Raw genomic sequence first — 56,533 nt, forward strand, 5'->3', positions numbered from 1 at the left:
GCGGTGTTCGCCTACGCGCCGAGCACGCTCCGCACCCGGCTCCGCGGCGCCGACGTCACCATCGAGGAGAGCACCGACTACCCCTTCGAGGACACCGTCCGCTTCGCGCTCACGCTCTCCGCACCGACCCGGTTCGACCTGCGGCTGCGGATCCCCGCATGGTGCGAGGAACCGACGCTCCGACTCAACGGGTGGGACGTCGCGCTGGAACCGGGCGAGGACGGCTACGCGGTCGTCGACCGGACCTGGCAGACCGGCGACGCGCTCGAACTCCGCCTGCCCATGGCGATTCGTCGGATCCGGCGCGAGCGCAACGCCGTCGGCGTCCGCCTCGGCCCGCTCGTCATGGTCGTCCCGGTGAAGGAGTCCTGGCGACCCCTGCCGGAGCAGCGCGGCCTCGGCGAATGGGAGGTGCTGCCGCTGTCCTCCTGGAACTGGGGCCTGCACGCGCGCGGCCTCGGCGGCCTGGAGCACTGGCCCGTGGAGCGCACTCCGGTTCCGGAGGCGCCGTTCGGCGCCAGCGCCGCCCCGGTCACCATCCGCGGCCAGGCGGCCCGGGTCTATGCCTGGCACATCGCGGCCAATTCGGCGGCCCCGCCCCCGGACAGCCCGGTCGCGGTCAACGCACCCCTCATGGACGTCTCCCTCGTCCCCTACGGCTGCGCCCGCCTCCGCCTCGCCGAACTGCCGACGGTCATCCCGCTCGGGCACGACCACGACTGAGCGCTCGCCGGCTCAGTCACGCAGCCACGGGAAGCCCAGCGGCTCGGCCGCCGCCAGCGACAGCAACCGCTCGTCGTCGTGCGGCCGCACCTGCTCCAGGTACGGGAAGTCGGCCGGCTCCACCCGCAGTCGCGCCAGCGGCCGGACCGGCCCCGGGCTGATCGCCTGGGCCGGCCGGACCCGCACACCGCGGGCCACCACCGGGGCCTGGAGCTCGAAGCCGTGGGCCGGGAGCAGATAGACGCTGCCGGCGCGCCAGGGCCGGCGGGCCAGCACCTCGGCGGTGAGCGAGAAGAAGTAGTAGGAGCGGGCCGGCGGCCCGAGGGTTCCCGGCCGCACGCTCATGCTGCTCATCAGGAAGCGGTACCTGGCCCGGTCGACCGTGGCGAAGAACATCGGCCACACGCCGTCCGCCGCCGCGTAGACGCCGGGACGACTGCCCATCTCGGAGTCGTCCTCGGGCTGCCGCGGCTCCAGCAGCCGGATCTCCGGATCGCCGCTGCCGTGCAGCAGCAGGCCGCCGTGGTCGACGGCATGACACAGGAACTGCCATTTCGGCGCCGACAGCCGGTAGTCGATGGTCGGCACCGGGCCGTCCTCGGCACCCGGCGCGAGCCCGGCCAAGAGCCGGTCGAACTCGGCGAGCACGCCGGGGTCGGGCTCCGGCACGGCCGGCCGCGGCAGCCACGGATGCGGCAGTTCCAGCGTCTCCACCAGGTCACTCTAGACCGGACGCTCGCCCGGTGCGGCGGTCGCGGACCAGGGCCAGCCCGCCGAGGGCCATGCCGAGCAGCCCGACCACCAGGGCCACGACGCCCCCGCCCAGCCCGTTGCCGGTGCCGAGGCCGCCGTCAGCGGTGGCCACGACCAGGCCGCCGAGGGCTACGCCGAACAGGCCCGCGGCCAGGGCCACCACGGCCCGGCTGCGCGAGGAGCCGGTACCCGAGCCGGTGCCGCCTCGGCGGTTGGCGCGGACCAGGGCCAACCCACCGGCCACCACGCCGAACAACGCCACCAGCCCGGCCACGACGGCCGCGAGCCGCCCGGAGCTCATGGTGGAGACGCTGGCGGCGGTCGGTGCGGCAAGCACGGTTCCGACCGGCATGACTGGCATGGCTGGGATGGCGGACATGGCGGTGCTCCTTCTCCTGCGACGACGGGACGCAGCCCGATCCTGTCCGCCGGACCCGCCGCCGGTCGTCCCGCCGCCGCGGACAGTTCGCGCTGCCGCGGGCGCCGCACGAGCCGCGGAACTACCGCGTCCGCGGTAGCCGACCGGTCGTCCGCGCGCAGGACTCGCCCGCCGGGGGCGGCGGGCTAGGGTGCGCGACATGAGGTGGGGACGAGCCGATGTCCGAGACGGGGCGATCGCCGCGGGCGTGGCGGCGACGCTGCTGGTCACCGGGCTGTCCGCGCAACGGTCCGCCGCGCTCCCCGACCTGCTCGGCCACGCGCTGCTGGCGGCCGGCGGCCTGGCACTCGTCGCGCGCCGCCGCGCGCCGGTTCCCGTCCTGGCCGTCACCGGACTGTGTGCGGTCGGCTACCAGACGGCCGGTTTCGACGTGCCCGCCGTCGCGTACCTGTTCGCGGTCTACGCGGCCGTGCGGGCGGGGCACCGCACCGTCACGGTGGCGGCGAGCGTGGCCATGCTGGCGGCACTGCCCCTCGCGGCCTGGGCCTCGGGCCCGCACGACACCGGCGAGGCGTTCGCCCAGGCCCGAGGCGCCCTGGAGATCGCCTGGTTGGTCGCCGCCGGAGCCGCGGGCGAGGCCCTGCGGCAGGCCGAGCGGCGGGCGGACGAGGCGGAGCGCACCCGGGAGGAGACCGCGCGGCACCGCGCCGACGAGGAACGGCTGCACATCGCCCGGGAACTGCACGACTCGCTCACCCACCAGATCTCGATCATCAAGGTGCAGGCCGAGGTCGCCGTCCACGTGGCCCGCCGGCGGGGCGAACCGGTGCCCGAGGCGCTGCTGGCGATCCAGGAGGCCGGACGCGAGGCGAACCGGGAGCTGCGGGCGACCCTGGAGGCGCTGCGCGACGACGACACGACCCCGCCACGGGGCCTCGACCACGTACCGGAACTCGTGGAACGGGCCCGCGGCGTCGGCCTGGACGCGACGCTGACCATCGAGGGACAACGCCACGACGTGCCGGCCGCGGTGGGCCGGACCGTCTACCGCATCGTCCAGGAGTCGCTCACCAACATCGCCCGGCACGCGGACGCCGCCACGGCGTCGGTCCGGATCGACTGCCGTCCCGACTCCCTCGCGATACGCGTCGACGACGACGGCAGGGCCACGCCCACCACCTCCCCGACGCCCGGCGTCGGCCTGCTCGGCATGCGTGAGCGGGTCACCGCCCTCGGCGGCCGGCTGAGCGCCGCCCCGCGTGGCGAGGGCGGCTTCACCGTCCGGGCCGAACTCCCCGTGGACCGGTCGTCGTGATCCGCGTCCTGCTGGTCGACGACCAGCCGCTGCTGCGCAGCGGGTTCCGCGCGCTCCTCGACCTGGAGGACGACATCGAGGTCGTGGCCGAGGCAGGCGACGGGCGGGAGGGCCTGGCCCTGGCCAGGGAGCATCTGCCGGACATCGCCCTGCTCGACATCCGGATGCCGGTCCTCGACGGCATCGAGGCGACCCGGCGCATCGCCGCGGATCCGGCCCTGGCCCGGGTGCACGTCGTCATCCTGACCAACTACGGCCTGGACGAGTACGTCTTCGACGCACTGCGCGCCGGCGCCGCCGGCTTCCTGGTCAAGGACATCGTGCCGGAGGACTTCCTGCACGCCGTACGGGTCGCCGCGCGCGGCGACGCCCTGCTCGCCCCCTCCATCACCCGCAAGCTCATCAACCGGTACGTCACCCAGCCGCTCCACCCCGGCGCCCTCGGCGCGGGCCTGGCGGAGCTGACCAACCGCGAACGCGAGGCCGTCGCCCTGGTCGCGCAGGGCCTGTCCAACGACCAGATCGCCGACCGCATGGTGATCACCCCGATGACCGCGAAGACCCACATCAACCGGGCCATGACCAAGCTCCACGCCCGCGACCGTGCCCAACTCGTGGTCCTGGCCTACGAGTCCGGCCTGGTGACCCCGCGCCCCCGTGATTCCGGCTGATGGGCTCCGCGCCGCATTCCAGACGAGAAGTTCAACGAGGTGTTCGCCCGGCTCGGCTCGGCTCGGCTTGAACTGGGACCGGGCCCTGGTGGCCTTTTGGACGATTTAGCAGCCGCCGGCCTCGCCGGGCATCTTCGTCTGGCTCCGCCTTCTGATCAATCAGGGAGAAGCGCCGTGCATTTGATCTCGGCGAACAGTCCCGGCATGGCCAGGGCGGCCACGCCGATCGCGGTCCAGGCCGGCAGCCGCTCCAGATTCGTGAAGAACCGGTCCTTCACTGTGATGAAGAGCTGCAGGTCTCGCATGTCCGTGTGGTATGTCACCATGTCCACGACATCATCGAGCGTGGCTCCAGCCGCACTCAGCACCTTCTCGACGTTCTCGAACGCCTGAGTGAACTGCTCCTCCTTGTCTTCGACCGCGTTCAGATGTTCGTCGCGCCCCAGTTGACCAGCCATGAACAGGAGAGGCCCAGCCTTCACACCAGGCGAATAACGAAACCGCTCATGAACGTCCTTCATGTCCTCGGGAACAACGGTCTCTCGTCTGGGCATGTCTCTGGTCTCCCTCTCGGTTGTGCGGCTGACGTCCTACAGCGCGCCAGTCCAGGACGCCCAAGTCCAGAAAGGGCGTTGCGGCGTGAGGCCTCCTCCAAACGAGTCGGCTTCGTCGCCAGGCTAGGCCCGTCGTGATCGATGCGACCAGCGATGATCTCGCAGGGATAACATGCATATCTCGCATGGCAGGGGGCGTGATGGACATCGGCTGGCTGGAGGTCTTCCGCGAGGTTGTCCGGCGCGGATCGTTCACCGCCGCGGCTCAGGCGATGGGCTACACCCAGTCGGCGATCTCGCGACAGGTCTCGGCGCTGGAAGGCGCGACCGGTGCCACGTTGTTCGACCGGCTGCCCCGTGGCGTGCGTCTCACGGCCGAAGGGCGGTGCCTCCTCACCCATGCCGAGGCGATACTCGACCGGCTCGGTGCCGCCCGAGACGACCTGGCCGCGCTCCGCGACCTCGCCGGTGGGCATCTGCGAGTGGGCGCGTTCGGCACCGCGGACGCCATGCTCGTTCCCCACGCGATGGCCGCTTTCCACGCGGCCTACCCCAAGGTCACCCTCGCGCTCTCGGAGGGCTTCACACCTGACCACGTGGCCGGCCTCCACGCGGGTGCGGTAGACGTCGCGGTCCTGAGCACGGCACCGAGCCGGCCGTTCGATACCGATCGGCTGGATCTCAGGCACCTGATCGACGATCACATGTTCGTCGCGCTGCCGACCATCCATCCACTCGCCCACCGGCGCGTACTCCGGCTCGCCGAGCTGGCCGAGGAACGCTGGGTCGCGGGCAGCGGCCGCATCGAGGACACCTTGATCAGCGCGAGCCTACGCGTCGGGTTCCGGCCTCGCGTCGAGCTGGTGGCCGGCGAGTGGATCGCCAGGCAGGGACTGGTCGCGGCGGGCCTGGGCATCACGCTCATCCCGTCGCTCGCCGTCGCCGCCACCCGCCCCGACGTCGTGCTCGCCGCGCTGCATCCCGACGACGCACCGGTCCGCGCTGTTTACGCCGCCACCCCGCGTGGGCTGTCCAAACCACCCGCTGTCGTCGCCTTCCTCGACCTGCTGGACAACGCCGTGGCCGAGTTGCGCGTCCAGATCGACGAACGGGTCGGCCAGTGAGATGCGCACCGAGCGCGACCGGCACTCGTAGCATGGTCGGCCCGCCACGGTCTCATTCGGCTACTTGTCACCTGGTGCGCCGCTCGTTAACGGCACCTCTCACTACGCGTCTTCGTCCTCGAAGCGCAGGCGCCATTCGGTGGGGGACAGCCCTCGGCGTTCCCGATGGGCCTCAGCATGCCCGCGTATCGGCTCGCCCCATTCCCGGAAACGCTCGGTCAACCAGCCGGCGGAGACGCCGTAGCGGCGCGCGAGAGAAGCCATCGGCTGCTTGTCGCGATAGCGCGCCACGGCGTCCTCCCTCGGAATCTCGGGCATCGGCTTGCGCGGCATCTCCCGGTCACCTCCCGCTGTGGAACCGCAGGTTCGTCGTGCTCTGCTGGTTGATCTTCCGGAGCCTTTTCCTTAGCTTCTGGCGGCTTAACTCCTCGCGGCGCTGCTCCGGGCTCCCGCTCGCCTGTTGTCCCGGCTGCTGAGCGGGAGGCGTGGCGGGAACGGACGCGCTCACCGCTTTCCCACCGGCGCGCTGTTCAGCACGCGAACGAGTGCATTCACCGTCACGTTGTTGACGCGCCCCAGCTCGATGAGCGGACGCCCCGCGAAGTGCGCGTACGAGACGAGATCCACGTCCAGCGACGGCAGTACGATCTCGTGCCGCGCAAGGGCCGCCCGCAATGCGCGAGCCGTTTCCACGGCGTCCTGACGGGCGGTCAGCATGTCCACGGGTCGAAGTCGGCGTGTCATTCCGTGCCACCAATTTCCCTCTTGTGCTGCGTGCGTTGTCTGACCCAAGCTTGCGGCGCGGCGGATAACCGCTGATAGAGGCTCGCGTTGCTGACCGCGATTGGCATCGAGCGCCTATTCGAATTCGGGGAGAGGGAGTGGGGCGTATGCCGCCGAGTGAGGAGAAGACGAACCGGTTGCCGCACGCGCGGCGCCTCTACGCCGAGGAACTCAGGAGGCTGCGCGAAGAGGCCGGCTGGTCGCTGGCCGAACTCGGTGAGAAGTCCGCGCTGGACCGGACCCACCTGAACCGCCTGGAACGCGGCGAACGCCTCGGCGAACGCCGCAACGCCGAGGTCCTGGACGCGGTGTACGGCACCGGCCGGCACCTCCAGAACCTCTGGACGCTCGCGAAGGAGGACGCGTTCGCCGACAAGTACAAGCGGTACATGGAGTTGGCGAGCAGCGCGACGTCCACACAGCAGTACACCCCGAGTGTGGTTCCCGGGCTGCTCCAGACCGAGGCATATGCCCGGGAACTGCTCCAGGAAGCTCGTTCCGGGGACGACCTCGAAGATCAGATCACCGTCCGGATGGATCGACAGAGGAGACTGGTGGGTGCCAACCCGATCGACTTCCGTGCCGTCATCGACGAGGCGGTGCTACGCAGGCCCCTCAAGGATCCGAAGGCCTGGCATGCTCAACTGGCGCACCTGGTCGAACTGCAGTCGCTCCCCAACGTCGCTATCCAGTTGCTCCCTCTGGCCGTCGGCTTGCACGGCCTGACCAATACACACACGATCACGATGTGGCAGCCGGACGGGACCTCGGCCGCCTACATCGAGACCGGATATTCGGGCGAACTCCTGGAGGACCCGGAGGACGTCGAGCACCTTCGATTGGCATACGATCGCCTGCGAGACTTGGCCTTGTCGCCACGGAAATCCGTGGAGTTCGTCGAGAAGCTGATGGAGGACCGCGACACATGCGAGCCACCCGACCCGACCTGACCGCCGCTCCATGGCGCAAGTCCAGCTACTCCAACCAGGACGGGGGCGACTGCGTCGAGATAGCCGACGGCTTCCCCGGCGTCGTTCCCGTCCGGGACAGCAAGCGTCCCGAGGGCGCCGCTCTCGTCGTGCCCGCCAGCGCCTGGCGGGCGTTCGTCGCGCACGTCGCGTGATTCGGGCATGAAACCGGGGCTGTGGCATTGGCCTCCACAGCCCCGGATCCCTACCTGGTCCTACTGAGCGGTGGGCGCGGTCGTCAGCTCATGGTGATCTCGGAGCTGCCGCTGCTCTGGTAGCCCTCGGTCGCCATGATCATGTAGTAGTTGAAGTTGCCGAGCTGCATGCCGGCGCGGGCCCACGCGTCGAAGTGCGTGGCGGTGTTGAGGCTTCCGCTGCTGCGGAGGTTCTGCCGGACGCTCCAGAACTGCGGGAAGGTCTTGGTGCCCTCGACGGACGGGGCGTTGTACCGCATGGAGTGGACGATGGTGTAGTTGCTGCCGTCGGCGTAGACCGTGCCGCGGTTCGTACCACCGCTGCTGGGGTTCCACGGTCCGTGGGACTCGACGATGTAGTACTCCACCAGCGGGTTGGACGTCCAGCCGTAGAGCGCCAGGTAGCCGTTGCTGCCGTGGTTCACCCAGCCGCTGTAGTTCACGGTCCGGCGGCTGCCGTTGCTCCAGCCCTTGCCGCCGACCCAGTTGTTGGCACCGTTCCAGGAACTGCTGTAGCGGCCGCCCGACTTCAGGGTCATCGTGGCCCGGCCGGGGCTGTCGGTCCAGAACGAGTAGTAGTAGCCCTCGTGGGTGCCGGTCGAGTTCTGCGTGAGGGTCACGTCGGCGCGGGCGGTGCCGGGCAGCGCCAGAGCGGCCGCGCCACCGAGGGCCACCGCGCCGGCACCGCCGAGCAGACGTCTGCGGCCGAACATCGGCGCGGGGTTGTTCTCCATGGTCATGCTTCCTCCTTGTTAGGACTGGCGGAGGCCAGACACGTGGTGCGACCCGACAGATCCGTCGATGACCAGGGCGAGGCCGCCGACCGAACGTCGGCGTTGTCGCAGCACAGCGGGAGCTGGCCGGTCAGCGTGCGGCTCACGACCGGAGGGCCAGATCGCGTGGGTGACCCGGATCGACAGGTGTGACGTGTGACGTGGGAGTGCGGTGAGGGGGATCTGTCGATGTCATGACCATGCTGGGAGGGACCTGTTAAGTTGTCAACAGTTTCCGCAAGGTTCTCGGGAAACTCGTCCTCGTCATACGCCCTTTGAATCCTCATAACCACTGGTCAACGCCCGGACCTCCGTGTCGGGCTCGCGCGGTCTCTCAAGATCGACAGCTCCCCTCCCTGAAAATTTTCGGAACTCTTCCGGATCACTCGCGGCGGCGACCCCGGACCGAACCGCCCTCTCGGCGATATGAGGGATTTCTACCGCTATGCCATGATGAGACTGCCCGGCCGCCACGGACGTGCCGGGCGGGAAGGGGCAGCGATGGAGTTCTTCCCGCCGATGCCGCTGGTGGAGTGGCGGGACACCAAGGAGACGCTGCACCGCTTCACGCAGATCGTCGGCAAGATCCGCCTGGCCGCGAGCACCCGGCGCAACCACTGGTGGAACGTCCCGTTCCACGTCACCGGGCGCGGAATCACCACCCGTCCGATGGGTCAGGTCGACGGCAATCCGATCTTCACGATCGACTTCGACTTCGTCGACCACCGGCTCGTCGTCATGACGCTGGAGGGCGCGACGCGATCCTTTCCGCTTCCCGGCCAGTCCGTCGCGTCGTTCCACGACCAGACCCTGGCCGCTCTGGCCGCGCTGGGCGTCCGGGCGGACATCGCCATTCCCAGGCCCTTCGGTCTGCCCGACAGCGACCGGCCGTTCGCCGAGGACACCGAGCACGCGACCTACGACCCGGTGGCCGGAAACCGCTACTGGCGGGTGCTGAGCCAGGTGGCGTCCGTGCTGGAGGAGTTCGCGGCGGGCTTCTCGGGAAAGGCCAGCCCGGTGCACCACTTCTGGCACACCTTCGACATCGCCCACAGCCGCTTCTCCGGGCGGCGGGTCGACCAGCCCGGACGGGTCGACCCCGTCACCCGGGAGGCGTACTCCGCGGAAGTGATCAGCTTCGGGTTCTGGTTCGGCGACGACACCTTCGGCGAGCCCGCGTTCTACTCGTACACCGCCCCCGAGCCCGCCGGTCTGGCCGAAGCGCCGCTCAGCCCGGCGTCCGCGCGGTGGGTCGTGGCCGGCGACAGCCACCTGGCCGTGCTGCCCTACGACGCGGCCCGCGACGAGGCCGATCCACGTGCCGCCGCGCTCGCCTTCTACGAGAGCGCCTACCAGGCCGGGGCCGGACGCGCCGAATGGGACATCGCGGCGAGCGCGTGCCCCGGTGGAATCACCGACCCGGTCCGTCGCGTCTGACCAGTCCGGTCACCAGCGGGGCGCGGTGCGGTGGTCAGGCTTCGGCGTCGGTGCGCGCCAGGATGCCCTTGAGCAGGCCCGTGGACTGGCCGACCTCGATGAGGTAGCCATCCGGGTCGCGCATGTAGCAGCGCAACTCGGCACGCCGGTCGATGGGCGGGGTGAGGAACTCGGCTCCCTTGTCGCGGGCTGCCGCGTGGAAAACGTGGATATCCGCCACCCGTACGTTCAGGAAACTGGAGACGGTGTGGCGGTCCTCCGGCGGGCGCAGGACGACGTCGGGTTTGTCATCGGTGGGCCCGCCGCCGGGGTTCATGATGATCCAGCTGTTGGCGACCTTGATGATGCACGGGTTCTCCTCCAGCACCACCTTTCCGCCCAGCACGTCGACATAGAACGCCCGCGAGCGAGGAACGTCGCCGACCGTGAGGAAGTGCGTGACCAGCAGGCCCTCGGCCGGTGCGGGAAGGTCGTCGGCTGAGGCACCGGCGGCGAGGAAATCGGACATACGGGGAGCGTAGGACGGGAGTTCCTGGTCCGCATTCCCAACCGGCATTCCCAACCGGCAGGCGTTCTCCCACACGGCGTCGGCACCGTGGCGGGCTGATGTCACTGCGGTCGCCTGTGCGGTGTCTGTGTGCATGATGGGTTCTGAGTGGGTTTCCTACGTCCGGAGGAACGGATGGACATCGGAATCGGCCTGCCCAACACGGTTCCCGGCACCGAACCACCGAGGCTGCTGGACTGGGCCCGGCAGGCGGAGGAGGCGGGGTTCAGCACCCTGGGGACGATCGGCCGGCTGGTGTACCCGGGCTACGAGGAGCTGATCGCGCTCACCGCGGCCGCCGCGGTCACCAGCAGGATCCGGCTGACGACGAGTGTGCTCCTCGCGCCGCTGCACGCCAACGCCGCCCTGCTGGCCAAGCAGGCGGCGTCCCTCGACCGGGTCTCCGCCGGACGGTTCGTGCTCGGGGTGGGGCTCGGCGGACGCGATGACGACTTCACCGCGAGCGGGCTGTCCACCAGGGGCAGAGGGCGCCGGTTCGAGGAGCAGCTCCGGGAGATGAAGCGCGTCTGGTCGGGGGAGGAACGCGGATTCGCCGGGGCGATCGGGCCGAGGACCGTGCGCGACGGTGGGCCCGAGCTGATCCTGGGCGGCGGCTCCGAGGCCAGTTTCCGGCGGGTGGCCGAACTGGGCGACGGCTGGATCATGGGTGGCGGCACGCCGGAGATGTTCGCCCAGGCCGCGGCCGCGGTCGACGCCGCCTGGCGGGACGCCGGGCGCCCGGGCACGCCACGCAAGCTGTCACTGGCCTATTTCGCGCTCGGCCCCGACGCCCGCGCGCAGGCCGACGCCTACCTCCTGGACTACTACGGTTTCCTCGGCGACGTCGCCAGCCAGGTCGCCGCGAGCGCCGCGGTGAGCCCGGACATGGTCACGTCCTATGCCGCCGCCTTCGAGGCCAGCGGCTGCGACGAGCTCATCTTCGTCCCCACCGGCTCCGGACTCGACCAGATCGAACTGCTCGCCGGGGCCGTCGCCTGACGGAAGCCGCCGGCGTCCGGTGGACGACACGCAGCTCCGAGCGGCCCGGAAGGCTTCCGGTAATTTTCAGTGAAGTGGATCGGACAATGATCTTCACAGCGGCGCTATTTTCAACACGACCTCTTGGCAAGCGTCGCTGACCAGGAATGATGTGGACCTGAGGAGCCGCTGGCGGGCTCGAACGTTCCGGAATCGTTGCGAGAACCGTTGACATCGCGTGGTGCCGGTTCAACACTGTCGAACCATCGACAGACCCGCACCACTGTCGATCGGGTCGCCGTGTGTGACCTGCGTTCCGGTCGTCGCCCCACACAGCGACCGGTCGACCGCCGAGGCGTTGGACGACGCCGACGTTCGGTCGACATCTCACCCCCACACGCCCTCCGGCGTCGAATCAGGCTGTCTGGCCTCCCGCCAGCCCGCTCGAGGAGGATGCATGCACAAAGATGACAACCCCCCACCCTTCCGTCCGTTCAGCCGCAGGAGTCTGCTCGGCGGCGCCGGCGCCCTGGCCGTGGGCGGTGCGTCCGCTCTGGCGCTGCCCGGTATCGCCCGCGCCGACGTGACCCTCACGCAGAACGCGACCGGCACCCACGAGGGCTACTACTACTCGTTCTGGACCGACAGCCCCGGCACGTGCTCGATGACCCTGAAGTCGGGCGGGAGCTACAGCAGCTCCTGGAACGGCACCAACAACTGGGTCGGCGGCAAGGGCTGGAGCAACGGCAGCCGTCGGACCGTGAACTTCAGCGGTAGCGTCAACCACGGCAGCAACGGCTACCTGGCGCTCTACGGCTGGACGTCCAACCCGCTGGTGGAGTACTACATCGTGGAGTCCCACGGCCCGTACAACCCCAGCAGCGGCGGCGAGACCCGCGGCACGTTCACCGCCGACGGTGGCACGTACACCATCGTCCACTCCATGCGGTACAACGCCCCGTCGGTGGAGGGCACCCAGACCTTCCCGCAGTTCTGGAGCGTCCGGCAGAGCCACCGGAGCAGCGGCAGCCTCAACACCGGCACGCACTTCGACGCGTGGGCCCAGGCCGGCATGCAGCTCGGCAGCTTCAACTACTACATGATCATGGCGACCGAGGGCTACCAGAGCAGCGGCAGCTCCGAGATCACCATGAGCTGACCCGCACGCACCTTCCCCCACCTCACGCACGCGTGGCGCGGCGGCCCCCCCCCCCCCCCCCGCCACGCTGTTCTCTTCCGGGATCTCCGCTAGCTCACACGTCTAGCTCACACGTCGTACGTGCGGACCCAGTCCACCTGGAAGATGGCGGGACGTAGCCCGCTGGAGCCGGTGAAGTTGTCGAGCTGGATGTTGAGATGGCCCGAGGGCATGTCCTGGACGTCGCCGCGCTCGTCGTTCGCGCCGTCCGACATCCGGAACCACTCCTCGCCGTCGACGTAGCCGACCAGCGCGTCGGGCGTCCACTCGAACGCGAAGTTGTGCCACTCGGTCATGTCCACGCCGCAGAGCTCGTGGTGTTCCTTCTCGTCCGTCGGGCTCTGTGGGTAGTGGATCCACGCGCCGACGCACTGGGCGTCGGGGTTGGTGTACTCGATCCAGTCGTACTCGCCGTTCTCCAGGCGGTTGTCCTCGGTCGGCCAGATCAGGTGCAGCGGGTGGTAGAGGCCGCCGCTGTCCCCGGTGTTCTCCGAGCGGGACCGGATCTCCCACCGGCCGTACTGGGTCTCGTAGTCCTGCCTGAGCCACCCGGTGTCGCCGTTGGCCTGGCCGGTCATCGTCATGATGCCGTCCTCGACCGTGCTGTTCTTCGCGCACCGGCGGCCGTTCTCGTCGTGCCCCTCCCAGCAGCCCTCGGTGCCGCCGACCTCACCGCTCGGCACCCCCCACTTGGTGGGGTCGACCGGTCCGGTGTAGTCGAACTCGTCGGAGATCGGCAGCGGTTCGCCCCAGTCGTACAGCACGGCGGCCTCGGTCCCGTCGGAACCGCCGTCACCGCCGTCGCCGCCGTCGCCGTGCGTGACCTCCACGGCGTAGATGTTGGTCTCGCCGTAGTTGTCGTCGCTGCACGGCGAGGAGTTCTCGCAGTTGGCCTGGGTGTAGGCGCCGGCCTTGAAGTAGTTGGTCGAGTCGGAGTGGTCCAGCGTGGTCTGCAACTCGCCGTTGTAGTAGATCTCGATCTCGCCACCGCTGACCACGTACCGCAGCTCGAAGACCGTTCCGAGCTCGTACTCGTCGGTGATCAGGTGGTGGTTGGTCTCGTCGCCCTCGGTGATCCAGAGCTCCGAGCCCTCCAGGCGCAGCGCGGTGACGTCGTCGTCGCCGCCGTGGATCTGCGCGCCGACCACCTCCGGCTTGTCCTCGGGCAGGTGGGTGAACGCCTCCTCCACCGTCATCGTGTGGGTGCCGGACGTCGAGGACCACTCGGTCTCGTCGCCGCCGCCGGGCTCCATCTCCCGCAGCTCCGAGCGCGGATAGCTGGAGCCGCCGGTGGTCACGCCGTTGACCGGCGAGCGGAACTGCACCGCGTCCCCGGCCTCGGTGACCGTGAAGAACGGGTCGTGGGAGTAGTCGGCCAGGTCCGGCTGGAAGATCTCGGTCGGCTCCTCGTCGTCCCCGATCGGCAGTGTCACCTTCCAGTCGCTCAGGTCCAGCACCTCGGAGGGCAGTTCGGCGCCGCCCGGCGGGTCGTCGGGGTCGTCGTCGGTGTGCCAGATCTCGACCTCGGTGAGGCTGTTCCAGTCGCCCTCGCCGTCGCCGGTGTAGCCGTGGCCGAGGTAGCGGATCCGGGAGGTCTCGACGGGGTCGAAGGTGAAGGACTCCAGGGCGGTGCTGGTGCCGCTGGTCTCGCCGTCGTGGACGGTCTGCCAGGTCGTTCCGGTCCAGGCCTGGAGTTCGAAGACGTTCTGCCGGGTGGTGCCCTGGTGCACGGCGAGTCGGACCTCGTTGACGGTCCGGGTGGCGCCGAGGTCCAGTTGCAGCCAGGCGCCGTCGCCCTCGCCGGACCAGCGGGTGCTCAGGTCGCCGTCCACGACGTTCGCCGGCTCGTTCTCGTCACTGGTACTGGCGGTGACGTCGCCGGCGGCCACCGTGATCTGCTCGTCGGCCGCCTGCGCGGCCCCCGGCACGACCAACGCCGCCGTGCCGGCGACCACGAGGGCGGCCGCCAACGGCAGCCGCCCTCGCCCTCGCGGCGTGAGACGGGACAAGCGGGTAGGTGTCACAGGGCTGTCCTCCCTCTTCGGACCTCTGCGAATTCGTCGCCTCACCGGGCCCGGCCACACGGCACCACCGACCCCACGAGACATCCGGCGCGACCGTAGCCCCCGGCGCCCGAGAGGGGTCACGAGCGCCGTCGGATCGACCCCGGCTCCAACTTCGACGCCAACTTCTACCCCGGCTCCAGTTCCAGGCGGGGCCAGTCGGCGAGGTCGTGGAGCAGCTGCCGGTCGTGTGTCGCGACGACGACCGCGGCGCCGGTGTCGCGGATCGCGTCCGTCAGCTCGTCGACCAGCGCCGACGACAGGTGGTTGGTCGGCTCGTCGAGCAGGATCAGCCCGGGCCGCCCGGCCAGCGCCAGCGCCAGGTCGAGACGCCGCTGCTGCCCCTGCGACATCCGCCCGACCGGGGTGCGCAGCGCGTCGGAGCCCAGCAGGCCGAGCGAGCCGAGCGGCACGGCGTCGGCGTCGCGCAGCACCCGGCCGGCCACCAGCCGTCCCACGTGGCGGGTGTACACCTCGCGGGCGGTGAGCCCGGGGTCCTGCTCGGCGGTCTCCTGCGTCACCCGGACGATCCGTGCCCCCCGCGCCGGGCGGACCTGCCCCTCGGTGGGTTCGAGCGCGCCGGCCAGCACCGCGAGCAGCGTGGACTTGCCGGCCCCGTTCGGCCCCGTGACCAGCAGCCGGTCGCCGCCATCGAGGGTGAGGTCGACCGGGCGGGCCAGCCGTCCGCCGACCGCGACGCCGTGCGCCCGCAGCTGCGGCGCGCCGGCCCGGACGCCCAGGTCCGGCCACCGCAGCCGCGGCGGCGGCTCCGGCACGTCGATCCGGTGCGCCTCCAGCACCTCCCGCTGCCGCTTCAGCGCCTGCACCACGCCGGGCGCGCGGGACTGCCGCTGGTGCTTTCCGGTCCCCTTGTCCGGGCGCCAGCCGGTGGAGAGCCGGTCGCGGGCCTTCGACACCGCGTCCTGCAGCCGCCGGTGCTCGGCCTGCTGCTCCTCGTGGTCCTGCTCCCAGCGCTCGCGCTCGCGCCGCCGGGCGTCCTGCCAGGCGTCGTAGCCGCCGGCGTGCACGCGCGGCCGCCCGTCGCGGGTCGGGTCGAGGTCGAGGAACCGGTCCGCGACGTCGCGCAGCAGCGCCCGGTCGTGGCTGACGACGGCCAGACCGCCGTCGTGCTCGCGCAGCCTGCGGGTCAGGAAGTCCAGGCCGCCGGCGTCGAGATGGTTGGTCGGCTCGTCGAGCAGCAGCACGTCGTGCCGCGCGCCGAGCAGGCAGGCCAGCCGGACCCGGTAGCGCTGCCCGACCGACAGCGCCGCCAGCGGGCGATCGCGGTCGGTGCAGGCGCCGAGGGCCTCCAGGGCGACCTCGACGCGCCGTTCGGCGTCCCACGCGTCGAGCCGGGTGGCGGCCTCCAGGGCGACGGCGTAACGGTCGTCGGCGGCGGGGTCGCCGCCCGCGGCCATGGCGCGGGTCGCCTCGTCCAGCGCGGCGAGCGCCGCGAGCGACGCGGCCAGCGCCTCGGAGGTCAGGGTGCCGACGGTCGCACCGTCCCGCGCGGACAGCTCCTGGCGGGCCAGGCCGATCGTGCCGGCCCGGTGCACGGTGCCCGCGTCGGGCGCGATCAGCCCGGCGAGTACGTGCAGCAGCGTCGTCTTGCCGCGGCCGTTCTCGCCGACGACGGCGATCCGGGACCGGGCGGAGACGGTGACCGAGACGTCCCGCAGGACGCGCCGGGACCCGCGGGTGACGGTGACGCCCTCGGCGCGCAGATGTGCGCTACCGCCCGCCTCGACGGGCAGGGAGACGGGTTCGGGGGTGGGCGTGAGGTTCAACGGATGCTCCGCAGCTCGCAGTGGAGCCGGGCAGCAGGCAGCGGCCGCCCGGCGGGAACCGGAACGGCGAGCGCGAACTCAGCGGAAACTCAACGGAAGAGACTCGACGGAGAGAAGAGACTCGACGGAGAGAAGGGGAAGGGGGAGAAGGCGCCGCCGTCAGCGGGCGGCTCGCACCTTCTGCGACCAGATACCTCGTGCCATGACGCCCATCCTAGCAACCGCGCCGGCGACCCGGCCGGGGCGTGAGGGGGGTGCGGTACGCGCCGTAGGCTGGTGGGGGAGGTGCGGCTGGTGTCGGTGGAGGGGTCGGCGTTGCGGGCGGACTGCGCGCGGTGCGCGGGGCTGTGCTGCGTCGTGTTGCCGTTCGCCGCCTCGGCGGACTTCGCCGTGGACAAGGCGGCGGGGGAGCCGTGCGGCCACCTCGGCACGGACTTCCGCTGCGGCATCCACGCGCGGCTGCGCGACGCGGGCTTCCGCGGCTGCACCGTCTTCGACTGCTTCGGTGCCGGGCAGCGGGTGACGCAGGACACGTTCGGCGGGCGGGACTGGCGGGCGGATCCGGACGCCGCCCGGCGGATGGTCGACGTCTTCCCCGTCATGCGGCAGCTGCACGAGCTGCTGTGGTACCTGGCCGAGGCGCTGGAGCTGCCGCGGATCGGGACGGCGCTCCGCGACGAGCTGCGGCGCGCGTACGACGAGACCGAGCGCCTCACACATGCCGACGCGGACGCCCTCGCCGCGCTCGACGTCGCGGCCGTCCGGGCTCGGGTCAACGCGCTGCTGGTGCGGGCCGGGGAGCTGGTGCGGTCCGTGACGCCCGAGGGTCGGCGCCAGCACCGTGGCCCGAAGATGGCGGGGGCCGAGCTGCGCGACGCCGATCTCAGCCGGCGCCGGCTCCGGGGCGCCGACCTCCGGCGGGCCAACCTGCGGGGCGCGATGCTGATCGGGGTCGAGCTGCGCGACGCGGACCTGCGGGCGGCCAGCCTGCGCGGCGCGTGCCTGATCGCGGCGGATCTGCGGCGCGTGGACCTGCGCTCGGCCGAGCTGATCGGGGCCGACCTCAGGGACGCCCGGCTGGGCGGCGCCGACCTGCGCGGCAGCGTCTTCCTCACCCAGCCCCAGCTCGACGCGGCCAGGGGCGACGCGGCCACCCGGCTGCCCGGCACCCTGCGCCGGCCCGCGCACTGGGCGGCGTAGCGGGGATCCGCGGGGATCCGCGGGGAGCCGGCGTAGACGCGCGCGTATGACCATGAGCCGCCGGCTCATGGGCGTGCGGCCCGCGAAGCATTTGACTGAGCGCATGACGAACCTCACCGCGCTCACCGCGACTCTCACCCTGCTCCTCACCGGCCTGATGGCCGGCGTGTTCTTCGCCTTCTCGGTGTCCGTGATGCTGGGACTGGACGCCGTCGACCCCGGACGGGCGGTCGCGGCCATGCAGAGCATCAACGACCGGATCCAGAACCCCGTGTTCCTCGTCGCCTTCGTCGGCGTGCCGGTCGCCGCGGGCGCCACCGGCGGGCTGCTGCTGGCACTCGGTCACCGGGGCGCGGGCGTGGCGTTCCTGCTGGCCGCCGGCGTGTACGTGTTCGGCGCCTTCCTGCCCACCATGGTCGTCAACGTCCCGATGAACGACACGCTGAACGCCGCCGGCACCCCCGACAGCCCCGAGCACGCGGCCCGGCTGTGGGCGGACTTCTCGCCGCGCTGGACGGCGTGGAACACGGCGCGCGCCGGCTTCAGTTCGCTCTCCCTGCTGCTGGTCGGCCTCGGCCTGTACCTGTGGGGCCGCGACCGCTGAAGCGAACCGGGCGATCGGAGCGCGATCCGGAACCACGCACTCTCGTTTGACAACGGATTCGAAGCTAACCTCTCCTGAACGGGCGTGGGAGACCAACATCTGTTGGCGCGCGGGGCGCCTTGGGCTGACCCGTTGCCGAGCCGTGCAGAAGGTGGTGTCTTGCCATGACCCGAGCAGGAGTTGAGGAGAAGCGAAGAGCCGCGAGACAGCGGCGCTTCGACTGGGGCGGCCTCCGCGCCGACCTGCGGGGTGCGATACCCGACGCGAGCATGGCGTTGGTCGCCACGCTGCTGATCTTCTGGTGGCTCTACGCCCGTGTGGAGAACGGCAGTTCCGCGACCACGCAGGTCATGCCGATGCTCACCGACGCGCCCCGGTACTGGATGTACTGGATGTGCCAGGCGTTCGGCTGGTCGGGACTGCTCTGGGCCTACGTCACGATCGTCTTCGGCCTGCTGCGGTCGGGCCCGCGGCCCGGCTGGGGCTGGCTGTCCGGCGCGCGGGTGGAGAAGTGGCACCGCACCACGAGCCTGACCACGCTCGGGCTGATGTTCATGCACGCGTTCATGCTGTTCGCCGAGTTCGTCCGGACGAACCACTCCGACTCGTCGTCGTGGGGCGGCCGGGTGGGCGGCGCGTTCGCCGACTCCTTCGTGCCCGGCTGGTACGACTCGGGCACCGGCCGGATCGCCATCCTCATCGGGCTGCTGGCGTTCTACCTGGCCATCCCGCTGGGCCTGGCGTTCTACCTGCGGCAGACCACCGGATCCCGGATGTGGCTGGCCCTGCACCGCTTCATCATCGTGGTCTACGTGTTGAGCGTCTGGCACACCCTGCTCTACGGCACCAACGTCTGGTACGACGGTTCGTTCCGCACGCTGGTGTGGGCGCTGCAGATGCCGCTCGCTGGCCTGTTGCTCACGCGCCTGCTCGCACCCGCGCGCCCCAGCGAACGGCTGCGCCTGCGCGGTGCCGGCCGCGAGTCCCGGCCGCTGCCGCTGACCACGCGGCTGGCCGGGCGGCTCGCCGTCGTGGCCACGATCCTGGGCCTGCTGGCCGTGATCGTCTCCGGCACGGACGGCGGCCGCGACCCCGATCCGAACGCGGCGCCGTCGCCGGAGCCGTGGCCGGAGCAGTGGGTCATCTGGGCCGGGCTGCTGGTGCTGACGCTGGTCCTGGTCGCGGTCGTGCACCGGACGCGGCCCGCCCCGCCCGCGCCCCCGCGCGGACCGGTGGCCGGGCACGTGCCGGCGCGGGACGCCGGTGACCGCGGCACCGGCGCGCAGCGGTCACGCGGCCAGGAGGAGCAGGAGGAGGGCGTGGCGAGCTGACCGAGGCGCCGGCGCGCGCCGCGCCCGCTTAGGTCCTGTCCGGTGGATCGATGGGGCACCTCCCAGCTTTCCAAGCTGGGGGAGGATCAGCCCGCGGCTCCCAGGCCCTTGAGGCCTGGGAGGTGCCCCCATGACGCCGTGCGTCGCAAGGCACCGGATCGCCACTCGTACGAATGGGGGCACCTCCCGGACGGAGTCTGGGGGAGTCGCGGGCCCGGCAAGATCGACCGGACAGGGCCTAGGCGCGGCAGCGCGCCTCGCCGTGCAGCACGCAGAACCAGCCGTCCGGGTCGGCGCCCCAGGCGCGCCACGCGTCGGCGATCGCCGCCAACTCCGCCTCGGTGGCGTGTCCGCCGGCCACCGCGGTCTCCGCGTAGGAGGAGGCGACCGTGCGGTCCGCCCACAGCTCGCTCCACCAGCCCCGCTCCTCCGGGGTGGCGAAGCACCACACCGAGGCGGAGGGGGCGACCTCGGCGAAGCCGGCCTGCCGGGCCCAGGCATGCAGCTGCCGGCCGGCGGTCGGCTCGCCGCCGTTGGCCCTGGCCACCCGCTCGTAGAGCCGGAGCCAGGCGTCCATCCCGGGCGAGCGCGGATGGAAGGTCATGGCCGTCATGTCCGCGTCCCGCACCGCCACCACGCCGCCCGGCCGGCACACCCGCCGCATCTCGCGCAGCGCGCCGACCGGGTCGCCGAGGTGCTGCAGCAGCTGGTGGGCGTGCACCACGTCGAAGGAGTCGTCGGGGAAGTCCAGGGCGAGCGCGTCCGCCCGGGCGAAGCGCACCCCGGTCAGGCCGCGCGCGGCGGCCTCGCGCCGGGCCTCGGCCAGGATGTCCTCGACCTGGTCCACGGCCGTGACGGGACCCGGCGCCACCCGCTCCGCCAGGTCGGCGGTGAGGGTGCCGGGCCCGCACCCGACGTCGAGCAGCGAGAGCCCGGGCCGCAGCTCGGGCAGCAGGTACGCGGCGGAGTTCTCCGCGGTACGCCAGCGGTGGGAACGCAGCACGGACTCGTGATGCCCGTGCGTGTATACGGCATCCGACATTCCGCCACCCTCCCTCCGTCTCGCCATCCGGGCAATTCCGTGCCACTATTCGGACTCCTGGGACTCCGAGGGCTCTCTCGTTCAGGCGCTCGCGCCGCCCGGCGCGTGCCTGAGGACCTCGATCACGCTCGCGTAGCTGTCGGAGCCGTGGCCCGCGGCGCTGGTCCGTTCCATGGCGGACTTCAGCAGTTCGGGCAGGGCGTTGTCGATGCCGCGGGCCGCCGCCGCGTGGAGGAGATGGTCGATGGCCGCGATCTGCACGTCGACGGTGGCGTCGTCGCCCGGATAGCGGCCGGCGTCCACCTGCGGGGCGTACGTGGTCAGGAAGCCGGCCACGGCGGTCAGCCAGCGGATCGCGACCGGCGTGAAGTCCGTGGCGGGTGTCTTCTCCGCGCCGACCAGCGCGGTGCCGTGCAGCCAGCCGGTCATGGTGGACCACATCAGGCCGAGCAGGGCCGCGTCGTAGAGGGACGCCAGGCCCGGATCGGAGCCCAGGAACAGGGGATCGCCCAGGGACGCCAGGGTCGGACGGTGGGCCTCGAAGGCGGCCTGGGAGCCGCTGTAGAGGAACATCATCTCGGGGCTGCCGACCCCGGGCGGCGTGGTCATGATCGCGCCGTCGAGGTAGTCGGCGGCGTGCGACCGGGCCCACGCGGCGGCCTCGTGGGCCTGTTCGGGAGAACCGGAGGTGAGGTTGACCAGCACCCGGTCCGCCAGGGCGCCGACGACGGGGTCGAGAACGGCGTGCAGCGCCGCGTAGTCCAGCACGCAGGCGATGACCAGCGGGCTCGCCGCGACCGCCTCCTCCGGCGTGGCGGCCAGGCGGGCACCCCGCTCGACCAGCGGCCGGGCCCGCTGCGCCGAGCGGTTCCACACGGTGGTCTCGTGGCCCCGTTCCATCAGGACGGCGGCCAGCGCCGAGCCCATCGAGCCCGTTCCCAGGACGGTCACGGCCGGGCGATCTGAACCCATGTCACTACTCCCTGTACCTCCGCCTGCGGCGGTTGGTCGTCGGTTGGTCACGTGACGACCAAGATCGCAGCGGGCGGCGGCCCGGACCAGTGACACTGGTGCCGGCGATCACCAAATTCCTGCCATACCCTTCGGGGCATGAATCCTGGTTCCGTCGCCGTCGTGGTGACCGAGGACATCGGGGTCCCCTCCTGGGATCTGTACGAGTTGAGCATCCCGTGCACCGTCTTCGGCAAGCCGCAGCCCGACCTGGCCGACCCCTGGTACGACCTGCGGCTCTGCGGCACGGGGGAGGGGCGGCGGGACGACTCCCCGGCCGGAGCCGGGCTGTCGCTGCGCACCCGGCACGGCCTCGACGACCTCGTCGACGCCGACACGGTCATCGTGCCCTCGGTGCCCGACCCCTGCGTCGACGAGGGCAGGCCGCTGCCGCGGGCGCTGATCACGGCCCTGCGCCGGGCCCACGACGCGGGCGCCCGCATGGTCTCGCTGTGCACCGGCGCCTTCGCGCTCGCCGAGGCGGGGCTGCTCGACGGACGGCGCGCCACCGCCCACTGGATGCACACGGCCCAACTGGCCGAGCGCTACCCGAAGGTGCGGGTCGACGCGTCGGTGCTGTACGTGGACGACGGCGACGTGCTCACCAGCGCCGGGCTGACCGCCGGGCTCGACCTCTGCCTCCATCTGGTGCGCCGCGACCTGGGCGCCCACGTCGCCAACCAGCTGGCCCGCCGGATGGTGGTGCCCGCCCACCGCCCCGGCGGCCAGGCGCAGTTCATCGACCTGTCCGTGCCCACCACCGACGACGCGGGCCTGGGACCCGTGCTGGACTGGGCCCGGGCGCGTCTGGACCAGCCGCTGACGGTCGAGGACCTGGCCCGGCGCGCGGCGATGAGCCCACGGACCCTGCACCGGCGGCTCCAGGCCGCCACCGGGACGACGCCGCTGCGGTGGCTCCTCAACCAGCGCCTGATCCGGGCCCAGAGCCTGCTGGAATCGACCGACCTGCCCGTCGAGAAGGTGGGGGAGCTGAGCGGCCTCGGCACGGCGAACAACCTCCGCCACCACTTCCTCAGGCAGATCGGCGTGACACCGAGCCACTACCGCCGCGCCTTCCCCCGGACCACGCCCGAGCCGTCCCAGCCCGGGGGCGACGGCACGAGACCGCTGGCGGGGGTCCCCACGACCCGCTGACGAGGAGCGTTCGTCAGCGTCGCGGAGCCCGGGCCGCGCGCACGCCGCTCCGCACGCACGCCGTCCGCACGCACGCCGTCCGCGCACACGGCGGCGACCACGGCATCGGCGGCGCCGGCCCGGCCACGAGCACCCGGGTGCGCGAGAGGCCGTGGAAGGCACCACGAGCAGCGGTCCGGCCGGGCCACCCGCACGCGGGTCCGCGGCGAGCGGCGAGCGGTTAGTGGGAGGCGGCGACGCGGCGCCAGACCGCCGGGGCCGCGGCGATGAGGAGGGTGAGGGCCGCCGCCGCGGCCGCGCCCTGCCAGGGGTGTGGGAACAGCGCGCCGCCCACCAGGCCGATCACCTGGTAGGTGGCGGTCCAGGCCAGCACCGCCGGCAGGTTGCCGCGCAGGTAGGCGACGAACGGCAGCTCGGCCAGCAGACAGGCGAGCATCGCCGGGATCCGGCCCGCCGGCAGCAGCCGGGAGACCACCAGCACCGCGACGCCGTGCCGCTCCAGCCGGTCCGTGGCGCGCTCCAACCGCTCGGGCGCCACCTGCCGGTGCATCCAGGCCAGCCACCTGGAGCCGCTCCGCGACCGCACCCCGCGCCGCCCCAGCCAGTACAGCAGCGCGTCCCCGGCGAACGCCGCCGTGGTGGCCAGCGCGAACACCAGCGACGAGGCCAGCGCCGGATCGCTGTGGTGGAACGCCACCGCCGCCGCCGAGCTGACCACCGCGCCGGTCGGCACCACCGGCACCAGCGCCCCGACGAGCACCAGCAGGAAGAGCGAGGGATAGCCGATCGCCTGCTGCGCCGACTCTCCCGACTCCGTGGTGGCCGCGGTGGCGGCGGTCACCGCGCCGGAGGCGGCCAGCGCGCAGCCCGCGCCCGCCGCCACGGCTCCGGTCATCCGCGCACCGCCAGCAGCACGCTCTCCCCGTGCCGCAGCCGGTGCACCCGCACCGAGGGGGCCAGCCGGGCGGCGTGCCGGACGAACTCGTCCCCGGGGGCGTGGAACTCGTGCGGCCTGACCCCGGTCATGCCGACCGGCCAGTACGTCCCGTAGTGCACCGGCACGGCGCTCCGCGGCCGCAGCCGGACCAGGGCCTCGGCCGCCCGCTCCGCGTTCAGATGGCCGTGCCCGAGCCGCGGGCCCCAGCCGCCGACCGGCAGCAGCGCGACGTCCACCGGACCCGTCTCCCGCTCCATCGACTCGAACAGGTCCGTGTCGCCCGCGTAGTACGTCCGGCCCTCGCCCTCCACCACGTACCCCAGCGCCGGCACCCGGTGCGCGCCGAACGGCAGCCGCCGCCCGTCGTGCAGCGCCGGCACCGCGCGCACGGTCACGCCGCCCACCGGAAGCTTCTCGCCGGCGGCCAGCTCGCACAGCTCCAGCCGGCCCGCCAGCCGGCGCAACGGGCGCACCGCGCGGAGCGCGCCGCGCGGCACGACCAGCACCGTGCCGCGTGGGAGCCGGGCCAGGGAGCGCGGGTGCAGATGATCGGCGTGCAGGTGCGAAACCAGCGCGGCGTCGGGCGAACGCGCCCAGACTGGCGGTACCGGACCGCGTCGCCGGCGCAGGTGCGCGCAGCGCCGGGTGAACAGTGGATCGGTCAGCACGGTGGTCCCCGAATCGCGCACCGTCGCGGTGGCATGGCCCCACCAGGTGATCTCCACCGGCACCGGCACTCCTCTCGTGGCGTCTCGTGACGTCTCGTGGCGTCTCGTCGCGGTCCAGGGTGGCCTGGGAGCAGCGTACGCGCGCCGGGCCGCCCGCCGGCCGCGAGCGGAGCGTTCGGTGACGGAAGGGGAGAATCGGAGCGACGAGGCGATCAGGGACGATCAGTGGACGATCGGTGCGATGAACGACGAAGGGCGGTTCGGTGCGGGTGACGGCGTGGCGCAGCGGCGGGGCGGCACTGCTGCGGGTGCTGGCGGTGTGGGCGGCGAGCACCGTGACCATGCTGCTGCTGGCCCTGCTGCTGCCGGACTTCCGGCTCCAGTCGGCGGACGGTGAGAGCCTCTCCCGTATCGGGCTCACCGCGGCGCTCGGCGCCGGCGCGTTCGGCCTGCTGCACGCCCTGGTGTGGCCGTGGCTGGTGCGCGCGCTGCTGCTGGTGCCGGCGCTCGCGCTGGCGTCGCTGGTGTTCCTGCTCGACGGCTCGCTGCTGTGGCTCGCGCTCAGCGCGGTACCGGACGGGCAGGGCGAGGCCACCCCGGAGACCGCGGTGGTGGTGGCCGCCGTCATGTCGCTGGCCTCCTCGTCCACCTCGACGCTGCTGGCCGTCAGGGATCCGGGGGCCGAGGCGCGTCGGCTGCGCCGGATGGCGGGCATGGGCGCGCCCCCGAGGCCGTCGAACTGGCGCCGGACCCTGCCGGGTGGACGGCCCGGCGGCGCGCTGTCCGGCCGTCCGCCCGGCATCGTCTTCCTCCAGCTCGACGGCATCGGGTACGAGCGGCTGGTCCAGGCCATCGCCGGGGACCGTCCGGTGATGCCCACCGTGGCCGCGATGTGCGGCACCAGCCACCGGCTGGTGCCCTGGCGCACCGACTGGTCGAGCCAGACCGGCGCCTCCCAGCTGGCCATCCTGCACGGCACCAACGAGGACGTGCCCGCGTTCCGCTGGTTCGAGAAGGACACCGGCGAGGTCATGGTCAGCAACCGGCCGGCGCACGCGGCCGAGCTCCAGCGTCGGGCCGCCGCCCGCAGCGGCGGCCCGGGGCTGCTGTCCGGGGACGGCGCCTCCCGCGGCAACCTCTTCACCGGCGGCGCCGGGGAGAACGCGCTGGTCCTCTCGGTCGCGGCTCGCCGCGGCCGCGGCCAGCGCTCGCGCGCCGGATACTTCGCCTACTTCTCGGACCCGGCGCACGCCGTGCGCACCGCCCTGTCGTTCGTCGCCGAGCTGGTCAGGGAGCTGGTCCAGGCCGGCCGCGCCCGGCTGCGCGGCGAGCGCCCCCGGGTGAGCCGCGGCGGGCTGTACCCGCTGATCCGGGCCTTCGCCACGGTGGTGCAGCGCGACGTGGTCACCGCCGCCGTCGTCGGCGACGTGCTGACCGGGCGCGGAGCGGTGTACGCCGACCTGGTCGCCTACGACGAGGTGGCGCACCACTCGGGCCCGGCCGGCCGGGACACCGACCAGGTGCTGGCGCGGCTCGACCGGTGCGTGCGGGTGGTCGCCCGGGCCATCGCCTACGCCCCCCGCCCATACCATCTGGTGCTGCTCTCCGACCACGGGCAGAGCCACGGCGAGACGTTCCGGGCCGCCTACGGCCACTCGCTGGAGGAGCTGGTGCGGATCGGCTCGGGCCGGCCCGTGACCCGGGCGCGGAAGCGGCAGGAGATCGGCGCCGAGGCCCGCGGCGCCGCCCGGGTCGCCCTGCACCGCAGGGAACGGCCGTCCATGGCCGCGCCGCCCGACGCCGCCGCCGCGCCGGTCGTGCTCGGCTCGGGCAACCTGGGCCTGATCTCCTTCCCCGACCTGCTGGGCCGGGCCGGGCGCCGGGCCATCGAGTTCCGCTACCCGCGGCTGCTCGACACCCTCGCCGAACACCCGGGCATCGGCTTCCTGCTGGTCCACGACGAGCGCCACGGGCCCGTGGCGCTGGGCGCCGGCGGCGCCGAACACCACCTCGCGACCGGCCGGGTCACCGGCGCCGACCCGCTCGCGCCGTACGGTCCCGGCGCCGCCGCGGCGGTCCGCCGCGTCGCCGGCTTCCGGCACGCCGCCGACATCATGGTGAACTCGGCGGTGGACCCGCGGACCGGCGCGGTGCACGCGTTCGAGGACCAGATCGGCTCGCACGGCGGCCTCGGCGGCGAACAGAACCGCGCGTTCCTGATGTCGCCGGTCGCGCTGTCCGCGCCGGTGCCGGACGGCGGGGAGCTGGCCGGCGCGGAGGCGGTGCACCACGTGTTGCGCCGCTGGCTCGCCGAGGCCGCGGCCCAGCCGGCACGCCGCGCGGACGCGCTTGCCGCGCGTGACTAGGTCCCCGTGGGCGGGGATGCTCGTTCGGGGTTGTCGCGTGGGGAGCGCCGTCCGCCCGAAGGGTGGGGCAGGCGGGACCGTGAAACACGTCCTAGGCTGGGTGGGACCCGGGGGACCCGCGAGAGGAGCCCGACACCATGGCACCGCAGCCGCTGACCGAGTTGGAGATCGCCGAGGCCCTGAGCGGCCTGCCGGGCTGGTCGCTCCAGGAGGACCGCCTGGTGCGCGAGTACACGCTCCCGGGGCACCTGCCGGCGGTCGCCATGCTGGTGCACATCGCCTCGGTCCAGGAGGAGCTGAACCACCACGCGGACCTCAGCGTCACCTACAACCGCCTCGGCGTCTCGGTGAACACCCACAGCGTCGGCGGCAAGGTGACCGAGCTGGACACCCAACTCGCCATCCGCGTCGAGGAGCTGGCCCTCTCCCACGGCGCGTCCTGACCTTCCGCGGCGGCGGCCCCTGAGCGCTGTGCCGCGTTGCAGGACATCGACTTCCGCAGGCCCTCGGCCTGGTTGAACCGGGATTCCCGCGTCTCGGCTCCGCCCGTCGCACCCGGCGCGGCTGGGCCCCGGTCGACGCGATCCGCGCCGGGTCGCGTCAGGAGTCGGTGGCCCGCCGGGCGCGGAGCGCGCGGAGCTTGTGGCGGTTGCCGCAGCGTTCCATCGCGCACCAGCGCCGGGCGCCGGGGCGGGACGAGTCCACGAACACCAGCGGGCAGTTGTCGCTCGCGCACTCGCGGATGCGCCCGGCGAGCGGCCCGGACAGCAGCTCGATCATCTCCCGCGCCATCGTGGACAGCGCCTGCGCGGCCCGCACCGGTGGCGCCCAGGCCGTGGCCGTGCCGTCGGCGGCGAGCTCGGGGACCAACGGTGCCGCGGCCCCCGCCTCGTTGAGGGCCGCGACCGCCTCGGCCGGCAGCGGGCGGCCCGCCGCGCGGGCGTGCGCCGCGTCCCAGATCGCCTGACGCAGGGCCTTGGCCGCGGCCAGGCCGCGGGCCGTCACCGGCTCCGTCAGGACCGCGGTCAGCGGCGGCTGGGCCAGCCACGCGCCCAGGTCGGCGGGCTCGTGGAGACTCTCGAACACCGCGTACCGGCCCTCGCCGCCGGTATGGGCGAAGTCCAGGCAGAGGGCGCCGGCGTCGAACCGGAACGACCCTCCCTTCGGATCGTGCAACACCCGTCCGGTTGCGTTCGTTCGCATGAAACCACTATAACTAGTGCCGTACGGAACCGCTATAACCGGTTTCGCTCTCGGAGGAGGCAACCCATGGGCATACGGCACATCAACCCCGAGGGGCTGCATCGCAGCCCCGCCTTCAGCCAGGCCGTCGTGGTCGAACAGCCGGCGAAGACGATCTACATCGGCGGACAGAACGGCGTCGACGCCGACGGTCGGGTGGTCGGTCCCACCGTCGGGGAGCAGACCAGGCAGGCGTTCCGGAACCTCGCGACCGTCCTGGAGAGCGAGGGGGCCAGCCTGGCGAACATCGTCCACTGGACCATCGCCGTGGTGCGGGACCACTCGTTCGACGAGGGCGTGGCCGCCTTCCAGGAGGTGTGGAACCCGGCGGACCCGCCGCCGGCCATCACGGTCCACGTCGTGGCCGGCCTGGGCCCCGGGTTCCTCGTCGAGATCGACGCCGTCGCCGTCGTCTGAGAAGCCGGCGCCCGGAGTGTTCCGGGGCGCCGGCAGGGCGAGGCGCGGGCTACTCGACCTCGACGCGGATCTCGTGGTGGCCGGTGGCGCCGTCCGGGGCCGGCGGGGCCGACCGCGCGGTCTGGGTGGCGCCCGAGCGGTCGGTGGCCCGCACCCGGAGCACGTGCGAGCCCGAGGTGGCCGGCCACTCCCACACCCACTGCCGCCAGGTGTCCACGGAGTGCTCGTCGGCCAGCCGGGCCTCGTGCCAGGGGCCGTCGTCGACGCGGACCTCGACCCGTTCGATGCCGGTGTTCTGGGCCCAGGCCACGCCGGCGACGGGCACCGGGCCCGGCCGCAGGGGCGCGGAGCCGTCCGGCGTGTCGATGCGCGACTGGGTCTTGATCGGCCCGCGCTCGGCCCAGCCGCCGCCGACCCAGTAGGCGTCGTAGTCGGCGAAGGTGGTCAGCTCCAGCTCCGTCAGCCACTTGCAGGCGGAGACGTAGCCGTAGAGGCCCGGCACCACCATGCGCACCGGGAAGCCATGCTCGAACGGCAGTGGCTCGCCGTCCATGCCGACCGCCAGCAGCGCGTCCCGGCCGTCCATCACCGTCTCCACCGGGCTGCCCAGCGTCATGCCGTCCACCGAGCGCGCCACCAGCTGGTCGGCCGGGCCGCCCTCGGACGGCGGTCGCACCCCCGCCTCGCGCAGCAGGTCGGCCAGCCGCACCCCGATCCACCGGGCGTTCCCGACGAGGTCGCCGCCGACCAGGTTGGAGACGCAGGTCAGGGTGATGTCCCGTTCGACCAGCTCGCGGCGGAGCAGCTGCCGGAACCCGAGGGTCAACGGGCGGCTCACCCCGGCGCCGCGGATCGTCAGCCGCCACGTCTCGGCGTCCACCCGCGGCACCCGCAGCGCGGTGTCGATGCGGTAGAAGTCGTCGGTCGGGGTGCGGAACGGGCTCAGGCCGGCCACCCGCAGCCGCGCGCCGGCGGGGACCGGGCCGGCGGGGGAGTCGGCGGCGGGCAGCCGCACCGCGGACCTGGACGCCTCCGCGGCGGCGTCGTCCGCCGAGCGCAGCGCGCGGCCCAGCAGCCCGACGCCGGCCGAGGCGGCGGCCGTCGAGGTGGCCGCGACCAGGAAGGCGCGCCGGTCGAAGCCGGCGTCGCCGGGCCCGGCGTCCTCGTGCGGGACGAGCCGGCGGGTCAGCCAGACCAGCACGCCGGCGGCGACCGCGCCGCCCAGCAGCGACGGCACGGCGTCCTCGGCGCCGGCGCCCGACCGGCTGGCGGCGGCGACCGCGCCGACCACGCCGAACAGCAGCGCGCCGACCACCGCCGCGGTCCGGCGGGCCCGCGGCCCGGCCGCGGCGAGCAGGCCCAGGCCGGCGGCGTAGAGGGCGAGCAGGATCACGATGCCGATCCTGAGCACCAGCTTGTCCGCGGTGCCGAAGGTCTCGATGGCCCAGTCCTTCACCGCCGCCGGGGTGTGGTCGATGACCACGCCGCCGACGGCGGTGACCGGGCTGGCCTCCGGGCGTGCGGCGGCCGTCGCGAACTCGGCGGCGGCCAGCCCGGCGCCGGCCGCGAGCAGCCCGCAGAGCGCGGCGAGCCCGACCCGGGCGACCAGGGCCGACCGCGGGCGGGAGGGTTCGGGGTTCGCGTCCACCCCACCATTCGACTGCATCGGGGCACCGGCGCGGTACCGCGAAAGAAGAACGAAACGCTGACGGTTCGGCCGCCGGCCCGGCGCGGTTCTCGCCGAGGGCGGGTCCGCCCCGGGCGAACCGGCGCCGGGCCGGCGGCCGGGCTGACGCGACTCAGCCCCAGTCGAAGGTGTCCGGGTTGGCGCCGAAGCGGGTGCCGGAGTCGAGGTTGGTGATCGCCGTCAGGTCCTCGTCGTCCAGGTCGAAGTCGAAGACGTCGATGTTCTCCTTGATCCGGGACGGCGTCACGGACTTCGGGATGGCGACGTTGCCGACCTGGAGGTGCCAGCGGAGCACCACCTGGGCCGGGGACCTGTCGTGCTTCCTGGCGAGCTCGCCGAGCACCGGGTCGTCGAGCAGGCCCTTGCCCTGGCCGAGCGGCGACCAGGCCTCGGTGACGATGTCGTGCTCGGCGTGCAGCGCGCGGAGCTCGGACTGCTGCAGGTAGGGGTGCAGCTCGATCTGGTTGACGGCCGGCACCACGCCGGTCTCGTCGATCACCCGGCGCAGGTGGTCCGGGTGGAAGTTGGACGTGCCGACCGCCCGGGCCCGGCCGCTCTCCGCGAGCTCGCCGAAGGCGCTCAGGATGGTGAGGTAGTCGTCGCGCATCGGGCGGGGCCAGTGGACCAGGTAGAGGTCGACGTAGTCGAGGCCGAGGCGTGCCAGGGAGGCGTCGTACTCCCGCAGCACCGCGTCCCGCGTCCACGTCTCCGAGGAGCCGTTCCACAGCTTGGTGGTGACGAACAGCTCCTCCCTGGGCAGGCCCGAGTCGGCCACCGCCTGCCCGACACCCTCCTCGTTGCGGTATATCGTCGCCGTGTCGATGCTGCGGTACCCGGCGGCGAGGGCGTGGCCGACGGCCTCGGCAGCCTCCTCCTGGGGCACCTGCCAGACGCCGAAGCCCAGCTGGGGCATCTCCGCGCCGTTGGTGAGGGTCACGTTCGGGACGCTGTTCACGTTCGAACACCGGTCCTTTTCTCGTCGGTTCTTGCGCGGTTCTGATCCGATTCTGAGACGGATCTGCTTCGATCTGATCGATTCGAGGTCGATGCGAGGCCATTTTCCATCGTCCATGATCTGGGCCCGACACGCACTCCCGCGGGCCCGGAGGCACAATGGCGCACGTGCGCAGACTGGCCCGGCTGATCGACCCCTACATCGTGCTGCTGCTCGGCACGGTCGGCCTGGCCGCACTGCTGCCGGCGGAGGGCGCCGCGGCCGACGGCGTGGACGCCGCCGCGACCGGCGTCATCGGGCTGCTGTTCTTCCTCTACGGCGCCCGGCTCTCCACCCACGAGGCCGTGGCAGGACTGCGCCACTGGCGGCTGCACCTGACCATCCTCACCGCCACCTTCGTGGTCTTCCCGCTGCTCGGCCTCGCCGCCCGCGGCCTGGTGCCCTGGCTGGTCACGCCCGACCTCTACGACGGGCTGCTGTTCCTGTGCCTCGTGCCCTCCACGGTGCAGTCGTCCATCGCCCTGACCTCCATCGCCCGCGGCAACGTGCCCGCCGCCATCGCCGCCGGCTCGTTCTCCAGCCTCGTCGGCGTGCTGGCCACCCCGCTGCTGGCCGCCGCGTTCATCGGGGCCAGCGGCGGCTTCTCCGCGGAATCGTTGCTGCAGATCGCCGGGCAGCTGCTGGCCCCCTTCGTCCTGGGCCAGCTGCTGCGCCGTTGGATCGGCGACTTCGTGGTGCGGCACCGGGCGGTGCTCTCGTTGGTGGACCGCGGCTCCATCCTGATCATCGTCTACGCGGCGTTCAGCGAGGGCATGAACCAGGGCGTCTGGGGCGAGGCGAGCTGGCCGCGGCTGGTCGCGGTGGCCGGCGTGAACGCCGTGCTGCTGGCCGTCATGCTGCTGCTCACCGGCTACGGGTCGCGCCGGCTGCGGTTCTCCCGCGAGGACCGCGTCGCCATCACGTTCGCCGGCTCCAAGAAGTCGCTGGCCGCCGGCCTGCCCATGGCCAGCGTCATCTTCGGCGACCAGGCGGCGCTCGCGGTGGTGCCGCTGATGATCTACCACCAGCTGCAGCTCATCGTCGGCGCCTACCTGGCCAGACGCTGGGCCCACACGGCCGCCGACCCCACCCCGCCCCCCGCCGACCACCCATCCCCGGCCGGCACCGCGGGGGACCCCGACGGCCCGCGGTAGCCAGCCCGTCCGGCCGACCCGTCCGTCACTGGCCGACACCGCCGGGGACCCCGACGGCCGGCGGTAGCCAGGCAGGCCGCGCGGGCCCGGCCCGGACGCGGCCAGCTAGGCGGAGCCGGCCGCCCGTCCGACGCGGCGGGCAACGCCGACGCGCCTGCGCGACCGGCGGGGTCGGATCCGCGGGAAGATCGACCCTCAACCGGCCGCACAGGCACTCCCCACCGAACGGGGTCCTCGGTCCCGGGTCCGCGGGTTCTCCTGCGGGCCCGGTTAGCTCGGGCGCAGCCCGCTCGCGGGCCCCACCGAACGGGGTTTCTCAGTCGCGGGCGCGCAGGCTCTCCGGCGGGCCCAGGTAGCTGGGGCGCAGCCCGCCCGTGTCCACCACCAGCTTCTGCAGCACCACCGTCGGGTCGACCATCCAGAACTTCAGCGTGTGCCGGCCGGGGCCGGCGAGCGTGTGGCTGGTGACCGTCAGGTTCACGTTGTTCGACGTGTTCCGCTCCCACTGCCGGTTCATCGACGTGTCGTCCGCGCCGGTGACGGCGGTGACGTTCACCGTCTGCGGCTCGGCGTCGTCGAACGAGACGGCGTAGCGCAGGCCCTCGGTCGGCAGCACGTTGTTCCGCGGCGAGAGGTAGGCCAGCACCCGCACCTCGCCCGCGGTGAACAGCGTCATCGTGTACTCCAGGCGCGGCCCGCCGCCGCCCGGGGTGCGGCTCGGCGCGGTCACCGGGAACGGCGTCATGCCGTCACTGGTGCGGCCCAGGTCCGGCAGCCGCTCCCAGCGCACGCCGTGGCTGTTCACCGCCCGGGAGTGGTGCGCGGCGTCGATCGACACGTAGCCGCCGGCCTCCACGAAGCCCGCCAGCTCGTGCGGCCTGACGTCCGGGTTCTCGATGAGCGCCCGCACCTCGACGCGTGACCCGCCGGGCCCGGTCACCGTGATCGGCACGGTGCTGGAGCCGGACGGCGCCCGGGAGAAGTCGACGCGGACGATGCACCGCACCTGCTTCTCCAGCCGGCCCCGGGCCCTGGTGACGGTCACCCAGTCCTCGGCCGGCTCGATCCGGTAGTGGAACGGCACGGAGCCGCGGTTGAACACCTCGATGTACTGCTCGGGGGCGGTCTGGTACGGGCTGAACACCGGCAGTTCGGCCGGGCCCTCGGCGTCCGGCCACCAGGCGTCGGAGCCGTCGACCGCCACGCCGAGCTCGGCCCGGGCGGGCAGCTCGATGCGTTGCACGGCGGGGAACACCTCGTCCGGCAGGGCGACGTTGTTCAGCTCGGGCTGCTGCCACGGGGCGTTCGGGCCGTAGCGCTCGACGTCGCCGTAGCCGATCTTGGGCTGCGTCTGGAAGCCCTGCCACTTCCCGTCGGAGAGGGTGTTGTTGTAGTAGTCGGACATGGCCTGGTCGTCGGCGAACCGGGCGTCGCAGGCGTCCGCCAGGTCGTTGGTGGTGGCGCGGCCCTGGCCGGCGTAGTGGATGTTGGTGAACTCCGCCAGCCGCAGCGCGTACAGGTTGGCCGTGGCCTCGACCTGGTACTGCACCAGCTGGTAGTACGCCTCGTGGTACTCCTCGGGCAGCCGGTTGCCGATCCGCTCGACCTGGGCGTCCAGCTGCTCCCACTCCGCGGTGACCGTCTCGATCTCCCGGTAGGCGCTGAGGCTGAACGGCGTGGCCTCGTCGTCGTAGACCACGGCGGAGGAGTCGGTGGCCGGGTCCTTGGCCGGGTCCAGGGTGATCCGCCGGTTGAGCAGCTCGGGCTTGCGGCGGGCCTGGAGCACGCCGTAGTCGTGCAGCACCTCGGCGATGGCCTCGGCGTGCCGCTCCGGGAAGCTCTGCGCGGCGTACTGCCGCTCCCACTCGCCCAGCTGGTCGACGTCCCAGCGCTCCGGGTCCCAGGCGTAGTCGAGGAAGAACTGCAATGGCAGCTCCTCGGCCTTCATGTCGCCGACGTTCACCACCCACAGCCGGTCGATGCCGTAGGAGTGCGCCATGTGCAACTGCTCCCAGGTGGACGCCAGGTTGATGGTGTCCACCCACTTGTAGTTCCGGCCGCCGCCCACGTAGTCGAAGTGGTAGTAGATGCCGTAGCCGCCGGGGCGCTCCGGCAGGCTGGGGTCCGGGACCTTGCGCAGGTTGCCCCAGTTGTCGTCGCAGAAGACGACGGTGACGTCGTCCGGCGGGCGCAGGCCGCGGTCCCAGTAGCGCTGGACCTCCTTGTAGAGGGTGAAGACCTGCGGGACGCCCGCGATGTCGCCGTCGACCTCCTCGGTGAGGATCCGCCGCTGGTTGTCCAGAATGGACTGCATCAGGTCGATGCCGTCGCCGTCGGGCAGGCTGACGTCGCCGTTGCCGCGCATGCCGAGGGTGACCACGCCCTCGAAGTCCTCGGCGACCATCCGGCGCACGCCGTCCCGCCAGTAGGCCTTGACGGCGTCGGCGTTGCGGCGGAAGGACCATTCGCCGGTGCCGCCGTACGGGTCCTCGCCGGGGGTGGTGATGTTGCCGTCCGCGTCGCGCACGGCGGGCACCGCGTGCCGGTTCCACTCCTCGATGCCGCGCATCATCGGGGCCTCGTGCGAGGTGCCCATGACCACGCCGTACCGGGTGGCCGTCGCGTGGTTCTCCGGATCGTCCTCGGCGAACGCGCGGCCCCACACGGCCGGCCACAGGTAGTTCGCCTTCAGCCGCAGCATGACCTCGAAGATCGCCGCGAAGAAGCCGCTGTTGAAGCCGCCCTCGTAGCCCGGCGCGTGTCCCGGGCCGAAGAACGCCGGCGCCCACGTGCCGAGCGCCGGGTTCTCGTCGTTGATGAAGAAGCCCCGGTACTTCACCGCCGGGGTGCCCTGGCTGTACCGGCCCGGCAGGGCGTACAGCGCGTCGTGGTGCGGCACCGGCACGTCGTCCCACCAGTACCAGGGTGAGACGCCCATCTGCCGGGAGGCCTCGTAGACGCCGTAGATGGTGCCGCGCTGGTCGCTGCCCGCGATGACGAACGCCCGGCGCACGCCCGGCAGCGGGTCGCGGACGAGCTGCTGCCGGCTGGTCTCCCAGGCGCCGGCGATGCCGTCCACGTCCAGCTTGCCGTCGGCCACCAGCTGGTCGATGAGCGGGCTGACGCCGAGGGTGCCGACGAGGACGATCTCCTCGTGACCGCTCGGCACCTCGCCGCGGACCACGTCGGGGCGGATGTCGGTGACCCGTTGGATGTCGGCCTGGAGGTCGTCCACCACCCGCAGCACGCCCGGGTGGTCGGCGGAGCTGACCACGATCGGGGCGGCCCGGCCGTGCGCGGCCAGGCGGAGACTGCCCGGCTGCCAGGAGGTGGAGAGGAAGGTGGCGCGCCGGTGGGCGGCGCCACGGGTGGTGGCTGAGGCGAGGGTGGGGGTCATGGTGGACGCGGCGACGGTCATCGGAAGGAGGCCCAGGAAGGTACGGCGGCTCGTCATATTCGTGCTGCTCCAAGCGGCAGGCGCAGACCGATAATTTCCGGAACTATTCCGGAAGTTGGTTCGGGCAGGCTAATGACGTGTGATGTCCAGGTCAATACTCTGTTGCCGGTCGAATTCCGGCGGTGCGGCGGGGGAGGTACGAGACCGTGCGTGACCTGCTGGGCTGCGGGGATCCGAAAGATTTCCGGGCGCCGATTGGCAGGCCGCGAGGGGGCGGGCGACGACGCCTCCCGAGCGCGGGCGCACGGAACGGCGGAGACGGCGCGTGTCCGGACTGTGCACACGCCCTTGACGCTCCACCGGAGCAGTCGGACAATCCGACGGAAGTCTTGGATGGCGGCATGTAGCCTTCGGGACCGAGGAATTGACGAGAACGACCCGGGACGGCGGGTGGTCATGACGGCGCAAGAGCGTCCTCAGACGAGCTGGGCCACACCTCCTGGTGTGCCCCGGCCGCGTCTGCTGACCTCGCGACGCCACATAGACCTGCTCCGGGTGTGCAGCGCCATCAGTTCGCTCCGCTGAGGCGACGCCGGCGCATGTCGCCGAGCGTGTCGAACCGGCGCCCGGACCGGCGCCTCTGACCGGCCGTTCGCGCCCCCTGCCCTCTTCCTCCCTTCCTCTCTCCCGTTTCTCCCGTTCTTCCCCCCTCTTCTCGCCCCTCCGCCGCGCCGGCGCTGACTCCGGTCCGCGTCCACGTGCCTGCCGACATCCAGGGAGCGTCATGTCCTCCTCCGGTTCGCCGACCCAGCCCCACCCGTTCCGGGGCCGGATCGGTCCCGACGCCAGCAGCGGGTACTATCCCGCGCCCCATCGCTACCAGCTGTATCTGAGCCTCTCCTGTCCGGGCTGTCTGGGCATAGCGATCACCTACGACCTGCTCCGCCTCCACGACCGGGTGGAGCTCACCCTGCTGCCCGCCGTCCCCGACGACGCCGGCGGCTACGAGGTGCTCCGGCCGGCGTACGAGGCGACCGCGCACCGCTGCGCCGGCCCGGCGGCCGTGCCCGCGCTGGTGGACCGGTGGACCGGACGCGTCGTCAGCAACCACGCGCCGCACATCCTGCGGGACCTGGCGAACCGCTTCCGGGCCGACGGGCCCGAGCTCTTCCCCGCCGGGCTGGACGGCGCCATCGAGCGGGTGGTCCGCTGCTGCGACCAGCGGATCGGCGAGGCCGCGCAGCGCGCGGGTCAGGCGTCCCCCCGCGCGCGCCAGTCCCCGAACGGTCAGTCCCCGAACGGTCAGTACGCGCCGAACGGCCAGCAGGGCCGGCCAGCGCCGGGCGCGCCCGAGGCGGAGGACCACGAGAGCGGCGGCCGGGCCAGCGCCCTGGAGAGCCTGCTCGCCGGACTCGACGCCATGGAGGAGGCGCTCGCCGACGGCGGCCCGTTCGTGCTCGGCACCGAACTGACCGCCGCCGACGTGCACCTGTGGACCACCCTGGTGCAGCTGGACACCATCCACCGCTGGCACCTGGACGCCGAGGCGGTGCACCGGATCGCCGCCCGCCGGCACGTGTGGGGCTACGCCCGCCGGCTGCTGCGCCAGCCGGCCTTCCGCGGCCGGCTGCGCACCGACGACATCGCCAGCCGACACCACCACCACTGCCGTGGTCAGGAGGCCGCGGGCGCCGCCGTCCAGATCATCGACTGGGCGACTCCCGATTTACCCGCCCCGGTTCGCCGTCCGCACTGAGCGACCCGGCCGCCGCCCGGTGGCCGAACGGCAGGCCCTGCCACGGCAGCTCCCGCGCCTCCGGATCCGCCCTGCGCTGCAACCGCGCCGGGCGGGCCGGAGCCCGTTCCACCTCGGCGGGACGCTCCCCTGCGCGTTCCAGCCAGGCCAGCAGGCCCGCCCGCATCCGGTCCGCGACGGCCCGGTGCGAGTCCAGGCCGACCAGGTTGTCCAGCTCGTACGGGTCGGCCGCCAGGTCGTACAGCTCGGTCTCCTGGTAGCGCGGCGCGTCCGGGTCGTGCCACGGGTCGACCTCGCCCTCCGGCGCCGCCACGGCGTACTTCCACCGCTCCGTGCGCACCACCCGCCCCACCTGCGACTCGCTGATCTGCACGAAGACCTCCTCGGGACGGCCCGGGTCGGTGCCCCCGCCGAGCAGCGGCAGGAACGACCGGCCCTGCATCGACGCGGGCACCGGCACCCCGGCCGCCGCCAGCAGCGTCGGCGGCAGGTCCAACGTGCTCACCGGATGCCGGACCCGGCCGCCGCCGGTGAAACCGGGGCCGGTCAGCGCCATCGGCACCCGCACCGAGGCGTCGTGCGCGGAGCGCTTGTACTCGGTGTTGCGGGTGCGGAAGTGCGAGCCGTGGTCGGCCGTGTACGCGAGCACGGTGCGGTCCGTCAGGTCCAGGCTGTGCAGCGCGTCCCGCAGCCGCCCGATGCCCTCGTCCACCCGCTTGATCTGCCCGAGGTAGCCGGCCAGGTGCCGCAGCGCGCCGCCCTGCGGGGCGCCCGGGCTCAGCGCCGCCAGGTCCGGCGGCAGCCAGCGGCCCTCGTAGCGCTCCCGGTAGCCCTCCGGCGCCGGATAGTCGTCCGTGGCGTTCTGGTGGTGTGGCTCCAGCAGCGACAGGAAGAGGAAGAACGGCCGGTCGTGGTGGTCGGCCACGAAGCGGATCGCGGCGTCGAACAGGGCGTCCGAGCGGTACCCGGGCAGCCGCACCGGCCGGCCCTCCTCGTCCCACACCACCGTCCGGTAGGCGTCGGAGGTGAACTCCAGCAGCTCGCTGGCCAGCCACCGCTGGTAGCCGCCGCGCCGCTCCGCCGGCACCGGGCCCGCGCCCTCGCCCGGGCCCTGCCCGGCCAGATGCCACTTGCCGATGTAGCCCGTGGCGTATCCGGCGTCCGCGAACGCCCCGGCCAGGGTCGGCACGTCGTCCGGCAGCGGCAGCCCGTTGCGGTGCACCCCCGTGGTGGTCGGCCAGCAGCCCGTCTGCAACGCCGCGCGAGCCGGCGCGCACACCGGCTGTGGGGTGATGGCGTGTTCCAGATGCGTGCCGGCGCGCGCCATGCGGTCGAACTCCGGCGTGACGTCGGCCGGGTTCCCGTGCACGCCGGTGGTGTCCCAGCGCTGCTGGTCGGTGAGGATGACGATGACGGAGGGCTGCGAGGGGGGCGGGTGCTCGGTGGTCATGGCGTGACGTGCTCCATGTCGTTCTGGGGGTTCGAGCGTTCTGGGGGTTCGAGCGTTCTGGCTGGCGGTTCTGAATGATGGGCGTCCTGGCTCTCCCGGTGCCCACCCCGAACGCTCTCACGCCGCGGCCCGGCCGTGACCGGGGACGTCGCCAGGGAACGGTGGGAAAGCCGTGGGTGACGGCCGGTCGCCCATCGTGGAACGGGTGTTGACTGTCCCGGAGCGTTGCTGACACCCTGGTTCACGTGAACCGCGAACTGCGCCTCGTGTCCCGCCGGCACGTCGACCTTCGTCGGCAGGCCAGCGCGATCTGTGCCGCGTGATTCGCCGTGCCGACCGCTGACCGGCCGGTCTCGCTGACCCGCTGATCCTCGGCACCGCCCGCCGCCCCGGCCGCTGGGCACCCCCGCACCTCGTCGCACGCCGCAGCGCGTGCCCCCCGCCGATCCGTCCCGCCCCGTGAGGACGGGGCGGCCGCTCAGGCGACCCGGTTCCCGTTCCGTTCCCGTTCCAGCGCCGCGCCCGTGCGCCGGCGTTCCGTCGCTGACGGTTGATCATCGATCGCTCAGCGCACCGGTCGCCGCCCGGGCCCGGCGAGCCGCAGTGCTCCATCCGTGAACCGCACAGGCCCGTGACATCACTCAGGAAGGGATCCGCTCGTGAAGGCCGTCATGGTCATGTTCGACAGCCTCAACCGCCACATGCTGCCTCCCTACGGCGCGACCTGGACGCACGCCCCGAACTTCAGCCGGCTGGCCTCGCGTACCGTCACCTTCGACACCTGCTACGCCGGGTCGCTGTCCGGCATGCCGGCCCGCCGCGAACTGCACACCGGACGGCACAACTTCCTGCACCGCGGCTGGGGTCCGCTGGAGCCGTTCGACGACTCGGCGCCCGAGCTGCTCGGGCGGCACGGCGTCTACACCCACCTGGTGACCGACAACCAGCACTACTTCGAGGACGGCGGCGGCACCTACCACACCCGGTACCACAGCTGGGAGTTCTTCCGCGGCCAGGCGGGTGATCCCTGGCATGGCCAGCTGGCCAGCCCGCGCCCGCCCGAGGACCTGCACGCCACCCGCGACGTGCGGTGGCGCCAGGACTGGGTGAACCGCCGGCACCTGGACACCGAGGAGAAGCATCCGCAGACGCTGACCTTCGACGCCGGCCTGGAGTTCCTGCGCACCAACCACGCGCACAGCAGCTGGTTCCTGCAGATCGAGACGGCCGATCCGGACGAGCCGTTCTTCACCCACCAGCGCTTCAAGGACCGCTACCCGCACGACTACGCGGGGCCGCACTTCGACTGGCCTGACGCCTGCCGGGTCACCGAGACCGACGAGCAGGCCGCGCACGCCCGCTACGAGTACGCGGCGCTGCTGTCGATGTGCGACCACTCGCTGGGCCGCGTCCTCGACGCCATGGACGAGTACCACCTGTGGGACGACACCCTGCTCGTGGTGTGTACGGACCACGGCTACCAGCTCGGCGAGCAGGGCTGGTGGGCCACGTCCGTCCAGCCCTGGTACGACGAGCTGGTGCACACCCCGCTGTTCGTGCACGACCCCTGGCTGCCGTCGCTGGACGGCACCCGGCACGCCGGCCTCGTCCAGACCATCGACCTCGCGCCGACGCTGCTGGAGTACTTCGGCGTCGCCCGACCCGACGACATGCGCGGCCGGCCGCTGCGCGAGGCGCTGGAGGACGAGGCGCCGCGGCACAAAACATCGGAGGACGAGACGCCGGAGCACGGGGCGCCGGAGCACGGGGCGCCGGAGAGGGCGTCGGCCCGACCCGCGCGCGAGACGGCGCTCTTCGGCACCTTCGGCGGTCACGTGAACATCACCGACGGCCGCTACGTCTACCTGCGGGCCGGCGTCCAGGACGGCAACGAGCCGCTGTACGAGCACACGCTGATGCCGACCCGGATCCGCGGCCGGCTCACCGCCGAGGAACTCGCCGACGCCGAACTGGTCGGGCCCTTCTCCTTCACCAAGGGCGTGTCGACGCTCCGCTTCCCCGCCGTGACCGCCCCGTTCCTCAGCCCGGCCCGGTTCGGCACGCTGCTGTTCGACCTGGCCGTCGACCCCGAGCAGAAGAACCCGATGGTCGACGACGACGCGGAGCTGCGGATGATCCGGCTGCTCGTCGAGGCGCTGCGCGAGCACGACGCCCCGCCCAGCCAGTACCAGCGGCTCGGGCTGCCCGAGGACCCCGCCGCGGTGTCCGCGGAACATCTGCTGGTCGCCGCGCAGCGGGACCGCGCCGAGGCGGCCCGCCGGCCGGTGCCGCGCGCCGACGACTTCCCGCAGGGCCGGCTGCACCTGCGCACCCCGCTGGCCGAACTGCTCGCCGAACCGCTGGCGGTGGCCGCGATCCGCCGCCACCTGCCGGGGCTGTTGGACGCCGAACTCCACGTGGTGCTGCGCGCCGGCTCGTTGCTGCAGCTCGCCGCGGCCAACGGCCGGCCGGGCCGGCAGCGGCTGACCGCCCTGGCCGTGGAGCTGGCCCGGCTGTTCCCGGCCTCGGAGAGCGACCTGCTGCACGACCCCGTGCGGAGCCTGGCATGACCGCGTCGCCGCCCGGGCCGCTCCCCGGGCCGCGGCGCTCCGCGCCGCACCGCCGTAACCCCTACGACGGCTTCCCCGGCATCGTGGGACGCACCTTCGCGGAGTCCGACCCGGCGTGGCCGGCCCCGCACCGCCCGCGCCAGCTCGCCCCGAACATCGTCGTCGTGCTCGCGGACGACATGGGCTACGCCGACATCGGCCCGTTCGGCTCGGAGATCCCCACCCCCACCCTGGACCGGCTCGCGCGCGACGGCCTGATCCTCACCAACTACCACACCGTGCCGCTGTGTTCGCCGGCCCGCGCCGCCATGCTCACCGGGCTCAACCCGCACCGCGTCGGCTACGCCACGGTCGCCAACGTCGATCCCGGCTTCCCCGGCTACGGCATGGAGATCGCCGAGGACATCCCGACGCTGGCCGAGACCCTGCACGACGCGGGCTACGCCACCTACGCGGTGGGCAAGTGGCACCTGGCCCGCGACGCCGCGTCCAACGCCGCGGACGACCGCCGCGACTGGCCGCTGCGCAAGGGCTTCGACCAGTACTACGGGGTGCTGGAGGGCATCACCAGCCTCTTCCACCCGCACCAGCTGGTCCGCGACAACACCCCGCTGGACATCGACGCGTTCCCCGACGACTACTACTACACGGACGACATCACCGACCAGGCCATCGCCATGGTCACCTCGCTCCGCGCGCACGACCCCGACAAGCCGTTCCTCCTCTACCTGGCGCACAACGCCGTGCACGGCCCGCTGCAGGCCAGGCCGGCCGACATCGCGCGGCACCGCGGCCGCTACGACGACGGCTGGGACGCGCTGCGCACCGCCCGGTTCGACCGCCAGCGCGCCGCCGGCCTGCTCCCCCCGGACACCCGACTGCCCGGGCGGGAGCCCGAGGCCGACGACGGGATCCCCGCCTGGGCCGACCTGACGCCCGGCGAACGCCGCCGCCACGCCCGCTCCATGGAGGTGTACGCGGCGATGGTGGACAACATCGACCAGAACCTCGGCCGGCTCACCGACACCCTGGACGCGATGGGCGAGCTGGACAACACCATCATCGTCTTCACCTCCGACAGCGGCGGCACCGGCGACGACGGCGCCGCGTGCACCCTCGGCTACCTCAGCGGCTTCGTCCGGCACCCGCGCCTCCCCGAGGACTGGGCGGCCGACGCCGCGCGGAGCGACCCCGAGCTGATCGGCGGCCCGCGCAGCCTGACCCACTACCCGCGCGGCTGGGGCATGGCCTCCAACACCCCGTTCCGGCTCTACAAGGGCCAGGCCCACGCCGGCGGCGTGCGCGTGCCGTTCCTCGTCTCCTGGCCCGCCGGGCTGCGCCGGGAGCCGGACGACGACGGCCTGCGCCACCAGTTCCAGTACGTCACCGACCTGGCGCCGACGCTGCTGGAGCTGGCCGGCGTCCGGCGCCCCACCGAACGCCGCGGCCGGCCGGTGCAGGAGCCCGACGGCGTCAGCTTCGTGCCGGTGCTGGCCGAGGCCGCCGCCGCGAGCACCCATCCCGAGCAGTACGGCGAGGCGGCGGGCAACCGCAGCTACCACCGCGACGGCTGGAAGCTGGTCACCCGACACCGACCGGGTGAGCCCTACGACGACGGGGAGTGGTCGCTCTTCGACGTCCGCCGCGACCCCACCGAGACCACCGACGTGGCGGCCGACCACCCGGTGTTGGTCAAGGAGCTGGCCGCCGCCTGGGAGACCGCGGCCTGGCGCGACGGCGTCTTCCCGCTCGTCGACGCCAGCGGCGCCCTCGCCTTCCGCAGCCCCGAGGAGCAGCGCCTGCTGCGCCCGGTCACGCTGCTCCCCGGCACCCCCGAACTGGAGCGGTACCGCTCCTCCCGGCTGATCGCCTTCCGGTCGTTCACCATCACGCTGGCGATCCGGCGGCACGACGCCGACGACCGGGGCGTGCTGGTCTCGCATGGCGACCAGGGCGGCGGCTACGCCCTGTACGTCGAGAACGGGCGGCTGCGCCTCGCGTTCAACGAGTACGGCGAGCTCCACGAGGTCGACGCCGGCCCGTTCGGACCCGGGGCGCACACGGTGGAGGTGTCCGCCACGGCCCTGCCGGACATCCGCTGGTCGTTCGACGTCTGGCTGGACGGCCTGCGCACCGGCGGCCTGGACGGGGTGCGGCAGCTCATCGGCATGGCGCCGCTCCAGGGCATCAGCGTCGGCCTGGACCGCAAGTCCCCGGTGTCCTGGCCGGTGCACGAGCGGCACGGCACCTTCCGCTACACCGGCACCCTCACCGCCGTGACCTACACCCCCGGCGAGTCCGCCCCCTACGACCCCCAGGAGATCGCCCAGTCCCTCCGCGAGGCGGCCGCCGCCGTCGACTGAGCCCGCGGCCCCGAGCCCGCCGCCCCGACCCCATGGACCCGACCCGTGGCCCGGGTCAGCCGGTGAAGGACTCGGGGCCGAAGCGGCCCCAGGCCACGACGGCGCCCAGCACCAGCAGGATCAGCGGCATCGCGATCACCCGCGCCTCGTCTCGGCGGAGGTGCATGACGACCGCACCCACCATCAGCAACACCACGCCGACGGCGGCCAGCGGCACCAGCACCGGCGCGATGTCGAACGCGGCGGGCAGGATCAGGCCCGCGGCCGCCAGCACCTCCAGCGCGCCGACGACCTTGAGGGTGCCGGCGTCGAGGTCCTCGACGACTCCCATGCCGGAGGCGACCAGCTTCTCCCGGGACTGCACCAGCTTGACGGCGCCGGAGGCCAGGAAGGCCGCGGCCAGCAGCCCCGCGACGATCCACAGAGCGATGTTCATGGGCGTTCTCCTCGTAGGTGGTGCGCGACGACGTGTCCTTCTCACCCGTTCGACGGCACAACCCGTGGGAATGTGAGGCGACCGCCGACCTCACACTTCGGTGCCGCGTCTCGTCGGACGGAGGAGGGCGGAGGCGACCGAGGGAGTTGGGCCACACCATGACCACTCAGCCAGAGCCGGACCAGCCAGGCCAACCGGACCGGCCGGGGCCGGCGGAGAGCCGGTTCGATCCGGCTCTGGGCGCGGTCATGAGCGAACGGCGCCAGCTGATCGGCCTCGCCTACCGGATGCTCGGCTCGCTGGCCGAGGCCGAGGACGTCGTGCAGGAGACCTACGCCCGCTGGTACGCGCTGCCCGCGGAGCGACGGGACGCCATCGCCTCGCCGGGCGGCTGGCTGACCACGGTCGCCAGCCGCGTCTGCCTCGACGTCCTCGGCTCGGCCCGGGCCCGCCGCGAGCGCTACGTCGGCGCGTGGATCCCCGAACCGCTGCCCGACCGCTCGGAATGGGCCACCGAGCGGTCGGGCGGCAGCGCCGCGGACCCGGCCGACCGGGTCACCCTGGACGAGTCGGTCACCATGGCCTTCCTCGTCGTGCTCGAGTCGATGACCCCGGCCGAGCGCGTCGCGTTCGTCCTGCACGACGTCTTCCGCTACTCCTTCAACGAGGTCGCCGGGATCGTCGGCCGCACCCCGGCGGCGTGTCGCCAGTTGGCCTCCTCCGCCCGCCGCCGGATCCGCGCGTCGCGGGCGCCCGAGACGTCGCAGGACCGGCGCTCGGACGTCGTCCGGGCCTTCCAGGCGGCGTGGCAGGCCAAGGACATCGACGCCCTGGTCGGCCTCCTCGACCCCGACGCCACGGCGGTCGCCGACGGCGGCGGCCTCGTCAGCGCCGAGTACCACCCGGTCACGGGCGGCGAGCCCATCGCCCGGCGCCTCGTCGAGATCCTCGGGCTGGCACCCGGTCTGGCCGTCCTGACGCGCACGGTCAACGGCCAACCGGGTCTGGTGGTGCGGCAGGACGACGTGGTCGTCGCGGTGCTGGCGGTCGACGTCGCGGGCGACCGGATCACCCGAATCTGGGCGGTGCGCAACCCCGAGAAGCTCCGCACCTGGACGACGCGCTGACACCCCGCCTCGGCGACCCGGCCGGGCTCAGGGACCCGCGGGAACGGCGGCGCCGGGACGGTGGCGCAGCCGGCGCAGCAGCAGGAGGGCGACGGCTGCCGTGGCCAGCTCGCCGGCGGTCAGGGCGGCCCAGACGCCCGTGGGGCCCAGCTGGCCGAGGGCCACGACCAGCGGTGCCTTGATCAACAACAGGGTGCCGATGGATATCACGTAGGCGGGTGCCGGACGGCCCAGTGACTGGAAGTAGGCGGCGACCAGCGGGGCGATCCCGGCGAAGGCCAGGCCGAGGGCCATGACGCGCAGTGCCCGGGCGGCGGTGGCGGTGGTCTCGGGGTCGTTGAGGAACAGCGCCACCAGGGGCCCGGCCAGCAGCGCGAGGGCCGCGGCGGTGACCAGGCCGTACAGCAGCGAGCCGAGCAGCGCGAGGTCACGCGCCCGCAGGACCCGGTCGGTCAGGCCGAGCCCCGCGTTGTAGCCCGCGATGGGCTGCAGACCCTGGCTGATGCCGGAGTGCGGCATCATGACGAACATCTGCAGGCGGGCGCACACGGCGTAGGCGGCCAGGGCCGTGACCGCTCCGGCGGCGGTGAGGGTGGCGTTGATGAGGACGGCCAGGAGCGTGACGCCCGCGCCCGCCAGGAACGAGGGCATGCCCACGTGGAGCAGCGCCCGCACCGTCGGTCCCTTCGGAACCAGGTCCGCGAGGCCGACGCGGTAGGGGCGGTCGCGCCGCAGGAAGAAGAACCACAGGCTCATCGCCGCGGAGACCAGCTGGCCGCCGACGGTGCCGAGCGCGGCGCCGCGCACTCCCATGTCGAACCCGAAGATCAGCAGCGGGTCGAGGGCGATCTGCACGGCGACCGGCACGACCCACAGCAGCGTCGAGTACCCCATCCGGCCCTCGGCACGGACCAGGCTGGAGAAGCCCGTGGCCACCAGCGATCCGGACAGCAGCACCACCGCATAGGGGCGGGCACTCTCCCGCAGCGGCCCCTGGGCGCCGAGCAGCGTCAGCAGCGGGTCGAGGAGGACCAGGCCGAGGACGGTGACGACGGCGGCACAGATCCAGAACAGGGTGAAGGCGTTGCCCGCCGCCCGCGCGGCCGCCCGCCGGTCACCCGCGCCCAGGGCTCGGGAGACGAGTGAGGCGCCGCCCGCGCCCACGGTGGTGGACACCGCGCCCAGCAACAGCAGCAGCGGGGCCATCAGGTTGACCGCGGCCATCGCGGTGTCGCCCACCCCGTGGCCCACGAACCAGGCGTTGGTCAGCGCGTAGATCCCGTACACGCCCACCGAGGCCGTGGTCTGGACGCAGGCGCGCCACAGCAGTGGGCCCACCGGCCGGGTGCCGAGTCGGGACGTGTGGTCGGTCGGGGAGGCGGTTCGCGTGCCTCTCACCGGCGGTGGCGGCCGAACAACGCCATGACGTCGTCGAGCTGGACGCGGGCCCAGTCGTACTGCCGGGTGTCGGCGTGCCCGCGGTACACCGTCTCGATCACCATGATCAGCAGCAGGTGGAGGCAGTACAGGCGGCGGCGCACGCGCTGCCTCGCGGTCAGCTCGGGGTGGCCGTAGCCGCGCATGAAGGGCCGGGCGTCGCCGAAGACGGCCAGCTGGGTGCCGGTGAACCCCGCCTCGATCAGGGGATCCCCGTAGAAGGCGCGTTCGTGGTCGATGACGCAGACGATCCTTCCGTCGCGGACCATGACGTTGCTGTCCCACAGGTCCCACTCCACCAGCCGCGGTTCCGTCACCGCGTCGAGGCTGTCGGCGTGTTCGGCCACCACCGCGCGCACGGTGCCGTAGTCCCACCCCAGGTCGACGCCGCGGCGCTCGCCGTCGACGAGGACGTCCTCGATCATGCCGGTGAACACCCGCCTCCAGCTCGGATCGACCGGACCCGCGAGAGGCCCGAAGCCCGGTCCGCGGACGGAGTTCAGCTCCCGGTTGGCCGCCCCGAGCTGTGTCATGTAGGCCTCACGTTCGGCCGCGGGGAGCTGGTCGGCGATGATGCCGAGGTTGTCCGCGTCGACGTACGGCATGAAGAAGTAGTCGGCGTCACACAGCTCGTGGCTCCGGTCGGCGAAGTCGACGGTCGGGACCGGCACGGACGTGTGCTTGCGCAGGAGGTCGAGCGTGTCCAGCTCGATCGACATGGCGCCGCGCTCGTACGTCATCACCTCGACTCCCGCCGGCGGCGCGATCTTCAGCACCACGTCGGCTCCGTCCCGCAGGCGGATGCGGTAGGCGACGTTGAACCAGCCGTGTCCCAGCTCGCTCGCCCATCCCTCCCCGGTCGGGGTCCGATCGGCTCCGTAGGCGCGCTCGATCATGGCGCGCAGCACGGCGGGCGACTGCCGGTTCTTGGTGATGCTCTCCACGGCGGTCCTCTCGATCGACTCCTCCACTACGCCGCCCGCTCGCGCGGGATCACACGAGAGCGAGTGTACGTTCGTACGCGATAGGGCCGCGGCCCGCCGGTCGGCCGGGCGCCCGACCGACCGATGTCACCGGTCGCCGCCGCATTCCGACAGCGCCGCCCCCAGCACGTGGTCGAGGTCGGCATGGACCACCGTTCCGGGGCGCGTCAGTTGGCAGAGCATGCGGACGTCCGGCTCGCGCGGATAGCCGGGATGCGCGCCGACCACGATCCGGCGTCGTTCCCCGAGGGCCTGGCCCAGCTCGAACAGCGCGATCGGCTGCGTGGTGACCGCCGGGTCGCAGGCCGGGAACCAGAACAGGGTCACCACGGTGGGCAGATGCAGGTGATGCTGTTCCCAGCTGACCTGCTCCCAGGCCGCCCCGGGATCGTCGGTCGAGAAACGGGCGCGGCTGGGGTTGAGGACGACGACCGGCCTCGTGGCGGCCCGGAGGACCTCGACGGCGTGATCGTGCCAGCGCTCCACCCCGGTGATCCCGCCCGCCAGGAAAACGGCCGGGGGATCGGCGGGCTGGGGCCGGTAGTAGGTCGGCGCCTCGTAGTACAGCCGCTGCGGCGTGGTGCGCAACGGCTCCGGTGGCGCGTGGTGCGGACTCGATCCCGGACTCTGCGGCGGCATCGACACGAGGCCCTCCCGACGGTCGCGACGCGCGGAACACCCTGCCCGGAACTGTCCCACACCCGGCGGCGAACCTGACGAGGCGTCGCGGCGCCCGACGCGCTCAGGGCGGGTCGGCGCCGGGCGGGGTGGGGAGGATCCGCCAGCCCCGGGCGGTCAGTTCGGCGACGGCGGGATGCGCGGCGGCCCGCGCCGTGACCGTCGGGTCCCGGTCGGCCAGCAGCCGGGACAGCGAGGCCAGCAACCACCATCCCGCGCCGCAGGCCGCGACCAGCAGGGCGATCCCGATCGCGCTGGTGGGGCCCGCGACCAGACCGAACAACGCCAGCGCCACCGGCAGCGCGGAGGCCGCCAGCCGCCCCAGACACCCCCGCGCCACCGACTCCCGTCGCGCGATCTCCGCCGCGTACCGCCGCAGGCAGGAGCCACAACCCGGGACGGCGACGGCCTCGGTGGCGCCGCCGTCGGGGCGGCCCAACGTCACCACGCAGCCGCCGCCGACGGGCGCCGCACCGCAGAACCAGCAGTCGTCGATGCCTCCCCGCGCCATGCCCCGCCCCTCGCCGTCCGCGCCCGCCACCCCCAGTCTGGCCCGTTCCCGGCGAGTCCCGCCGCGGAACGACGAATGGCGCGAACCGGATCCCCGTCCGTCGCGGTGGCCCGGACGTCGTGTACTACCTGGATCGGCCTGGATCGGCGCGGCCAGTGGACGAGTGGGGGGACGATGACCGACATCGCGGAATCCGTCGAATCGGTGGAGCAACTGGTCGTGGGCTGGCGTGCCCTGGTGCTCGACCGCGAGGCACGCGCGGACGTGCGGGACCTGCCGGGCATCGCCGTGCGCTCGGCCGACTGCCGGTTCGTCTTCTGGAACGCCGTCACCCTCACTGAGGTGGGCGTGGACGCGACGCTCCTCGCCCAACGCCTCGGCCAGGCCGCGGAGATCCTGCGCTCGAAGCGGCACCCGGGCTTCCTGTGGCTCTTCGAGGACCTGCTCGGCGACGAGGCCCGCGCCACGCTGCGGACGGCGGCCGAGCGGGCGGGCCTGCACCACGCCTTCTCCGGCACAGGAATGGCCGGGAACCTGCTCCCCGTCCCCGAACCGGTCCACCCCGACCTGACGTTCGTCCGGGCGACCACCACCGAGCAGCTGCTCGCCTATGCGGACCTCAACTCGCGCGCCTACGGCTTCCCGCTGGAGGACGGCCGCGACGGGCTCGGGGGGTCCACGCTCTGGAAGCGCGAGGTGCACGCCTACCTGGGCCTGCGCGGCGACGTCCCGGTGGCGTGCGCGGCCACGGTCGAGGCCGCCGGCCGCCTCTTCGTCGTGCTCGTCGCCACGGACCCGGAGTGGCAGCGCAGGGGCTACGGCGAGGCGGTCACGCGCAAGGCGCTGTACGAGGGCGCCCGGGCCACCGGCCTGACCCGCGCCACCCTGCACGCGACCGCCGCCGGGGCTCCCGTGTACGCACGCATCGGATTCCGGCCGAACTCGCCGATCCACTTCTACGGTGTGCGGGACTGACCCGACGGGCTCCGCGGGCCGCAGGGCACATAACCGAAAGTTTTCGATAGGGGTCGCACAGGACCGGGCGCTTGACGGCCTCGTGCCGTGCCCCAACACTCACAAGCGCATCCCCGCACGCCCTCGTGCCGCCGACCTCGGCACCGACGTCGCCCCCACCGACAGGAGAGCCCGATGCACGGCCGACGACTGATGTTGACGCTCGCCGCGCTGCTGCTGTGCGCCGCGGTGACGCCGAGCGCCCGGGCCGGCGACGAGCCGGCGAACAGCGCGAATCCCGCAAAAGCCGCGAATGCCGCCGCCGAACCGGCCGCCGCGACCCAGGCGGAGTACGCGGGCTATCTCTTCACCTACTTCACCGGCGAGGGCACCTCCGACGGCGAGCAGGTCTACCTGGCGCTCAGCCAGGGCAACGACCCGCTGCACTGGCAGGAGCTCAACGGCGGCGATCCGGTGCTGTCCTCCACGCTGGGGGAGCGCGGCGTGCGCGACCCGTTCATCATCCGCGCCCCGGAGGGCGACCGTTTCTACCTCATCGCCACCGACCTGCGGATCTACGGGAACGGCGACTGGGACGGCGCGCAGCGCCACGGCAGCCGATCCATCGCCGTGTGGGAGTCCACCGACCTGGTGAACTGGTCGGACCAGCGGCTGGTCGAGGTGGCGCCGGAGACCGCGGGCAACACCTGGGCTCCCGAGGCGTACTACGACGCCGAGCTCGGCGCCTACGTCGTCTTCTGGGCCTCCAAGATCTACGACGAGGACGACCCGGACCACACCGGAAGCACCTACAACCGCATGATGTACGCCACCACCGAGGACTTCCGCACCTTCAGCGAGCCCCGGGTGTGGCACGACCCCGGCTACTCGGTGATCGACTCGACGCTCATCCAGGACGGCGACGCGTACCACCGCTTCACCAAGGACGAGCGCTCCAACGGCTCCGGCTCGCCCTGCGGGAAGTTCATCACCCAGGAGACGTCGGGTTCCATCCTCGACACGTCCTACGACTTCGTCGCCGAGTGCATCGGCTCCGGAACGATCAGCCAGGGCGAGGGCCCGGCGGTGTTCAGGTCGAACACCGAGGACAAGTGGTACCTCTTCATCGACGAGTTCGGCGGGCGCGGCTACGTGCCGTTCGAGACGACCGACCTGGACTCGGGCCGGTGGACCGTCTCCAGCGGCTACGACCTGCCCGACAGCCCTCGTCACGGCACCGTCCTCCCGGTCACCCAGGAGGAGTACGACCGGCTGCTCGCCGCGTACTGACCGCCGGCCCGGCCAGCACCCACCCCCGGCACGCCGCTCGCCCCCGGGCCCTCTCCGCCCCGGGGCGAGCCGGCCGTCCGGGGGCATCCGTCGGCCTCCTGTTCCGGACTCTTGACGGCGCGTCGAACCGGTGGGTTCATGGGAGCGCTCCCAGAACTACAACGTTCTACCTCGACCGACCGTGATCGGAGTCGTCATGAGAGCCAGATCCAGAATCCGCGAGAGATCCGACGCCGCCCGCACGTCCCGCACGACCCCCCGCCTCGTCGCGCTGCTGACCGCCCTGGCGGCGCTGACCTCGCTGCTCGGGCTCGGCCAGGCCGCGCGGGCCGAGTCGCCCGCCCCGTTGGCCACCGGGCTGCACATCGACGACGGCCGGCTCGTCGAGAGCACCGGCAACGATTTCGTGATCCGCGGCGTGAACGCCGCCCACACCTGGTACACGGACCGGACCTCGCAGTCGCTGGCCGACATCAAGGCGCTGGGCGCCAATACCGTCCGGGTGGTCCTCTCCAGCGGGAACCAGTGGACCCGCAACGACGCCGCCGACGTGTCCAACGTGATCGCCCAGTGCAAGGCGAACCGGCTGATCTGCGTGCTGGAGGTGCACGACACCACCGGCTACGGCGAGCAGAGCGCGGCCGTGTCGCTGGACGTCGCGGCCAACTACTGGATCGACATCCAGAGCGCGCTGGCCGGCCAGGAGGACTACGTCATCCTCAACATCGGCAACGAGCCGTACGGCAACAACAACTACGCCGGCTGGACCGCCGACACCCGGGCCGCGATCCAGAAGCTGCGCAACGCCGGCTTCGACCACACGATCATGGTGGACGCGCCGAACTGGGGCCAGGACTGGTCGGGCACCATGCGCGCCAACGCCCAGTCCGTGTACGACGCCGACCCGGACGGCAACACCATCTTCTCGATCCACATGTACGGCGTGTACGACACAGAGGCCGAGGTGCGGGACTACCTCAACGCCTTCGTCAACGCCGGACTGCCCATCCTGGTCGGGGAGTTCGGCCACAACCACTCGGACGGCGACCCGAACGAGGACGCCATCATGTCGCTCACCACGCAGCTCGGACTCGGCTATCTCGGCTGGTCCTGGAGCGGCAACGGCGGCGGCGTCGAGTACCTCGACATGGTCACCAACTTCAACGCCGCCGCCCTCACCTCCTGGGGCCAGCGGTTCTTCAACGGCGCCAACGGGATCGCCCAGACGTCCGAGGAGGCCACCATCTTCGGCGGCGGCAACCCGGGCGGCGACGACCAGGCGCCCAGCACCCCCGGCACCCCGACCGCCTCCTCCGTCACCGCCAACTCCGTGGCGCTGAGCTGGGCGGCGTCCACCGACAACGTGGGCGTGACCCGCTACGACGTGGTCCGGATCAGCGGCGGTTCGGAGACCACCGTGGCCTCCGCCACCACCAACTCCGCCACCGTCACCGGACTGACCGCCGACACGACCTACAGCTTCGCCGTCTACGCCAGGGACGCGGCCGGCAACCGATCCGTCCGCTCGGCCGCGGTCAGCGTCACCACCGACGAGGGCGCCGCGCCCGGCGCCTGCTCGGTGGCCTACGACGTGATCGGCGAGTGGGGCGGCGGCTTCCAGGGCGAGATCACCATCCGCAACACCGGCACCTCGGCCATCACCGACTGGGAGCTCGCCTTCTCCTTCGCCGACGGCCAGACCATCACCAACATGTGGGGCGGCACGCCCCAGCAGAGCGGCGGCGCGGTGACCGTCACCCCGGCCTCGTACACCGCCACCATCGGCGCCGGCGGCTCCGTCTCCGTCGGCTTCACCGCGAACAAGGGCAACGCCAACTCGGCGCCCACCGCGTTCACGCTCAGCGGCGCCGCCTGCGCCACCGCCTGACCGCGACGACCGCGACGCACCCGGCGCCCGCGGCGCGCGACGCAGGCGAGTCAGCACGCGCCGCGGCGCCGGCGCTCACCGGTGGGTCCTGTCGGTCCCGCCGGTGAGCAGCGCGTCCAGGTAGGCGTTGCGGAACCTGCCGTCCGGGTCGTGCTCGGCGAGCAGCCGCCGGAAGTCGTCGAGCCGCTCGTAGCGCCCCGCGACCGTCGCGGGTTCCGTCGTGGTCAGCTTGCCCCAGTGCGGGCGGGCGCCCAGTGGCAGCAGCCGCTCCTCGACGGCGGCCAGCACCGGCAGCACCGCCTCCGCGTTCTTCACCCAGGTGAAGTGGAACGCCACCGTGTCCCGCCCGTACGCCGGGCTCAGCCACATCTCGTCGGCCGCGACGGTGCGCACCTCGGAGACCTGCAGCACCGGCGCCAGCAGCGCGCCGAGCTCGCGCAGCGCGGCGCAGCCGTCCGCGACCGCCGCGCGCGGCAGGAAGAGCTCGGACTGCAGCTCCTCGCCGTGGCTGGGGGTGAACTCGGGACGGAAATGCGGCAGCCGCTCGTGCCAGGGACCCGGCACGCCGCCCTGCTCCGTGCAGTACTCGGGTGGCATGCCGGGGATGGGATGCCACGGCTCGCGCGCCAGCTCGCCGCCCTGCCAGCGCTCGCCCGGATGGTCCGTGCCGTCGCGGTCGGTGCGCCGCTTCAGCACCACGGTGGCCAGCCCGTCATGCCAGCCGGTGAACGCGCTGACGCTGTAGGCGGCGCCGGCGATCTCCGGGAACCGCTCGGCCAGCGCGTCCAGCGGCACCTCGCGGTAGACCCACTGCGCCACCTCGAAGGCCGGCTCGATGTCCAGCGTCACCGCGACCACGACGCCGAGCCCGCCCAGGCTCACCACCGCGCCGGGAAAGGCGTCGGGCGTGGTCCGGCGGCCCATCCGCACCAGATCGCCCTCCGGGCCGACGAGTTCCAGGCCCGACACGGCGGCGGCCAGGCTCCGGCACGCGTCGCCCGAGCCGTGGGTGCCGGTGGCGACCGAACCGGCGACCGAGATATGCGGCAGCGAGGCCATGTTCGCCAGGGCGAAGCCGCGGGTGTGCAGCGCCGCCGCCACCTCCGCGTACCGCATACCGCCCGCGACCGTCACCCGCGCGCCCTCGGCGTCGATCTCCACCCGGCGCGGCAGGCCGTCCACCCGCACCAGGTCGCCCGTGGTGTCGGCGAGGAGGTTGAACGAGTGCCCGCTGCCGAGCGCCCTGACCCGGCGCGCGGACGCGACGATGCGACGCAGTTCGTCCACGGACGTGGGGTGGTGCACCCGTTCGGCGCCGAAGGTGACGTTCCCTGCCCAGTTCCGCGCCGGGTCTCCGCTTGTCAGCATGCGCCGACCGTATACGCGGGCGTGCGCGGGAAACAGGGCAGGTCGTCCTTATGCGCCGAGTGCGCCTAATTCACTACTTCCGGTGAGTGTCGGGGAACGTCACTCTCGTCCGGGGGCCCGCAGGGGCGGACCGGAGCGGAGGAAGCACGTGGAAGCACAGGGGAGGGGAGCAGCCACGCTCCGAACGCGCTCCGCCGGGCTCGGCATCCTGGCCCTGGCCGTCGGGTACTTCGCCTGGTACGTGCCGTACAGCGGCCTGGTGAAGGCCCTGTCCAGCGGCGAGGTGCCGGGCGTCGACGAGCCCGTGGGCGGCCTGGTGCTGCTGCCGGCGGCGGCGCTCGGCCAGCTGGCCGTGATGCCGCTCCTCCTGTCGGCCATCGGCTGGTGGCGCTACGCCGGCCGCCGCACGGTCCGTGGCCGGCGGGTGATCCTGCCCGGCGCGACGATGCTGTGGGCCGGCTTCTGGATGGCGCTGATCATCGGCACCACCACGCTGAACTACACCTTCGTCGGCGCCTCGATCCTGCTGATGATGCTGCTGATGCGTGGCGGCGTGCTGGTCCTCTCGCCGGTGGTGGACCTGCTGCGCCGGCGGCGGGTGCACGCCCACTCGTGGGCGGCGCTGCTGCTGAGCCTGACCGCCGTCGTGGTGGCGCTCGGCGACGTGGACGGCTACGCGCTGGGCCTCGGCGCCGCGCTCAGCGTCGGCGTCTACCTCGCCGGCTACGTCGGCCGGTTCACGATCATGAGCCGGGTCGCCAAGACCGGGGACCCGGAGACCGACCGGCGCTATTTCGTGGACGAGCACGTCACGGCGCCCGTGGTCCTGCTGCTGCTCTGCGCGGTGCCGGCGGCGGTCGGGATCGGCGCGTGGGGCCAGGAGCTGCGCGAGGGGTTCACCAGCTTCCTGCTCACCCCGGCCGCCGTCCCGGCGTTCCTCGTCGGCGTGCTCTACGAGGCGCTGTTCGTCTTCGGCACCTGGATCTACCTGGACCCCCACGAGTACACGTGGTCGGTGCCCGCCAACCGCTGCTCCAGCCTGTTCGCCGGGGTGGTCTCGGCCTACGCGCTCACCGCCGTGACGGGCCTGGCGCCGCCGGGCGACGCCCAGCTCGTCGCGTTCGGCTTCGTCGTCGCCGCGGTCGTCGTGCTGAGCTGGCCGGCGCTGGCCGCCGGACGGGCCGACCGGCGGCGGGTGCCGCGGCTGCTGCTGTTCGTGTGTGGCGGGAACACCAGCCGGTCGCCGATGGCCGCCGCCATCGCCGCCCACGAGCTGTCCGCCGGCTCGTCGGGCGGGCCGCCCGCCGGCGGCCGGGTCCGGGTGGCCAGCGCCGGCCTCTCGGTGCGTTCCCCCGGCGCCCCGCTGTCCGCCGAGGCCGCCATCGTGCTGCGCGAGTTGGGCGTGGCGGTGCCCGACCGGCACGCCTCCCGCGCCCTCACCCCGCGGCTGTGCCGCCGCGCGGACGCCGTCTACTGCATGACCCAGGCGCAGCGCCGCGACATCATCCGGCTCTGGCCGGCCGGCGCGTCCCGCACCCACTGCCTCGACCCGCACCTCGACCTGCCCGATCCGGCGGGTCGCCCGGTCCAGGACTACCGCGACACGGCCCAGCTGATCCACCAGGCGGTCCGCGCCCGCCTCCCCGAACTCAGCGGCCGGGCCTAGCCCGGACCGGGGCCGCCCCGGGGCCTCGGCACGGCCCGGACCGCGGTGACCAGGATGGTGCCGGCGGCCAGCAGCGCCGCCTCGGCCAGCGCGTAGACCACCCACGGCGCGGGGCGGCCCCACGCGTCGTACGGGACGCTGGAGGCGATCCCGCTGCCCAGGGCCAACAGGCCGCTCAGGGACAGCACGGTCCAGGCGCAGACCGACACCCGGCGGTCGTAGTGGATCTCGTAGCGCCAGTGGTCCGGGGCCCACGGCGGCGGCGGGCTCGGCGGCGGCCCGCGCCAGCCGAGGAGGATCGCCACCATCAGCGCGCCGCCGCTGGCCCAGGCCGCCGCCTCGAACCAGGGCGAGGCCCGCGGCCCCAGCACGAGGTCGGCGAAGGCGACCGAGGAGCCGGTCAGCATGAACGCGGAGAACTGCGCCGCGAAATGGACCAGCTCACGGAAGAAGCGCACCTCCCGGTGCCGGTCCCGCTGGTAGGCCAGCAGCAGCCACGCCAGCGCGACGACCACCACGATCGCGTCCGCCCCGAGGGCCGCGCCCGCGAGGAGCGCCTCGGTGTGAGCCCGCGCGCAGACCAGTTCGCCGGCGGTGACGGCGT

Annotated in this window: 49 protein-coding genes and 1 pseudogene (2 of these 50 running past the window's edge); 25 read left to right on the forward strand and 25 right to left on the reverse strand. The window is 72.8% G+C overall.

Annotated features, from left to right (window positions below; translation table 11 throughout):
* On the forward strand, window positions 1-723 hold the 3' end of the coding sequence (locus tag ABGB06_RS28125; protein ID WP_347594404.1) for a beta-L-arabinofuranosidase domain-containing protein. 1,170 nt of this gene lie to the left of the window's left edge; the window shows 723 of its 1,893 coding nt (coding positions 1,171-1,893); its start codon lies off the left edge, out of view; it ends in the stop codon at window positions 721-723.
* A 12-nt stretch (window positions 724-735) separates the two neighbouring features.
* Here ABGB06_RS28125 and ABGB06_RS28130 read toward each other — a convergent pair whose 3' ends face one another.
* Both ABGB06_RS28130 and ABGB06_RS28135 read right to left on the reverse strand, forming a co-directional pair.
* Window positions 736-1,437, reverse strand: a complete 702-nt coding sequence (locus ABGB06_RS28130) for a hypothetical protein (protein WP_347594406.1) — start codon at window positions 1,435-1,437, stop codon at window positions 736-738.
* A gap of 4 nt (window positions 1,438-1,441) precedes the next feature.
* Window positions 1,442-1,855, reverse strand: a complete 414-nt coding sequence (locus ABGB06_RS28135) for a DUF6223 family protein (protein WP_347594408.1) — start codon at window positions 1,853-1,855, stop codon at window positions 1,442-1,444.
* Between the two features lie 199 nt (window positions 1,856-2,054).
* On the opposite strand from ABGB06_RS28135, the gene ABGB06_RS28140 reads away from it, so the two are divergent.
* Together ABGB06_RS28140 and ABGB06_RS28145 are read left to right on the forward strand one after the other, a co-directional pair.
* Window positions 2,055-3,170 (forward strand): histidine kinase, encoded by a 1,116-nt coding sequence (locus ABGB06_RS28140; protein WP_347594410.1) that lies wholly within the window; start codon window positions 2,055-2,057, stop codon window positions 3,168-3,170.
* On the forward strand, window positions 3,167-3,841 hold the full coding sequence (locus ABGB06_RS28145; protein WP_347594412.1) for a response regulator transcription factor: 675 nt from the start codon (window positions 3,167-3,169) through the stop codon (window positions 3,839-3,841). Before ABGB06_RS28140 ends, ABGB06_RS28145 begins: the two co-directional genes overlap by 4 nt.
* 155 nt (window positions 3,842-3,996) lie before the next feature.
* On the opposite strand, the gene ABGB06_RS28150 is transcribed toward ABGB06_RS28145, so the two are convergent.
* Window positions 3,997-4,395, reverse strand: coding sequence for a RidA family protein (locus ABGB06_RS28150; protein WP_347594414.1), 399 nt, complete (start codon window positions 4,393-4,395; stop codon window positions 3,997-3,999).
* 134 nt (window positions 4,396-4,529) lie between these two features.
* On the opposite strand from ABGB06_RS28150, the gene ABGB06_RS28155 reads away from it, so the two are divergent.
* Entirely contained in the window at window positions 4,530-5,519 is a 990-nt protein-coding gene (locus ABGB06_RS28155; RefSeq protein WP_347594416.1) for a LysR family transcriptional regulator, read from the forward strand.
* 102 nt (window positions 5,520-5,621) lie between these two features.
* Here ABGB06_RS28155 and ABGB06_RS28160 read toward each other — a convergent pair whose 3' ends face one another.
* Window positions 5,622-5,852: a hypothetical protein gene (locus ABGB06_RS28160; RefSeq protein ID WP_347594418.1), complete on the reverse strand. Its 231-nt coding sequence runs from the start codon at window positions 5,850-5,852 to the stop codon at window positions 5,622-5,624.
* 171 nt (window positions 5,853-6,023) lie between these two features.
* Window positions 6,024-6,236 carry a hypothetical protein gene (locus ABGB06_RS28165; protein ID WP_347594564.1) on the reverse strand — a complete coding sequence of 71 codons (213 nt, stop codon included), beginning with the start codon at window positions 6,234-6,236 and terminating at the stop codon, window positions 6,024-6,026.
* A gap of 173 nt (window positions 6,237-6,409) precedes the next feature.
* Here ABGB06_RS28165 and ABGB06_RS28170 point away from each other — a divergent pair, with 173 nt between their 5' ends.
* Window positions 6,410-7,252: a helix-turn-helix transcriptional regulator gene (locus tag ABGB06_RS28170; protein WP_347594419.1), complete on the forward strand. Its 843-nt coding sequence runs from the start codon at window positions 6,410-6,412 to the stop codon at window positions 7,250-7,252.
* Window positions 7,228-7,425, forward strand: a complete 198-nt coding sequence (locus ABGB06_RS28175; protein WP_347594421.1) for a DUF397 domain-containing protein — start codon at window positions 7,228-7,230, stop codon at window positions 7,423-7,425. Before ABGB06_RS28170 ends, ABGB06_RS28175 begins: the two co-directional genes overlap by 25 nt.
* 83 nt (window positions 7,426-7,508) lie before the next feature.
* Here the strand turns inward: ABGB06_RS28175 and ABGB06_RS28180 are convergent, their stop codons facing one another.
* On the reverse strand, window positions 7,509-8,198 hold the full coding sequence (locus ABGB06_RS28180) for a glycoside hydrolase family 11 protein (RefSeq protein WP_347594566.1): 690 nt from the start codon (window positions 8,196-8,198) through the stop codon (window positions 7,509-7,511).
* A 540-nt stretch (window positions 8,199-8,738) separates the two neighbouring features.
* Between ABGB06_RS28180 and ABGB06_RS28185 the strand changes: the two genes are divergently transcribed.
* A complete protein-coding gene (locus ABGB06_RS28185) occupies window positions 8,739-9,674 on the forward strand; it encodes a DUF5996 family protein (protein ID WP_347594423.1) in 936 nt (311 codons plus the stop codon).
* Window positions 9,675-9,708: 34 nt separating this feature from the next.
* On the opposite strand, the gene ABGB06_RS28190 is transcribed toward ABGB06_RS28185, so the two are convergent.
* The gene (locus tag ABGB06_RS28190) at window positions 9,709-10,182 is read right to left on the reverse strand and encodes a VOC family protein (RefSeq protein ID WP_347594425.1); all 474 of its coding nucleotides are present in this window, start codon (window positions 10,180-10,182) and stop codon (window positions 9,709-9,711) included.
* Window positions 10,183-10,356: 174 nt separating this feature from the next.
* On the opposite strand from ABGB06_RS28190, the gene ABGB06_RS28195 reads away from it, so the two are divergent.
* Window positions 10,357-11,220 (forward strand): LLM class flavin-dependent oxidoreductase, encoded by an 864-nt coding sequence (locus tag ABGB06_RS28195; protein ID WP_347594427.1) that lies wholly within the window; start codon window positions 10,357-10,359, stop codon window positions 11,218-11,220.
* A 436-nt stretch (window positions 11,221-11,656) separates the two neighbouring features.
* The gene (locus ABGB06_RS28200; RefSeq protein WP_347594429.1) at window positions 11,657-12,358 is read left to right on the forward strand and encodes a glycoside hydrolase family 11 protein; all 702 of its coding nucleotides are present in this window, start codon (window positions 11,657-11,659) and stop codon (window positions 12,356-12,358) included.
* 107 nt (window positions 12,359-12,465) lie between these two features.
* Here ABGB06_RS28200 and ABGB06_RS28205 read toward each other — a convergent pair whose 3' ends face one another.
* Window positions 12,466-14,406: a polysaccharide lyase family 7 protein gene (locus ABGB06_RS28205; protein ID WP_347594431.1), complete on the reverse strand. Its 1,941-nt coding sequence runs from the start codon at window positions 14,404-14,406 to the stop codon at window positions 12,466-12,468.
* 182 nt (window positions 14,407-14,588) lie between these two features.
* Window positions 14,589-16,247 (reverse strand): ABC-F family ATP-binding cassette domain-containing protein, encoded by a 1,659-nt coding sequence (locus ABGB06_RS28210; protein WP_347594433.1) that lies wholly within the window; start codon window positions 16,245-16,247, stop codon window positions 14,589-14,591.
* Window positions 16,248-16,541: 294 nt separating this feature from the next.
* Between ABGB06_RS28210 and ABGB06_RS28215 the strand changes: the two genes are divergently transcribed.
* The 3 genes from ABGB06_RS28215 (at window position 16,542) to ABGB06_RS28225 (ending at window position 19,382) form a co-directional block, all read left to right on the forward strand.
* Window positions 16,542-17,447, forward strand: coding sequence for a pentapeptide repeat-containing protein (locus ABGB06_RS28215; RefSeq protein ID WP_347594435.1), 906 nt, complete (start codon window positions 16,542-16,544; stop codon window positions 17,445-17,447).
* Window positions 17,448-17,550: 103 nt separating this feature from the next.
* On the forward strand, window positions 17,551-18,051 hold the full coding sequence (locus ABGB06_RS28220) for an anthrone oxygenase family protein (protein WP_347594437.1): 501 nt from the start codon (window positions 17,551-17,553) through the stop codon (window positions 18,049-18,051).
* Window positions 18,052-18,215: 164 nt separating this feature from the next.
* Window positions 18,216-19,382: a ferric reductase-like transmembrane domain-containing protein gene (locus ABGB06_RS28225; protein ID WP_347594439.1), complete on the forward strand. Its 1,167-nt coding sequence runs from the start codon at window positions 18,216-18,218 to the stop codon at window positions 19,380-19,382.
* A gap of 238 nt (window positions 19,383-19,620) precedes the next feature.
* On the opposite strand, the gene ABGB06_RS28230 is transcribed toward ABGB06_RS28225, so the two are convergent.
* Both ABGB06_RS28230 and ABGB06_RS28235 read right to left on the reverse strand, forming a co-directional pair.
* On the reverse strand, window positions 19,621-20,424 hold the full coding sequence (locus ABGB06_RS28230) for a methyltransferase domain-containing protein (protein WP_347594441.1): 804 nt from the start codon (window positions 20,422-20,424) through the stop codon (window positions 19,621-19,623).
* 81 nt (window positions 20,425-20,505) lie between these two features.
* Window positions 20,506-21,396, reverse strand: a complete 891-nt coding sequence (locus ABGB06_RS28235) for an NAD(P)-binding domain-containing protein (RefSeq protein ID WP_347594443.1) — start codon at window positions 21,394-21,396, stop codon at window positions 20,506-20,508.
* Between the two features lie 138 nt (window positions 21,397-21,534).
* Between ABGB06_RS28235 and ABGB06_RS28240 the strand changes: the two genes are divergently transcribed.
* A complete protein-coding gene (locus tag ABGB06_RS28240; RefSeq protein WP_347594445.1) occupies window positions 21,535-22,590 on the forward strand; it encodes a helix-turn-helix domain-containing protein in 1,056 nt (351 codons plus the stop codon).
* A 220-nt stretch (window positions 22,591-22,810) separates the two neighbouring features.
* Here the strand turns inward: ABGB06_RS28240 and ABGB06_RS28245 are convergent, their stop codons facing one another.
* Window positions 22,811-23,485: a VTT domain-containing protein gene (locus ABGB06_RS28245; protein ID WP_347594447.1), complete on the reverse strand. Its 675-nt coding sequence runs from the start codon at window positions 23,483-23,485 to the stop codon at window positions 22,811-22,813.
* The gene (locus ABGB06_RS28250) at window positions 23,482-24,258 is read right to left on the reverse strand and encodes an MBL fold metallo-hydrolase (protein ID WP_347594449.1); all 777 of its coding nucleotides are present in this window, start codon (window positions 24,256-24,258) and stop codon (window positions 23,482-23,484) included. The genes ABGB06_RS28245 and ABGB06_RS28250 overlap by 4 nt, the downstream gene beginning before the upstream one ends.
* Window positions 24,259-24,458: 200 nt before the next feature.
* Between ABGB06_RS28250 and ABGB06_RS28255 the strand changes: the two genes are divergently transcribed.
* Together ABGB06_RS28255 and ABGB06_RS28260 are read left to right on the forward strand one after the other, a co-directional pair.
* Window positions 24,459-26,561, forward strand: a complete 2,103-nt coding sequence (locus ABGB06_RS28255) for a hypothetical protein (RefSeq protein WP_347594451.1) — start codon at window positions 24,459-24,461, stop codon at window positions 26,559-26,561.
* Window positions 26,562-26,698: 137 nt separating this feature from the next.
* A complete protein-coding gene (locus ABGB06_RS28260; RefSeq protein WP_347594453.1) occupies window positions 26,699-27,004 on the forward strand; it encodes a 4a-hydroxytetrahydrobiopterin dehydratase in 306 nt (101 codons plus the stop codon).
* Window positions 27,005-27,161: 157 nt separating this feature from the next.
* On the opposite strand, the gene ABGB06_RS28265 is transcribed toward ABGB06_RS28260, so the two are convergent.
* Window positions 27,162-27,764: an ABATE domain-containing protein gene (locus ABGB06_RS28265; RefSeq protein ID WP_347594455.1), complete on the reverse strand. Its 603-nt coding sequence runs from the start codon at window positions 27,762-27,764 to the stop codon at window positions 27,162-27,164.
* A gap of 66 nt (window positions 27,765-27,830) precedes the next feature.
* Here ABGB06_RS28265 and ABGB06_RS28270 point away from each other — a divergent pair, with 66 nt between their 5' ends.
* Window positions 27,831-28,220, forward strand: a complete 390-nt coding sequence (locus tag ABGB06_RS28270) for a RidA family protein (RefSeq protein ID WP_347594457.1) — start codon at window positions 27,831-27,833, stop codon at window positions 28,218-28,220.
* A 49-nt stretch (window positions 28,221-28,269) separates the two neighbouring features.
* On the opposite strand, the gene ABGB06_RS28275 is transcribed toward ABGB06_RS28270, so the two are convergent.
* Window positions 28,270-29,868 carry a molybdopterin-dependent oxidoreductase gene (locus tag ABGB06_RS28275; protein ID WP_347594459.1) on the reverse strand — a complete coding sequence of 533 codons (1,599 nt, stop codon included), beginning with the start codon at window positions 29,866-29,868 and terminating at the stop codon, window positions 28,270-28,272.
* Window positions 29,869-30,019: 151 nt separating this feature from the next.
* Window positions 30,020-30,862, reverse strand: a complete 843-nt coding sequence (locus ABGB06_RS28280; protein WP_347594461.1) for an aldo/keto reductase — start codon at window positions 30,860-30,862, stop codon at window positions 30,020-30,022.
* A gap of 167 nt (window positions 30,863-31,029) precedes the next feature.
* On the opposite strand from ABGB06_RS28280, the gene ABGB06_RS28285 reads away from it, so the two are divergent.
* Entirely contained in the window at window positions 31,030-32,055 is a 1,026-nt protein-coding gene (locus ABGB06_RS28285; RefSeq protein WP_347594463.1) for a bile acid:sodium symporter family protein, read from the forward strand.
* Window positions 32,056-32,371: 316 nt separating this feature from the next.
* Here the strand turns inward: ABGB06_RS28285 and ABGB06_RS28290 are convergent, their stop codons facing one another.
* Window positions 32,372-35,509 carry a glycosyl hydrolase 115 family protein gene (locus ABGB06_RS28290; protein ID WP_347594465.1) on the reverse strand — a complete coding sequence of 1,046 codons (3,138 nt, stop codon included), beginning with the start codon at window positions 35,507-35,509 and terminating at the stop codon, window positions 32,372-32,374.
* Window positions 35,510-36,236: 727 nt separating this feature from the next.
* On the opposite strand from ABGB06_RS28290, the gene ABGB06_RS28295 reads away from it, so the two are divergent.
* Window positions 36,237-37,208, forward strand: coding sequence for a glutathione S-transferase C-terminal domain-containing protein (locus ABGB06_RS28295; RefSeq protein ID WP_347594467.1), 972 nt, complete (start codon window positions 36,237-36,239; stop codon window positions 37,206-37,208).
* Here the strand turns inward: ABGB06_RS28295 and ABGB06_RS28300 are convergent.
* Complete coding sequence (locus ABGB06_RS28300; protein WP_347594469.1) at window positions 37,156-38,658, reverse strand: sulfatase-like hydrolase/transferase; 1,503 nt, start codon at window positions 38,656-38,658, stop codon at window positions 37,156-37,158. The genes ABGB06_RS28295 and ABGB06_RS28300 overlap by 53 nt on opposite strands.
* Before the next feature lie 659 nt (window positions 38,659-39,317).
* On the opposite strand from ABGB06_RS28300, the gene ABGB06_RS28305 reads away from it, so the two are divergent.
* Complete coding sequence (locus ABGB06_RS28305; protein WP_347594471.1) at window positions 39,318-41,228, forward strand: sulfatase; 1,911 nt, start codon at window positions 39,318-39,320, stop codon at window positions 41,226-41,228.
* The gene (locus tag ABGB06_RS28310) at window positions 41,225-43,591 is read left to right on the forward strand and encodes an arylsulfatase (RefSeq protein ID WP_347594473.1); all 2,367 of its coding nucleotides are present in this window, start codon (window positions 41,225-41,227) and stop codon (window positions 43,589-43,591) included. Before ABGB06_RS28305 ends, ABGB06_RS28310 begins: the two co-directional genes overlap by 4 nt.
* Window positions 43,592-43,646: 55 nt before the next feature.
* Here the strand turns inward: ABGB06_RS28310 and ABGB06_RS28315 are convergent, their stop codons facing one another.
* A complete protein-coding gene (locus tag ABGB06_RS28315; RefSeq protein WP_347594475.1) occupies window positions 43,647-44,027 on the reverse strand; it encodes a DoxX family protein in 381 nt (126 codons plus the stop codon).
* 248 nt (window positions 44,028-44,275) lie between these two features.
* Here ABGB06_RS28315 and sigJ point away from each other — a divergent pair, with 248 nt between their 5' ends.
* Window positions 44,276-45,154, forward strand: coding sequence for an RNA polymerase sigma factor SigJ (sigJ, locus tag ABGB06_RS28320; protein WP_347594568.1), 879 nt, complete (start codon window positions 44,276-44,278; stop codon window positions 45,152-45,154).
* Between the two features lie 27 nt (window positions 45,155-45,181).
* Here sigJ and ABGB06_RS28325 read toward each other — a convergent pair whose 3' ends face one another.
* From ABGB06_RS28325 to ABGB06_RS28340, 4 genes are all read right to left on the reverse strand, one after another.
* On the reverse strand, window positions 45,182-46,552 hold the full coding sequence (locus ABGB06_RS28325; RefSeq protein WP_347594477.1) for an MATE family efflux transporter: 1,371 nt from the start codon (window positions 46,550-46,552) through the stop codon (window positions 45,182-45,184).
* Window positions 46,549-47,535, reverse strand: coding sequence for an aminoglycoside phosphotransferase family protein (locus ABGB06_RS28330; protein ID WP_347594479.1), 987 nt, complete (start codon window positions 47,533-47,535; stop codon window positions 46,549-46,551). The genes ABGB06_RS28325 and ABGB06_RS28330 overlap by 4 nt, the downstream gene beginning before the upstream one ends.
* A gap of 126 nt (window positions 47,536-47,661) precedes the next feature.
* Window positions 47,662-48,213: a nucleoside 2-deoxyribosyltransferase domain-containing protein gene (locus ABGB06_RS28335; RefSeq protein WP_347594481.1), complete on the reverse strand. Its 552-nt coding sequence runs from the start codon at window positions 48,211-48,213 to the stop codon at window positions 47,662-47,664.
* 103 nt (window positions 48,214-48,316) lie between these two features.
* Complete coding sequence (locus tag ABGB06_RS28340; RefSeq protein ID WP_347594483.1) at window positions 48,317-48,763, reverse strand: hypothetical protein; 447 nt, start codon at window positions 48,761-48,763, stop codon at window positions 48,317-48,319.
* A gap of 174 nt (window positions 48,764-48,937) precedes the next feature.
* Between ABGB06_RS28340 and ABGB06_RS28345 the strand changes: the two genes are divergently transcribed.
* The 3 genes and pseudogenes from ABGB06_RS28345 to ABGB06_RS28355 all read left to right on the forward strand — a co-directional run bounded on the left by ABGB06_RS28345 (window position 48,938) and on the right by ABGB06_RS28355 (window position 52,895).
* Window positions 48,938-49,738, forward strand: a complete 801-nt coding sequence (locus ABGB06_RS28345; protein WP_347594485.1) for a GNAT family N-acetyltransferase — start codon at window positions 48,938-48,940, stop codon at window positions 49,736-49,738.
* A 174-nt stretch (window positions 49,739-49,912) separates the two neighbouring features.
* A pseudogene (locus ABGB06_RS28350) lies at window positions 49,913-51,004 on the forward strand (glycoside hydrolase family 43 protein); the annotation flags it as partial.
* 199 nt (window positions 51,005-51,203) lie between these two features.
* Window positions 51,204-52,895, forward strand: coding sequence for a cellulase family glycosylhydrolase (locus tag ABGB06_RS28355; protein WP_347594487.1), 1,692 nt, complete (start codon window positions 51,204-51,206; stop codon window positions 52,893-52,895).
* 75 nt (window positions 52,896-52,970) lie between these two features.
* Here the strand turns inward: ABGB06_RS28355 and ABGB06_RS28360 are convergent, their stop codons facing one another.
* Window positions 52,971-54,263, reverse strand: coding sequence for an FAD-binding protein (locus ABGB06_RS28360; RefSeq protein ID WP_347594489.1), 1,293 nt, complete (start codon window positions 54,261-54,263; stop codon window positions 52,971-52,973).
* A 148-nt stretch (window positions 54,264-54,411) separates the two neighbouring features.
* Between ABGB06_RS28360 and ABGB06_RS28365 the strand changes: the two genes are divergently transcribed.
* Window positions 54,412-55,929, forward strand: coding sequence for a hypothetical protein (locus ABGB06_RS28365; RefSeq protein ID WP_347594491.1), 1,518 nt, complete (start codon window positions 54,412-54,414; stop codon window positions 55,927-55,929).
* On the opposite strand, the gene ABGB06_RS28370 is transcribed toward ABGB06_RS28365, so the two are convergent.
* A protein-coding gene (locus ABGB06_RS28370; protein WP_347594493.1) for a hypothetical protein crosses the window boundary here: on the reverse strand, window positions 55,926-56,533 show its 3' portion. It continues 292 nt past the right edge of the window; the window shows 608 of its 900 coding nt (coding positions 293-900); the start codon falls outside the window, past its right edge — the gene reads right to left on this strand; the stop codon is at window positions 55,926-55,928. The two genes, ABGB06_RS28365 and ABGB06_RS28370, sit on opposite strands and share 4 nt — an antisense overlap.

The sequence above is a fragment of the Streptomyces sp. B6B3 genome, assembly GCF_039871525.1.
Classification (GTDB): domain Bacteria; phylum Actinomycetota; class Actinomycetes; order Streptomycetales; family Streptomycetaceae; genus Streptomyces.

Excerpts from the sequence above, each read along its gene's own strand:
- ABGB06_RS28135 (WP_347594408.1), bottom strand. The coding sequence starts at position 1,855 with ATGTCCGCCATCCCAGCCATGCCAGTCATGCCGGTCGGAACCGTGCTT.
- ABGB06_RS28140 (WP_347594410.1), top strand. The coding sequence starts at position 2,055 with ATGAGGTGGGGACGAGCCGATGTCCGAGACGGGGCGATCGCCGCGGGC.
- ABGB06_RS28150 (WP_347594414.1), bottom strand. The coding sequence starts at position 4,395 with ATGCCCAGACGAGAGACCGTTGTTCCCGAGGACATGAAGGACGTTCAT.
- ABGB06_RS28160 (WP_347594418.1), bottom strand. The coding sequence starts at position 5,852 with ATGCCGCGCAAGCCGATGCCCGAGATTCCGAGGGAGGACGCCGTGGCG.
- ABGB06_RS28165 (WP_347594564.1), bottom strand. The coding sequence starts at position 6,236 with ATGCTGACCGCCCGTCAGGACGCCGTGGAAACGGCTCGCGCATTGCGG.
- ABGB06_RS28170 (WP_347594419.1), top strand. The coding sequence starts at position 6,410 with ATGCCGCCGAGTGAGGAGAAGACGAACCGGTTGCCGCACGCGCGGCGC.
- ABGB06_RS28175 (WP_347594421.1), top strand. The coding sequence starts at position 7,228 with ATGCGAGCCACCCGACCCGACCTGACCGCCGCTCCATGGCGCAAGTCC.
- ABGB06_RS28180 (WP_347594566.1), bottom strand. The coding sequence starts at position 8,198 with ATGGAGAACAACCCCGCGCCGATGTTCGGCCGCAGACGTCTGCTCGGC.
- ABGB06_RS28185 (WP_347594423.1), top strand. The coding sequence starts at position 8,739 with ATGGAGTTCTTCCCGCCGATGCCGCTGGTGGAGTGGCGGGACACCAAG.
- ABGB06_RS28190 (WP_347594425.1), bottom strand. The coding sequence starts at position 10,182 with ATGTCCGATTTCCTCGCCGCCGGTGCCTCAGCCGACGACCTTCCCGCA.
- ABGB06_RS28195 (WP_347594427.1), top strand. The coding sequence starts at position 10,357 with ATGGACATCGGAATCGGCCTGCCCAACACGGTTCCCGGCACCGAACCA.
- ABGB06_RS28200 (WP_347594429.1), top strand. The coding sequence starts at position 11,657 with ATGCACAAAGATGACAACCCCCCACCCTTCCGTCCGTTCAGCCGCAGG.
- ABGB06_RS28220 (WP_347594437.1), top strand. The coding sequence starts at position 17,551 with ATGACGAACCTCACCGCGCTCACCGCGACTCTCACCCTGCTCCTCACC.
- ABGB06_RS28225 (WP_347594439.1), top strand. The coding sequence starts at position 18,216 with ATGACCCGAGCAGGAGTTGAGGAGAAGCGAAGAGCCGCGAGACAGCGG.
- ABGB06_RS28230 (WP_347594441.1), bottom strand. The coding sequence starts at position 20,424 with ATGTCGGATGCCGTATACACGCACGGGCATCACGAGTCCGTGCTGCGT.
- ABGB06_RS28235 (WP_347594443.1), bottom strand. The coding sequence starts at position 21,396 with ATGGGTTCAGATCGCCCGGCCGTGACCGTCCTGGGAACGGGCTCGATG.
- ABGB06_RS28240 (WP_347594445.1), top strand. The coding sequence starts at position 21,535 with ATGAATCCTGGTTCCGTCGCCGTCGTGGTGACCGAGGACATCGGGGTC.
- ABGB06_RS28245 (WP_347594447.1), bottom strand. The coding sequence starts at position 23,485 with ATGACCGGAGCCGTGGCGGCGGGCGCGGGCTGCGCGCTGGCCGCCTCC.
- ABGB06_RS28260 (WP_347594453.1), top strand. The coding sequence starts at position 26,699 with ATGGCACCGCAGCCGCTGACCGAGTTGGAGATCGCCGAGGCCCTGAGC.
- ABGB06_RS28265 (WP_347594455.1), bottom strand. The coding sequence starts at position 27,764 with ATGCGAACGAACGCAACCGGACGGGTGTTGCACGATCCGAAGGGAGGG.
- ABGB06_RS28270 (WP_347594457.1), top strand. The coding sequence starts at position 27,831 with ATGGGCATACGGCACATCAACCCCGAGGGGCTGCATCGCAGCCCCGCC.
- ABGB06_RS28290 (WP_347594465.1), bottom strand. The coding sequence starts at position 35,509 with ATGACGAGCCGCCGTACCTTCCTGGGCCTCCTTCCGATGACCGTCGCC.
- ABGB06_RS28295 (WP_347594467.1), top strand. The coding sequence starts at position 36,237 with ATGTCCTCCTCCGGTTCGCCGACCCAGCCCCACCCGTTCCGGGGCCGG.
- ABGB06_RS28300 (WP_347594469.1), bottom strand. The coding sequence starts at position 38,658 with ATGACCACCGAGCACCCGCCCCCCTCGCAGCCCTCCGTCATCGTCATC.
- ABGB06_RS28310 (WP_347594473.1), top strand. The coding sequence starts at position 41,225 with ATGACCGCGTCGCCGCCCGGGCCGCTCCCCGGGCCGCGGCGCTCCGCG.
- ABGB06_RS28315 (WP_347594475.1), bottom strand. The coding sequence starts at position 44,027 with ATGAACATCGCTCTGTGGATCGTCGCGGGGCTGCTGGCCGCGGCCTTC.
- sigJ (WP_347594568.1), top strand. The coding sequence starts at position 44,276 with ATGAGCGAACGGCGCCAGCTGATCGGCCTCGCCTACCGGATGCTCGGC.
- ABGB06_RS28335 (WP_347594481.1), bottom strand. The coding sequence starts at position 48,213 with ATGCCGCCGCAGAGTCCGGGATCGAGTCCGCACCACGCGCCACCGGAG.
- ABGB06_RS28340 (WP_347594483.1), bottom strand. The coding sequence starts at position 48,763 with ATGGCGCGGGGAGGCATCGACGACTGCTGGTTCTGCGGTGCGGCGCCC.
- ABGB06_RS28345 (WP_347594485.1), top strand. The coding sequence starts at position 48,938 with ATGACCGACATCGCGGAATCCGTCGAATCGGTGGAGCAACTGGTCGTG.
- ABGB06_RS28355 (WP_347594487.1), top strand. The coding sequence starts at position 51,204 with ATGAGAGCCAGATCCAGAATCCGCGAGAGATCCGACGCCGCCCGCACG.
- ABGB06_RS28360 (WP_347594489.1), bottom strand. The coding sequence starts at position 54,263 with ATGCTGACAAGCGGAGACCCGGCGCGGAACTGGGCAGGGAACGTCACC.